Raw genomic sequence first — 57,671 nt, 5'->3', positions numbered from 1 at the left:
CATCATGGATTTATTCGCTCTCTTCATACGGTTTCATTCCCCCTAATAAAATGGTTAGACAAGCAATGCCACATCGCGGAATAACAATCCCACATTTTAAAGCGTTTACAATGTGGTTTCTTGAAGCCTATATCTATATAATACTCGCAAAATCCACATTGTCAACCATTTTTCAAGCGCTTACAAATGTTTCATGTGGTGTTTTGCAAAACAAACCTCATAAACCCACATTTTCGTATGTGAAATGCCACCAATAAAAAAATCTTCCGCATCAAATGATGGGAAGATTTCTCGTTTTTTCTCTATTTGCTAGTCTCGCCAAAAATCTTGCCGCCGATCATCGTCCATTCAACTTGGAAATGTTCGTCCAACAAGACCAAGTCAGCATCCGCATCAACTGCGATTCTCCCTTTCTGTGGAAGGCCAAGCAAATCTGCTGGTGTTTTCGTTGCCATTGTAACAGCATCATGCAAGGAGATGCCAAGCTCTACGGTATTTTTCAAAGCTTGATTCATCGTTACTGTGCTCGAAGCTAGAGTTCCGTCCTGTAGTTGGGCTACGCCGCTCACAACCTTCACTGGATGTCCTCCAAACTGATAATCTCCATCGCCGAGCCCCATTGCATGAAGAGCATCTGTGATGAGTACCATCCCATCCGCACCTTTGATCTTGTGCATCAGCCGAATTATCGCAGGATGCAGATGTACGTGATCCACAATCGCTTGCAAGCTAACATGCGGCTGTTCAAAGGCAGCAACTACAAGACCAGGGTCTCTATGGTGAATCGGACGCATGCCATTGAAGCAATGCGTGATATGGCTTGCACCAAGCCTAAAGGCCTCTGTCGCTTCTTCATAGGTAGCATCTGAATGTGCAATCGCCACGATAATTCCACACTCTCGTAAATAAGAGACAAGCTCCATTCCTCCGGGGAGCTCGGGGGCGACTGTCACCATTTTCAATAATGAGCCTGCTTGCTCCACAACACGCTCCATTTCCAATAAATCTGGATGACGAAGAAAGGCTTCATTCTGCATCCCTTTTCGTTTTGCATTTAAATACGGTCCTTCCGTGTGAATACCTACGATCGACGCACCGTGAACGTTCCCTGCTGCTTGCTTCACATTGTCGATCATGTTCAGCAAATCCTCCAAATTCGAGCTTACCGAGGTAGCTAAGAACGAGGTACAGCCCGTCGCAGCACACGTTTCCGATACGACTTCGATACTTCGAAGACTGCCGTCCATCATGTCATACCCTTTTGCTCCATGAATGTGTACGTCAATCATACCAGGGATAAGCAGCTTTCCTTCACCGTCGAGAATCTCGTGTCCCTCCTCATAAGCAGGTACCCCCTCTACAATAGCAGTAATTCTATCATTCTCTATGCGTACAGAACCAGATTCGATGATCCCTGTTTCAACAACGATACGAACATTAGTAATCCATTTTGATGGTTGCAAGGCAAGTTCCTCCGTCTACTAAAATGTAGGTTCAGTATACAAGAGTCTACTATCCTCCTGTCAAGGATTGCTCTATGCATATGCTCATATTGTCTTTACAACCATAGCCCGCTGCATGTGGTTTCGATATTCACGAGGAGAAGTGCCAACTTGCCGCTTGAATTGTTTATTGAATGTGCTTAATGACTGAAACCCGCTGGATTCCGATACTTCAATCATGGAAAGCTCTGACGTGCGCAGCAAATCAATCGCACTCTGAACACGAAGCAGGTTCACGAATTCATTCGGCGTTTGGCCCGTCAGCGTACCAAATTGCTCAAAAAAAGAGGTTTTACCCATACCAGAATTGCGGATTAACACATCCGTATCCAACGCTTCTTTATAGTTATCTAGCAAGAAACCAATTGATTCCGCGATGGAAGCGCGTGGATTGCTTATTTGCTCACCTTTGCGGAAGTCCACAGCATATTGTTCGATCTCTAACAAAATTTCAGTCAAATGCATAAATTGCCTGGTCATCCAAGAATCGCTTTGTTTTTCTTGTGCTTCCGTTGCCCGTTCGGCGGCTCGTCGAATATTCTGTGCATACGTGGTGTGCGCCGGGATCAAAGGAGGCATATTTTGTTGTGCATAAAAAGGGATTAATAAGCGGTTTCCATCAGGAAGTTGTCTTAGTACAGAAGGGACGAACAACACAAGAATTGATTCAAATTGTTTCCCAGGGAGTGCAAAGCTCCAATGCGGTTCGAATGGTCTGCACAAGAACACATCCCCAGGCTTGCCTCGATACGTACGATCACCGAACTTATACTCCATTTCCTCCTCCAGCATCACACCGACCTCCAAGCAGTCGTGGACATGCAGTTCATGAGGTTCAGAAGACCCCTTTACGCGGCAAAACGCAAATGATCGGCTAAGACTTAGCTTTTCGACGTACATCATAGACCTCCGTTTCCTAATCTGCGAATTAACGGACAAAATGACAAGTTTATCTTCATCTCGGATGAGAATCCTAACAGACTGATATGCTAGATTTAAATCAATCTTATTTACGAGGTGACTATGTATGAGAATTTATTTGATTGGTGCAGGCGTCATCAGCCGTACGCACGCAGAAGCAGCAGCTAAACTTCCAGAACCAGTAGAAATACGGGTTGCTGATCCGAACCCAAAAGCATTAAAAGCTTTTTTGGAGAAATTTCCTGACGTATTAACCTATCCTGATGCCAAAGTCATGTTGGAAGCGGAGCCCCCACGCAATGACGATGTTGTTATCGTAGGGACACCGCCTTTTGCACATGTTCATCTGGCAATTGCAGCCTTGAACTCGGGGCGCCACGTACTTTGCGAGAAGCCGCTTGCTATGAACATGGAGGAAGCTGAACTAATGCTTGCCACAGCGGAAAGTCAGTCGAGACTATTCGGCTGCTGCAGTGTTCGGTTCAAGGGTATGCATCACATGGAAGCTACCAAGCAAATCGTACGCTCAGGCCAACTTGGCGATATTTACCACATGACCTTTGTGAACAAGTGGGAACGCAGCCGTTCGGGCCTCGAGTACCAGCCAGAGAGTTCATGGTTTCTCGATGCAAGCAAGAGTGGTGGAGGCGTCTTGATGGATTGGGGGCCTTACGATATGTCCACGTTAGTGGATGTGTTAGATCCATCAGCAATCGATATTGTCTCGGCTTGGGTCGCAAAGCCAGAAACAGCAGTTGATCCCGTGGAAAGTCCGTTCGATGTTGAAACCCATGTTGGCGCGACCATGATCTTCCATCGCGATGGACTTCCATCCGTCCATATCCAGTATGAACGCGCATCATGCACACATGGAAAGGAATATGTGAAAGCCGAAATCGAAGGCACACGCGGATCCGTCAGCTGGACACCGTTCGATTCCCGCCAAGGCGTTTATCAGAGATTCGATCAGGAAGGCAAGCTGGTAGAAGAACAGGCGGAAACGCCTCCACGTCTGCCTACAACCATTTTCGATCATCCGCTGCTTCATTTTTACCAATCTGTCAAAGGACTACCTTCATTCTCCAATGTGAATCGCAGAGCCGTCAATCATTTTCGTATCATTAGAGCGATTTATGATTGTGCTGCCGCTGGCGAGAAACAAGACACGATCGTTATACACCGGGATCAGGAGGCTTATTGATCATGAATATACTTGGTTATTCCTCGAATATGTACGGCTGGACCGAACGCTGGAAATTGGACGGAAGACAGCAGCCGCATAGTTGGGACGTGCTGCTTCGCGAGTGTGCGGAGGCCGGACTTGATGCCGTCGAAATCGATGCGTCGCCCGAAAAACTGGCGTTGGCTCGTAAGTATGGCTTAGCTGTTTCGGCGTCATATCTCGGTTTGCAGATTCATGAGCCTTTCGAAACCTTGAATTATGAGAAAGAAATTCTCCCCTTTGCGGAGAGACTCGCTGCAGCGGGAGGTAAACATTTGCTGCTGAACGCCGATCCTTGGGGGAGTTGGACGAATCCGATTCCTAAGAAGAAAGAGCACTTTATTCGGCAAGGTGAAAATTTATCCAAAATTGCGCAATTGGTCGCACCGATGGGATTAGCAGTCAGTCTACACAATCATGCCGCCGATCGCTATCATGCTGAGGGAGATCTACACTCCGTTGTTCGTTACTCCGACCCAGCGGTAGGGCTCTGCGTGGATACAGCTTGGGCATCTGCAGCTGGCTGTGACCCTATTGCTTGGGTTCGCAACTATCCGGAGCGCATTCATTATTTTCATTTACGTAATCAAAATGGCCGTTGGCCGACGGAAGATCTTCTTGAGGGCAGCATCAACTTCCAAGATTTGATCGCCGCCGTGAAAGAAATCAATTACGAAGGTTGGCTTTCCCTCGAGCTGTGGCATCCTCAAGAAATCAAGCCAGTACGCTCCATGATCGAGGACGTTTCCCGCTCCACACAGTATTTGCGTGAGCTGCTTCAAAAAGCTTAAATTTGATTTAAACGTCGGTGTTAAAGTGAAAAAGCTTCCAACCCTAGGACATCGTGGGGTTAGAAGCTTTTTTCCCTATCTTCACTGATCATGTATAGACCATTTTTACGATGAAGAAACGACGTTGCCAGTTTCCAATGCTTGAACGGCCGACAAGGCAAAAGCTAGCGAAGAGATACTATCCTCATAGGACGAGCGAATAAGCGCCTGATTATTCTCTTTAATCGCCTGAATAAAGATCTCCAATTCCGAGCGATATAGCGTATCCTCACCCATAAAGTTTATCTCTACACCGCCGATGGACCCCTGCAGGGTGCCTTTTCCAATGTCAATCAGCAGATCCATTTCGTCTGAAATGAGCTGGATTTGAGCTTTAAAGCCGGTATATGCCCAAGAATGACTATGATTTTGAATAGCGCCGTGCTTGTATTGGAAGACCAGCGCAGCACTGTCCTCAACGGAAAAGCTTTCACTCTTTGGAACAGTCAGATTGGCCTGGAATCCAGTAACCGCTTGGATTTCGCCTAGCAAGTATCTGGACACATCGAAGATATGAATCGCTTGATCGAATATCGGTCCTCCAGAGCGACTTTTATCAAAAAACCAGAGAGGCGTGCCGTCTCTTACAGCCAGTCCATCGAGCATACAGCTGCGAACTAATGCCACACTGCGCCCCGCAATCAGTTCACGAGCCTTAGACACCGCTTGGGAATATCGGAACATAAATCCTACGCTGTTGAGAATTCCATGTTTCATGATTACATCCAGAATTTGTCTGGCCGACTCCAAGTCCTTTGCCGGAGGCTTTTCGATAAAGCAGTGAATGCCCCGCTGAGCTGCCTCGGTTACGAACTGTAAACGCACACTCGGATGGGTGCAGATTAATACCGCTTGGGGTTTTGTTTCTTCCAGCATACGAACGAAGTCCTCGAAACCCGGAACCGTGAACTTCGCGCTCACCTTAGCCAGCACTTCAGGACTCAAGTCACAAGCGCCAACAATCTCCGCATCAGGAATGTTTCTAAGGTTGCTTAAAAGTCCCTGTCCCTGCCAACCTGCTCCAACTATTGCTATACGTACCACGCGTATTCAACCTCCATTGATGTAGGATTCTCCTTTTATTAAAGTGCTTGTGGAAATTCTTTTTTTAACCAACGAAGCCCGTCGGCGCAATCCTCTGTTGGATCGTGATCACCGCATTCATGCTCAACCGAGATTGTTCCGTCATAACCGATTTCTTTAATCGCTTGTATACATCCGGCAATATCCGCTACGCCCGCACCCAGCCGTGTTGTATTATGCTTTCCAGCTTCCCCAACGTCCTTGAGATGAATATGCAGCAAATGATCTTTAAGCTGTCTGATCGCAGCTGGAGCTGAATAGCTTTGCGTTGCAAACCAGCCAGTATCCACACAGGCTCCAAGCCTATCTCCGTAATCACCAATGATGTCAAGAATCTCATTAGGATGCTTCTCTGGATGGTTCTCCACCGCAAACTTAATCCCGTACTCTCGGCAATATTCGTAAATAGCCGGTGCCGCTTCCTTGGACAATCCACTGACAATGGTATCAATGCCTAGCACTTTGCACGTTTCGAAGCAAAGTTTTGTCCAACGTGGCCAGCGTATTGGATCACCTACTGAACAGGAATAACCGATCACCGTCAAACCATGCCCCTCCCATATCGCTTTCATCTCATCAGCAAGAAAAGGAGTCATAAATTTGGGAAAAGCGTGCGCCATCCACAATTCCAGATAGGTAAAGCCAGCGCCAGCGATGTCCGAGCAGATCGCATCAAATTCAAGCAGACTCGCCTTTTCAATAACGCGACGCTCCGCAGCGCCCCAATCTTCCATACTTGTGTTGTAACCGGATGCCCGGCCGAAATAATTTGCTGAAATCATGGATACTCTCATTAGAATCCACCACCTGACAATTTTATGTACACCTAGCATTTCTAGCATTATATTGATATATCTACTATAATTATATCTCATTAAACCCCATATTTCTTACCCTTCCTTGATCTAACATTCCACTATATTGATCCGTGAAGGAGACAAAACTTGTGATTATTCTATCCGAGGAGCAGTGTGTCGACGCCTACACCGGGGTACACTTCAATTGGCATGATTCCATGATCAATATCTCTGGTGTACCGCACTCACATGAATTTTATGAAATCTTCATGCTGACAGAGGGGGCGATTACCCATATCGTGAATGGCAAGCTCATACCTCTGCAGGAAGGAGATCTTGTATTGATCCGTCCTCATGATGCCCATACCTATAAGGTGGACAATAGCCAGCACTGGCGTTTGGCTAATCTCACTTTCTCCTGCGACATGTTGAACAATTTACTGTATTACTTAGGAATCGATCGACATACGTGTTCCCTACTAACGGCCGAGTTGCCACCGCATATTCAACTTTCAAAGGAGGAACGTTTAGTTAAAATCCAGTCGTGGGATCAGCTCGCGGCTATTCCTAGCAATCAAAAACAGCGCTTTCGCCTATATGCCCGTACCCTCATCGCCGATATGATTATGCACCTGTTCTTGCCATCAATCCCGGCCGACTCCGCGGGGGAAGCCTGGATTGATCGACTCCTTTCGGAGATGAGCCTCCGGGAAAATTATATACCCGGAATTCCAAGGTTGAAAAAACTGGCACCGTGCTCCTATGAACACGTATGCCGAACATTTCGCAGAAGGTTTGGACGGTCACCCTCTGAGTGGATTAATGAGCAGCGGCTCTACTATGCAGCGAATCAGTTGGAATATACCCTTAAGCCGATCTTGGAAATTATTGCAGAGGCGGGCTTTGATAACCCGGGCTACTTCTACTCGCTGTTTAAGAAACAATATGCTGCTTCGCCTAAACAATATCGTGAACGCATGCAGCGGACAGTGATTCCTTAATCCATTAGTTACAACTCAAATTTGGGACCGAATGTACCTTGTGTTATCCGTCAACATACCAGATCACGATTTTATTCGAGAAGGACTCGATAGCTTTGATCAGACCGATCGTCCCTATCGAAATCAAATCTTCCAAATCGTCTCCTGTATTGTCGAATTTTTTGAGGATATGGACACGAAGCAACGTAAATTGTTAGCAAATTAAAGGCCCTACGATTGAATCATAGGGCCTTGCTGTTATCATAATTTAATCACCTGAACAGGCCCAAGGAGACCGCTCGGTTCTTGCTGCGCAAATGCCGATAAGAAATCAGGTTGTTCTTTCACTAACGTATTCGTAACTTCAATAATTAGCTTGTTTTTGCCCTTTTTAATTAAGCTATGGATCTCAACGTGATAAGGCGGACAAATGCGCACGCCTGCTTCCTCACCGTTGATCCACACTTCCGCCGTCTCATAGACCTCACCCAAGTCTAAAATTGCTTGGTCCGCAGACTCGTTCCACTCAAATTCCGTCTCATAACGGAAAGTACCTGTAAATCGAGGTAAATAGCTAGGCCCGCTCATATTCGTTAAAGCCCCCAGTTTCCCCCATTCCTTAAAACGAGGATAATGCTCAGACTCTGCAGTGGATACGCTCCATTCGCCCTTTAGCTCAACTCCAGAGCCACATGTATTCTGCGGGAAAGCCCCATAACCTTCAAGGGCAGTACCATGAAGTAGCACGATCGATTCATACGCATGAAGAACAACCTCCACCGCATTCACACCATTCTCCCGATTTACATGTAAACTAGTCAACTGATTACTAAATGCATCATAGGCATATAGATCACCTTGAACTGGCAAAGTTACTTTTCTAAAAATGGTTTGATGCGGATGTTCGTTAAAAAACATAAAAACATCCAACCCATCATGACTATAGTGATAGTTCCGAAGATATGGCTCGTGCTCGTCGACACAAATTTCATAATGTCCATCAGCAATAAGCACTTGAGCCAGATCCTCTAGAGCAACAACCTTTACGTTCTTGTGATTGGCAAGGGAAGCTAGATCGGATGAAACATCAATTCCCTCGCTAGATCGTTCCGGAAGTCCGTCTACAAAACGAACAGCTAACCCTTGCTCAGCAAACTCCGTTAGCCGCCTAATCATCGCTGCAGGAACCGCCTCTGCATAAGGGAAGATTAGGCATTGGAAATCCTCATTATTGACATGCAGCTTGTTGTTTATCACACCTGCATCACGAAGAAGAATATCAATGGGAAGCACATCGCAGTCGATCTGATGCTGCATCAATTGCTTCACGGGCTTTTGGAAATACATCGCTTTCCCAGACCATTCAGCTTCAGCATGATAAACGACAGCCGCAGAAGCTATATGCCTTCCTCCTGAAATCAGGTGACTGATCCGATTCATATATTGATTTAAATGCTTGTAATAGCGGTACTGCGGATTTTTCCCACCTGCATACATTTGCGGTGGACAATCCGGATCGGGTGCTTTCTGAGAAAAAGCATGCGGGACAAAATAATTGACACCGCGGACTAGCATATGATCTGTGAGCCATTTCATTAGCTTCAGACCTTCTGCCCAGCCGTATGCCCCATACACTTCACACATGGTTCGGCCTTGTTTTTTGGGATCGATGTGTGCTAGCGAGACACCAAGCTTAGCGAGGCCATAGTGGAAAAATTCGCTATCTGTATCCCCACCCGGCTTGCTATAAGACAGTTCATCGAAGCCGGGAACAATTTGCCACAGCACTACATCGAGGCCAGACATATCTTGTCCCCACATTGAGCGGAAGAAGTGACCTGGGCCGGGGCCAAGCCTTGCATGCACATTGTTGTCTTCAAGTACATGCCCAATGTATTCTACCCCTCGAGTTCTGCACCACTCGCCGATTTGGCTGCAAAAGTTGTCCGCGTAGAGCTTACTGACGATATTCATATAAGCGTAACGTACGATATTAGATTTTTCTCCACCATCATGCCAGAGTAAATATAGCTGCTCACGGTAGTTCTCACCCAACGCCTGCTCGAGCAAGGCCGGCATTTCACTGCTCCAAGGAAGCGGCACTCCTTGTTTTCCTGGTTTTGAATTGAAGTCAAAGGTTGTCTTATCGTTGTAAAATCCCGGTTCGTCTGAGAAGAATCCGGCAAATGTCTTTCCGAAATCTGCTTTGTATCGTTCATACACAGCCTCATACACCGTGTCGAGCAGAATACGAACGGAATCTCGGTCTAGCGGGTTCAAATAATCTTCTTGCTGCAAGCTGCCGCCATCCTTATTTTCGGACATGATAAAAACGCGCCAATACCCTTCAGGGATATCCCAATAGAGGATACCGTCTTGCACAAGATCCGTGATGTCCATACGTTCATCAAGTATTTCTCCATTCGAAGGATGTCGGCGGACCGCGACAACGGAGATTAATTTATTTTTGCCAGTTGCTCGATGAGTGTCAGAAATCGTCGGCCTAAGCCCACGCAGTAACAAAGTATCTAGCAGCAGAGAGGTTCCTTGTGCAGGACCGAGGGTATCAATGTAGCGTTCAGCTAAAAACTTACGATGGAGCTCCTCCGGAGCCTCCTTCACTTTCCCCGCCGCATGTCCAGTTGGAAAATGATCGTCATCAAGCAGCCATACCTTCATACCGCGATTTCGAGCTTCGTCCATAATAATGTCCATATCCGTCCACCATTTCGGTCCTAGAAAATCCGGATGAGGACGAGCTTCGATACAAACGGCTCCGATTCCAGCTTCATGAACAAGAGCCATCTCTTCACGTATCACCAGTTCTTCCTCACCATGCTGCCAGAGAAATGGAAGGATATAATTATGTTCTTGACCCTCAAGTACTTCCTTAAGACGATTATTCATGATTTTGAAGCCCCCTAATATCAGCCATGATTGTTCAATCCCGAGCTTGGATGGAAATATCCGCCCGACTCCAATGAGAAGCCGCGCGGATATTTAGCACTCACAACTTATTTTTTCACTTTTGCATACCAATCTCTTGCGCGCTTCGTAACCTCTTCGCCGCCCGATTTGTTCCACTTTTCTACAAATTCATCGAACTTGCTGATCGGGAACTGCCCTGTAATGATCTTGCTCGCGTACTCAATATAAAGTGTTCTATTATTGATATCTGGGAACCCTTCATAGACGCTAGCCGGCATTCCATCTCCAGAAATGACTTTCGCATACTTTTGGGCATCCTTCATGATTTGTACGGTTTGATCAATTTCCCACATTCTGTCTTCCGATGCAGTGCTTTTCATAAGATTACTTGTAAAATCAAGGGTCGAAATTTTGGAATAAGGATCAAGGATAAGATTCTCTTGAGTGCTTTTATCATCCGGAAGTTTAACGGCTTTACCATCCTTCATCGTATAGTGCATGCCTTCAACACCAAGGTACAAAGCGTTCCAATTCTTCTTGTCATACATGTTGTTCAGTAATTTTAAAGTTGCCATTAACTTTTTTTGATCCTTGTTGTTCTTCACAACCCATGCTGGAGGTGTAAACCGCTTCCACGTATAGAAACCCTTATAACCTTGAACTTCTGGTAACGGAAGAGAAGCAAAAGTCCCCTTCACTCCGCTGTTCTTTTGTAAATTATCCAAATAAAGATTAGTTTGTTCGGCCCAGTGGAAGTAATTTCCTACCTTGTTAGCAGCAACCTTGCCGTCCCACTTCGCTTTATCGTTCAGCAAGGATTCTTTATCGATTAATCCGTCCTTGTACAACTTGGCGATAAACTCCAACGCAGACTTCATATTCGGTGATACTGCGGAATACGTTAATTTGCCATCGTATAGATCCCAATCCGGATAGCCTTCAAACATAGCTACACCATACATCGCAAACAGTTGATCCATCCAGCGCGCTTCTTGACGGCCGCCAGCCGGAAGCTCGTCTTTCTGTCCATTGCCGTTAGGATCCTTATCCCGGAATGCTTCCAAAACCTTAACATAATCGTCTTGCGTCTTCGGCATCTGTAAGCCCAGTTTGTCTAACCAATCTTGGCGGATCATACCTGAATATCTTCCGTAATCGACCATGCCAGGAATATAATAAATTTTGCCTTGACCTGTGGGATCATTCGCTTTCACAATGTCCCACATATCCTTCGGAATAGCTGCCCATAAATTAGGCGCATATTTCGGCAGCAAATCGGTCAGATCGGCGATAGCTCCGTTTTTTGCTAAACTATTTTCGAGACCCTGCTGAGGTAAAAACAAATCGGGCAGTTCACCTGATGCGATTTTTAGATTTAATTGATTTAAATAAGCAGTTCCACCATTCCATTCCACATACGGGCTAATCACGCCTACGCCTAATTTTTCTTTATAAAATTCATACAATTTGCTGCCTTTTTCGGTTGGTTTATAGCCGATGTTTGTTCCCCAAACTTCAATATCTACAATATCTTCGGCTTTCGCAGTTGCCTCCTGGTTCGGCTTAGCCGACGAAGTAGCTGCACTTTCAGATGAATTCGTTTTGTCGCTACAGCCTGTCACGACTGTAAACGCAAGAGCACTGACGGTCGCGAGTACCCCAAGCTTTTTAATGACCATTCCAAGTTTCCCCCTAATTGTTGAAATCGTATATGTTCCAAGACTCTATGAGCCGTAAAACCAATGTAAGCTTACCCTTTCACAGAACCCAGCATAGCTCCTTTAACGAAGTACTTTTGCAAGAACGGATATACCGCGACAACAGGAATCATGGCAAAAATAACCGTTACCGCCCGAAGTGTGCGCTCATTATAAGCTAAACCAGCTGTAGAGACGGCTCCCGTAACCAAAACGTTATCGTCCGTGATGAATTGACGAATCTTGATTTGCAGCGGAAATAAATTCGTATCTTGCAAAAACATCAGTGGATGCTGGAACTGGTTCCACAAGACAACACCGTAGAATAAAGCCAACGTGGCTAACACGGCCTTAGAAAGCGGAAGTACAAATTGGAACAGCATGCGGAAATATCCGCATCCTTCTATGAACGCAGCTTCCTCCAACTCCTTGGAAAACTGCTTGAAGAATGTGCGCATAATGATTAAATTAAATGGATTTAAGATATGGGGTATGATTAACACCAATGGGTTATTGTAAAGCCCGATACCTTTAACTGTCAGAAAATAAGGAACAAGCGGCGCTTTGAAGATCATCGCAATCACGACACCGATCATAATGACGGGGCCCCAACGGAACTCCGATTTCGACAGTGGGTACGCAAGAAGGGCCGTGACAAGCAGCGCCAAAATCGTTCCAATTACTGTTGTGCCCAGCGTCAAGAAGAACGACTTCCATAGGTCGGGACGATACATCATAAAATCCCAGGAAGCGAGCGTAAATTCCTTCGGCCAAATGGTGACCAGATTCATATCCACCATCCGTTTAGAACTGAACGATGTCGAGAGCACAGAAAGCAGTGGTATCATTGCGATAACGGATACAAGCAGGAGGATAATAGTAACGACTGAACCGAATAGTTTTTCCCCTCTAGATTCCAGCATGCTTACCACAACCCCCCGTCTGACACTTTTTTTGATAACTTGTTGAACGTAAATACCAGAATGAATCCGATTAACGATTGAAATAGTCCGACGGCAGTCGCGAAGCTATATTGCCCTTGCTGTATGCCTGTCCGGAACACGTAAGTATCTAAGATATCCCCTACGCTATAAGTCATTGGCGTTTGTAAATTAAATACTTGGTCAAAACCTAAATCCAAAAAATTGCCAATTTCAAGTAATAGCAACACCAACACGGTCGGCAGCAGCAGCGGAAATGTAACGTGCCGGATTTGCTTGAAGCTAGATGCTCCGTCGATCATCGCTGATTCGTATAACTGTGGGTCTATCGAACTGATGGCTGCCATGTAGACAACCGTTCCCCATCCCGCGTCTTTCCAAATGGAAGTCAACACATATACAACACGAAAGTAGGAGCTTTCCTGCATAACCAATGTGGGTTCATGGTGAAACCATCCCATCACAATGTTAAACAATCCGCTTACTGAGAATAAATCAAACACAATACCAGAAACGATGACCCATGATAGAAAATGTGGCACATACAGAGCCGTTTGGACTCCCTTCTTCAGGGCCGATTTTCGAATTTCATTGATCATGAGCGCCAAAAGAATGGGGATTGGAAATACGATTACAATTCGTAGAAATCCAAGTACCAATGTATTACTGAACACCCTCATAAAATCCGGATAATGGAATAGCGTTTCAAAATTTTTAAAGCCTACCCAAGGGCTATCAAGAAACCCTTTGAACACGGAATAGTTCTGAAAAGCGATCACGGAACCCGCAAGCGGAATGTACTTAAAAATGATGAGAAAAACTATACCTGGTATGGCCATGACATATAGCGGCCAAAACACCTTCATTCGATGAGATGCAACTACTTTCAATTTATTTCCCCCCTGATGTTAGAAGTGTGATTAGCTTCAGCTCCACCTGACTCCTCTACTTCTATTTGATCCAACAATACGGTCATCTGTATCTGGACTCAACATCGAAGTTCTCCATTCCATCACTGAATCCAATGAATTACCGGAGTAATGGTGGATTTAGATATGATTTGTTGAATATGATGGTAAAAAAATAGAAGCGGAGAGCTTTTTCAGCTACTCCGCTTCAGTTATTAATCTTTTTATTCTTTAAATTTACCAGGGGTAATCCCTTTAATTTTTTTAAAGTTACGAATAAAACTGTTTTCGCTAGCGTATCCAACTTTCTCAGAAATCTCAATGACCTTCAAATTCGTATTCTTAAGTAGATCTTCCGCTTTCTCAATTCGTACTTGTGTAATATAATCGTAAATCGAAGTTCCGGTTTCTTGTTTAAAAAGGACATTTGCCTGAGACTGACTGACGCTTCCTGCCTCCGCTACGTGCGACACGCCAATATTTTCTGGATAATGCTCTTGGATGTACTCGACCATCTTCCTAAAATAATTCTCATGTTTTGTTGGTTTTCTCTTCTTCACTTCTTCTGCTAGATAGGTAGCTTCATCTAATGTCATTTGATGCAAATCTGAAAACGTTAACGTTTGAAGGGAATCCAACGAATCCATGATTTCCTGGAACTGTTCATCTTCTGGGTCTCTGAATTTCGTAATAATTTCCTTAATTACATTGGCATACCAGCGGTATACGTGCAGAGGTTTTGAATTTGACGTTTCCCAATCCATCCGTATTTTCTCTAAAATGCTGTTTGTATATTCTGTCTTTCCTTCTTTAATCCCCTGAGCAATTTCATGAATAGTTTCATTTTTAGAGCCAGGGCCTTGCGCTTCTGAATATGGTAATGTTTGCTCCGGCAAATGAAGTTTTTTATACCCCATATACAAGCGATCCAGCAGTAACACTTCAGCTTGTTTGTAGCGACTGCTGAGATCACCGCTAATCGGATATAGCGATTCGGCGACACTTACTGATAATGAAATTTTCAACAGTTTATCAGTCACTTCAATCCCATTCAAAAGTTTATCATAGAGCATTTGCTCATCCATATCAGTAGACAAGGGTTGTACAATGAGGGCACTGCGATCCTGGGTTAAATCTTCAAACTGCACCCTAAAACTCTCTCCCAGAATCTCCTCGAAAATATTACCTACTGCAAACTTCAGTAATAACTGATCATCTTGCTTGTACCCATTCAACCAATTGTAATAGGCATCCACCGAAACAATAACCGCATAAATAGGCAAGTCAGAACGCCATTCTGAGTAAAGCAACCGCCATTTCCGATCAAATTCCTTACGGCGCAGTCTTCCGTAAACCATATCTTGAATAAATTTGGCTTTTAGTTCTTTGTTGCTGCCATGCAAGAAAGTAAGTTGTGTGAGCAGTCTGCCGACATAGGACTCCAACTGAGTGAAGTCAACCTCTAACGCCTCATTTCGATGGCTCCGAACTGTTTTAATCAATCGTTCAATAGGTCTAAACGTAATGCGGTTAACTTGGAAGATAATCAGCATTCCGATCAACATGGTAACCACGGACACTACGAAAGTCATGGTCCGAATCCAATACAATTTGCCAAAAATCTGTTTTTGAGGAACCGCATAAACGTAATTCCATTGCGTTGAAGCTGAAGTCAGGCGAGTAATAAAATATTTATTGGCGTTCACCTGCTCTTTATTATTTTCGCCAATGGAGAATAAAGTTTCTCCTTTTGAGTCTTGAATGATTCGAACTGCCTCATTGTTAGCAGAACCTTCAGGAATGATTTGAGAAAATAGTTTGGAGGATTTCAAGTTTATGATCAGGTATCCGGATATTTTGTTATCTTCGTATATTCGTTTAATGAAACTTATCATTTCGCCTTGATCCTTCATCCTTTTAGCGAAAGTCACATTGTTTGCGTCCTGTTCAGCTAAAGATAATTGAGACAACCAGCCCTTGTCACCAAAGGTATCAATACTGGAATTAAACCCGAAGGGAGAACTGCCAACAATATGGCGATTTTTTTCATCATATAGATAGATACTATCAATGAGCGAATTATTTTGAGTTAGTGTATCCAACATTGTTACAACCCCAAGTATGGTATCCATACTTTTATGATTGTCATAACGCAAGAAATCGATCGTCAGCGGGTCGAGAACTGCATAAATAGACGTTGTCATAATATCGTTCATTTTCCTGTCAACATCGTCCCTGACAAAGGTCAACATCTGCTGGTGCGGAACTTTAATCTCCTCTAATAGTAAATGTCTGGCGAGGCTGTACATGACAGTACCAACCAAAGCAATAGCGAGGCAAATGACCAGTGTAAGTATGAGAATTAATCTAGTTTTGATATTCGAGAAAATCAGTTTCGCTTTGTACTTGTATACATTCATGCTTTCCCCTGCCGTTTTCCCTCATTATTTCTTCTTAGCATACCATTCACGCGCCCGTTTCGTGACTTCGTCTCCACCACTGCTTTTCCATCTTTGTATAAATTCATCAAATTTTTCAATCGGCCAATCACCGACAATAATTTTGGTCATGTATTCTTGATAGAGCTTATTCGATTTAATGTCCGGAAAGCCATCATAGATCGATATAGGAATGCCATCGCCGGCAATCCGTTTACCATCACTTCCAGCTACCATCATCGCATCTATCATCATCTGGGCAACCTTCGGTTCATACTGATCCTGAAGTGTCATTGCCATCTGCTCCGTTGTTATAACAGGAAATAAGTCGATCAGATACGTTTGATCCGAACTGATAGGCAGCCTCTTCTTTTTGCCATCCTTCATTTCAAAATGTTCGCCTTCAATTCCAAAAGAAGCAAAATTACGATTCTCGGGCTTCGCATAAAATTCAAGCAGCTTCATAGCTTCCACTGCGCTTTTGGACGATTTGGGAATCGCCCACTCCATATTATTAATAAGCGGTCTCGGAGTAAAACCATCGAACCCTTCTACCTTGGGGACCGGCATTCCGACAATATAAGCATTCGGATTTAATTTAGGTAAATTCTCGAAAAAGTTTTGCTTAATTCCATAGGGAACATGGTACCAGACGCCAACCTTATCTTGTTGAATCTTTGCTTTCCAGGTTAATTCTTTATTCAAAAATGTTTCATTATCCAGCAATTTGTCTTTGTAAAGTTCTCTGGCAAAAGTAAGAGCTGCTTTCATATTAGAAGTAACAGCTGAGTACGCAAGTTCATCGTTATACAGATCCCAAACCGGGTACCCTTCTACCATAGCAACGCCGTACATTAAAAATATGTCATCCATCCATCGCCCCGCTTCTCGACCGCTGGTAGGAATCTCATCCTTTATACCGTTACCGTTGGGATCTTGATCACGAAATGCCTTAAGGACAGCAACATATTCATCCTTTGTTGTCGGTATCTTCATGTATACCTTGTCTAGCCAATCTTTGCGAATCAATGAACTATATCTAGGATACAAATTAACTCTCGGGATAAAATAAATTTTTCCATCTGGAGAATTAGCTCGCACACTTTCCCACACATCTTGAGGAATAGCCTTCCAAAGGGTAGGCGCATACTGTGGCAGCAAATCATCCAGGGCAAGTAAAGCACCTTGCTTGAGCAGCGTATCTTCAACCCCGTGAGGTAAGAACAGATCCGGTAGTTCATTAGCAGCAATCTTAACATTTAAACCCTTTGTAAAGTCAGTGCCACCATTCCAAGGAAGCGTTGATGTATTAACTACAATACCTGTTTGCTCTGTAACATATTTCATCTGTTTATCGTTTTGCCCAGGCATTCTTCCATAATCACTGAACATGAGAATGTTCACTGCCTTAACTTCCTTTTTCTGTTCACTCTCAGAAGTTTTTCTAGCTTCAGTATCTTTATTACCTGAACTTGCACTTGTACATCCTGCCGCTATTAGGGCAAGCAATGCGCTTGCGGCTAACAATGCAATCATCCGCATCATTCTTGATTGTATTGCCATCTTTCTTGCCCCTTTCAATTTTCAATTATTTTAATATTATATCATTGTGAGGCTCAAGCCCAACATTGTACTTGCTTTTGGTGAAAATACGAAAAAAGCCGCAATCATCGGCTTTTTTCGTTACTCTTTATGGATATTACATGTTCTTTTTAATCTTTGTAAGCTCTCTATTTAGTGCATATAATAACTTGTCAGTGAAGTGGTCGGGCGCCATTTCCGCCAACATATCGATCTTAAATCCTTGCGTCATGCTATATGTTGGTTGCGCTCTAAAGCCTTCTCCCAAATATTTATTTAACACCGCTGCCGCAACTTCATTCTCGAAAAGCTCTTTAAACGTACAACGCGTCGAGTAAACATCGTCCGTAATCTGTAATTCTTCCATCGGGCCATCCATATCGGGCATTTGGAACCAGTTCTGTACCTCTTCCCCTTTTTCCTCAACTGGGGCTTTGTAACTTGGATTCGGTTCGTCCACTTTGTTAAACTTCACAATATCTACGTATCGCGTGTTCTCTTCAGTGGCCACCGCTCGTATTTCAGTAATACCCTCAGCAAGGGATACTTGTTCGAAAATGAAAACTTTATCATCACTGATTTTAGTTTGACATTCAGTTCCATTAACGTAGAGTGTTACTTCCTTGCAGTTGGAATATACCTTAACTTGGATGCTGTTCTCTGCTCGATCAACATGGCGCTTGCTAGTGATATGAACAAATTTCTCTTCGGACCAATGAGCCTTATACATGTAAAAGGCATCTTTCTTAATCTTTCTGTCATAGGAAACAAGACCCTTGTTGTTCCTTCCCTGCACGCCGCCTTCGTCTCGGATATTCGCTCCGAAATCAAACATGTTCCAGACATACGTCGCCCAAAGATAAGGTCTTTCCGCGAAGGTTTTCCAAACCTTTTCATGAAACAGGGCGTGATATTCTTCCGTATAATCTTTAACTTTCGGATCGGAACTATGGTATTGGACAATACCTTCTGCCCCATATTCAGAAATACACAACGGCACATCGGGGTTAATACGGTGGAACTTATCCAGCCAAGGTGCAAAATCCTCAGTCTTCCCGTGGTACCAACCATAATATTTGTTGTAACCAATCACATCCGTCATTCGGTTATATTCATCTTCCTCATTAACAAATAGAACATTGGCCATCGTCGTTAGCCTAGTAGGGTCTTCCTTTTTCGTCAATGCATTCAGCTCTCTAACGAGCCTTCTAACCTCTGGACGTTCACCGCCGATTTGAATTTCGTTCTGAATTCCCCAGAAGATGATGGAAGGATGATTAAAGTTCTGTCTGATCAACTCAACCATTTGCTGCTTCGCATTCACTCCTTCCAATTCATTCTGCGACATAATTGAAATGAATGGGATTTCTGCCCATACTACCATGCCTTCTTGATCACACAAATCATAGAAAAATTGACTGTGCTGGTAGTGGGCTAACCGGATGGATGAGGCACCGATTTCTCGAATGTATCCCATGTCTTCAACTTGCTGTTGTTCCGAAATAGCCCAGCCCATATCTTTCCTGTCTTGGTGTCTCGATACGCCGTTCAAAGGCAGATGCTCGCCATTTAAGAAGAAACCTTTTTCAGGATCCACATGGAAGTATCTGAAGCCAACAGGGATCGACAACGCATCAATCGTGTCATTAAAGCTAATCAAGGATAGGCTGGCACTGTACATATATGGATTTTTTCTACCGTGCCAAAGTGTTGGAGTGTCGATGACGCAAGGTAGTTCTACGGTTTGTGTTTCTCCTGCAGCGAGTACAACTTCCTTCGTGGCGTAGTTGACAACTTGCTTGTCGGCATCCAGAATATCTACCCATAAATTAACCTTTTTCTCTTCCTTACCGTCATTCACAAGGATAGATTTAATGTTCAGTTTGGCTCTTTCTTGAGTTACTTCTTCCTGAACAATATAAACACCTTGTGAACCATGATCCATCAAGTCAAAATGAACAGGCGCTGTAACCACCATATTCACATCGCGGTATATCCCTCCGTAGAACGTAAAGTCTGCTTTCTGCGGATAAACATCATCCACAACGGAATTATCCACTTTTACCGCAAGTACATTGGCAGTACCATATTTAACGACATCTGTTACGTCGAATCTGAAGATAGAATACCCACCTTTATGCTGGCCCAAATGTTGGCCGTTGACATAGACATCCGTGATGCTGTTCGAGCCCTGGAACTCAATAAACAGTTTATTTCCTTCATAAGAAAGCTCAACCGTAAAAGTCTTTCGATACCAACAGGCACCTTGATAATATTCATAACCATTTGCGCCATCTATCGAGTTCCATGTATGAGGAATAGTTACACTTTGCCAATTCTCATCATTGAACCCTACACTTTCAGCTTGCTCTATGTTCTGCCGAATAAATTTCCAAGTATTATTGAACCCAATCGTTTTTCTCATTGTGTTGCCACACTCCCTACCTGAATTGTGAACTGATATTCGCCGCTTCCCACCGTAACTACAATACGTCCATTTTCGTAGTGAGCATCTGGGTAATCACCCGATACACCATTGAGATCGTCTTCATTGCCTGCAAGCATGATCGTCGCTGTCGTATTCGCTGGCACCTCAAAACGATATGTTATGCCACGATCCGTTGTTTCCCAACTTGATGTAATCGTGCCATATGGGGACTCATAGGTAGCGGATGCATGGGTCAGCGTTCCGCCAACCAAAGGCTTCAATATAACATGTTTGTAACCAGGTATCTCCCAAACAGGACGAATGCCCGCTATACCCGCAAAGAGGAAGTTGCACACGGCTCCATACGAATAGTGATTCAGGGACCCAGACAATTCGCCATCAGGCTTAATCCCTTTCCAACTCTCCCAGATGGTCGTCGCACCGTTACTGACCGCATACAGCCATGAAGGGCACTTATCCTGCTCCAACAACCGGAAAGCAACATCTGCGTGACCGTAATCCGCTAGCACTTGAAGAATGAAAGGTGTCGAAAGGAATCCCGTGTTTAAGTGATAATCCTGCTCAATAACCAGTTGTGCCAGCTTGTCTGCGACCGCCTGTTTCTTATCATCAGATGCCAAGTCAAATGCAAGCGTACGGACATTCGGTGCCTGTCTACCTTCCAAGATGGAGCCATCATCCTTAATAAAATACTGGTTGTATACGCGTTTAATTTTCTCATACAGCGCTTGGTACTTGGCTTCTTCCTCAGTCTTCTCGAGCACAGCTGCCATTTCAACCAACAAACGAGTCGAATAGGCGAAGTACGCGGTAGATACATCCGGATGGTTTCCTTTGGTTTTAGTCAGTACGGCCATGAGATCTCTCATTTCCGTGTCCGTTTCAAGCCACTCTCCCCAATGGAACTTCGTATCCCAAATGTAATCAGCGTCACGTTCCCCATCCGTAAAATGGTGATAAGCAGGCGAATCTTGGAATAGTTCATTCGTATTCTTCGCACAGACAGCCATGTAATCGACCCATGCTTTGGCTGAATCGAACTGCTTCTCTAAGATCGTCTTGTCTCCGTAACATAGATACATCGTCCAAGGAATGATAACCGCTGCATCACCCCAGCCGGCAGAACCATCAAGAATACTGGCTGTACCCGGTTTGGGCCTGCGCATGGCTACCATCGGATTTTTGTTATCAGCCATGAATCGTTCCCATTCCTCCATGCTGTGATGCCCGATAACAGTTGGCACGGTGCTGCCGACAGAACCATCAGCAAATTGCTCGGCTGCTACGTCAGCCATCCACTTTTCAAAGAAAGGATACACATGCATGAAATCTGACGCCGTTCTAGAGAATACTTGCGCATCCCCTGTCCATCCCGCTCTTTCCCGAGTTGGACAATCGGTTGGTACCTCCATGAAGTTGCCCTTCTGGCTCCATTTGGAGTTAGATACTAACTGGGTGATTAACGGATTCGAACAAGTGAAATCTCCCGTTTCATCTAAGTCGGAATACACCGCCACAGCTGTAAAATTCTCAGGTGTGATTTCTCCCGGATAATTCTTAACGAGAACATAACGGAATCCGAAGATCGCAAAACGTGGACTATAGCTCTCAACACCATCGCCAGCTGTGATGTAACGAACCTCTTGGAAATCTTCCAATGTTCCATGCTCTGCTAGATTTTGTAAGGTGAAGTTCCCGTGCTGATCTAAGGCTTCTCCATGGATAAGTACAATCTCAGTCCCTGCATCGCCTTGAACGTTCATTTCTACCCAGCCAGCGATATTTTGACCAAAATCGAGAATCGTCTCTCCATTTGGCGTGCGCATCACTTGGGGAGTAAATCTTTCCTTCGCTCTTACCGGGACGCTTCGGGTAGCGATTAAATTATCGAATCCATCAGCTTTGAGCTGGACGTGCTCCCAAGTGGAGTCGTCGTACGACGGCTGATTCCATCCCTCGATGTTGATTCTAGCGTCATACACATCACCCGCTTTCATATCCGATTTCAGCAACGGTCCGCTAGAAGTTCTAAAAGAATCGTCACTGCCGAAGATTTCACGGCTGCCATCCTCGTAATCCAACACAAATTGCCCTAAGAAAGCTACTTTATAACCAAAATTGTTCTTGAGATTTGCTCCGCCTGTAGATCCCCTCCACCAACCATCTCCGAGGATGACGCCTAGTGCATTTGGGCCTTCTTGCAGGAAAGCAGTTATGTCGTAAACTTGATATTGCAAGCGTTTATGATATGAAGTGAACCCTGGCGTGAACAGATGATCCGTCCCCTCAATTCCGTTCAGATAAAAACGGTATAACCCCTTCGCAGTAAGGCAAGCTCTAGCTGATACGAGTCCCTTTTTTACAGTGAATTCTTTACGAATATAGGGAGACGGTTTATACGCGGATATGTCCACTTCTGACTCCGGTTCAATCCAATGAGCTACCCAATCTGAAGCATTCAACATCCCCGTTTCAAAAAAAGCAGGACTACTTAAGGATGACTCTCCTCCCTGATTACTCCAAACCTTAACTCGCCAATACACGCGCTCAAGTGATCTTAATTCCGGGCCTTCATACAAATTACCCTGCGATTGGCTCGTCTCCACCTTGCCACTGTCCCACATCAGATCCGTGAAGCTCTCGGTTGCCGAAGCTTGAATTTGATAGGCGGTTTGTAAAACATTCCTACCGTCACTACGGAGCTTCCAGCCGAGACGAGGCTTTTTGGCATCCAGTCCCAATGGATTTTCCAAATATTCCATTCGCAATGCTATGACTTCCAACATGTCGGAGACCTCCCTTAGCTATGAATTATGTTTATACTGAAACCAATCGAATGACGCTGGTGATTCGCAACGTTTGCCATTACCTGTCGCATACAAGCCGAAATACACACCTGTAAAACCACCGGCCACTTCGGTCGAAATCAATGAGCACTCCCCCGAGCCGAAAGGCTTACGTTCTCCATTTGGTGCTGCGAAGTAGAAGGAATACTGAGCAGGTTCCGCTTCCAAACCGAGAATGATTTCTGTGCCATCGTAAGCTTCTTCAAGCTCCACCTTCCATAATGATCCAATTCGCCTGCGCAGAATGACTTTGCGTTGACCATCCACGCCACGAGCCAGCGCGATTTCATAATGAAAGCGATCGTTCATAAACACGGTAAGTCCCGCTTCTTCGCCTTCATGAACAGGATCAAATGACATGAACGTAGACACGCTGCACTTGAAATGCTGCTGTCTCCGCCCGACGAATGCAGGAGAACTCGCATCATTCAGGGTCACTTCTGAACCATGAAGCGTCAACCAGCCCGACCGCGTTTCAAGAGACCAATCCTCGGCACGCGGATTTCTTAAGAAATTCCACTCCAGCCCCAGCTTATTGGCATTAAAATCATCAACGTCCGGTGTAGGCATATCATCTAGTACGATAGGCAGCGTTTCAGCGTCCATCTTCTCCGCAATCTTGCCGTTATCTCCGATCACAGGCCAGCCCTCCGCTGACCAAGTAACTGGAGCAAGGAACGTTTCTCGTCCCAGATGGTGATGCCTTCCGCTAAATGGAACGGATACAGGACGAATGCCCAGGAAAACCGCCCACCAGCTTCCATCTTCCAGTTGGACAAGATCCGCATGACCTGTCGCTTGAATGGGACTTCCCGTACTCCGGTGGCTTAGGATCGGATTGGCAGGATTGCTTTCAAACGGTCCGTATGGTGAAGCGCTCCTTGCGATCGTCACCATATGCCCGTATTCGGTTCCACCCTCTGCAATCATCAAGTAATACTGCCCATTCACCCGATACAGGTGGGGACCTTCCGCTGATTTACCGCCCGTGCCTTGCCAGACTAGTCGACGTTCAGATAACAGCTTACCTGACTCGATGTCGATTTCGGCTTGATAAATCCCCTTGGGTTCATCTCCGAAGAATCCACCAGTTCCAGTTATATAAGCCCGCCCATCATCATCAAAAAACAGAGACGGATCTACACTCGGCCACTCTGGCCAAATAGGATCAGACCACGGACCTTCCGGAGTTTCCGCCCATACGTAGAAGTTGCGAAACATTTTCACATTCGTAGTAATCATGTAGTAACGGCCGTTATGATAGCGAAGCGTTGGCGCATAAATGCCCATCGAGCTTCTGCAGCCTTCCAGATCCAACTGGCTCTGGCGGGTAAGGCAATGTCCAATCTGTTTCCAATGAACGAGATCACGGCTATGGAAGATCGGAACGCCTGGGAAATATTCAAAAGAACTTGTAACTAGATAAAAGTCGGAACCTACCCGACACACGCTCGGGTCTGGATGGAACCCTGGGATAACCGGATTAGCATATTGAATGGATTTCGATGAATCAGTCATTGATATCTCCCTTTCTTCTTGCAATTCTTATTCCAACATACTGCCTACTGCAGAGCTTTCTATTATCATAAGATTTTATAATATTGCTCACTAACACTCTCACGACGTATCCATAACGTTTTGCCGACCTCTTGTTCAGGGGTATAAAAAAGACCTGCTAGAGATACCATCTAGCAGGCCTTAGATTTCAAACTATTATTTTACTTCAATAAGTTTCTTCATACTTTTCGCAATTAGCCCTGCTGCTCGTTTTGGACTTAAACGATATAGTGTATCCATGATCTTAGAATCTTTACCTGCTAACACTCTGTATTGATCTGTTTCCATTCCTTGAACAATAATTCCGGCCGCTGCCCTAGGTGTTAACAACTTGGAAATATCTTGTTCGCTTGTATTCTTATTTGTAAAACCTTCTACCCCCGAATTTTTCATAATATCTGTACCAACACCACCTGGAAAAACGACAGTTACTTTCACATTCGTATCTTTAAGTTCAGCGTACAATCCTTCAGTCAGCAGTTTAACAGCTGCCTTGGATGCACCATAGATGGATTGGCCGGGAACCGGCAGAAATCCGCCCATACTAGAAATGTTTGTGATATGTCCTACAGGTCTTTTCAACAGATATGGCAGAAAAATCTTCGTCATATAAAGCGTGCCGTAAAAATTGATATCCATGACTTGTTTGATTTTATCAAAGTCAAGCTCATTGACATGTACAAACGGTTGAATAATCCCAGCATTATTAATGATTCCGTCTACTGCCCCATGACGAGCAATGACTTGCTCTGGAAGTGCCTCAACTGCCACTCTATCTGTTAGATTTACGACGTGCGTGGATAGTTTCCCACTTTTTTCACCAGCTCGATGAATCGTTTCTTCCAACGCATTTCTGTTAATATCAACAGCGGCAACACTCGCCCCTTTTGAAAGGAGATGTAGGACCAATTCGCGTCCTATACCGCCTCCTGCTCCTGTGACCACAATCACTTTGCCGAAAACTTTCATTTTTTATCCTCCCTTTATCCTCTTAAAACAAGAATTTCCATCGATCGCCAGCGCGGGCTAAGCGCTCCACCGATCAATGGAAATCCAGTTTGATGTTTTATTTTTTGTTAGCTGCTGCCCAAGCATCAAGCTGCTTCTGCTTTTCTACAATTACTTTATCAATACCCGCGGCTTTCAGTTTAGCTCTAAAGTCTGCTAACTTATCGACCGGGTCGAGTGTGCCTGTCTCCAAACCTTTGGCATACTGATCGGTTACATTTTTAAGCGCAATAACCTCATTCTTAACTGGCTCCGAATTAAATGTGAAGCCAAGCGCTTTCGATTTAATTGCTTTTTGGTTGGCTTCAGCCGTCAGTTTCCACATTTCAGGCAAGTCTGACTTCATCTGATATGCGATGGATGGGTTAGCGTATATCCAACTTTGAATCGAATATCCAACTGTCTTCGAATCGATGCCTGTCGGATAATCGATCGCATTCTCAGAAGCCTTCACATAGTGCTTCCCTTCAAGGCCGTAGATAAACAAATTGGCAAGGTCTTTATCCGTGTACATCAGATTCATGAGCATCATGGTGCGTTCAGGATTCGTAGAGTTCGTAGATATCGTCCACAATCCACCCTGTGCATTGGATGTAGTCGAATATATATTAGACATCAAGGGTGCAAAAACGAGATCTTTGCCATTCGCTCGGATTTCTGATTCCAAGTTCCCTGGTCTAAGTCCGATGAAATAAGAAAATGCCTTATCAGCTTTCAACAAATCGGAGGCGTTAGCTTGCGTTGTAGCAGCATCCTTGTTGATATATCCAGCCTTATTCCAACTATGAACCTTGTTCAAATAGTTTTCGTACTCCTTGCTTTCAAACAAATTCACAACTTTCGAACCGTTGTCATACCCAGGTAATACACCTAATCGATCCCCTAGCTTATCATACCAAACATAAACATCTGCAGGCGTGGATAACCCGGCTCCGAGTGGCGCGATACTAGGCTCATTATCCTTAATCGTTTTATATACTTGATCTAGGTCGTCCATCGTCTTAATAGCCGATACATTAATTTTGTACTTATCTACTAAATCTTTCCGCATCAGAACCCCAGGAACTCCCGTTGTGTAATCCTTATAGACAGGCACGCCATAGGTCTTTCCTTCAATCTTAACGCTATTCAGATAGACGGAATCGATCTGTTTTTTGATTCCTTCACCATACTTATCGAGCAAACTATCGATCGCAATAATTTTTCCAGTCGCCACATCAGCGCTGTATCCCGCACCAAACTCAAAGAATAGATCCAGTTTCTCACGGCCGGAAGTCATCAAATTCATTTGTTGTGACCAAGACCCGATACTAATCGGCATGATTTTGACAGTAGCGTTGATTTTAGCCTTTGTAATCTTGCTAATTTCATCTTGAACCGCTTGGATGTCCTTCGGTACTGCTCCAAATGCCGGCATAGCAATTGCGATCTCATACGCATCTTTTGTAGCATTACTCGCAGTTGCGCTGGAAGCTGGAGTTGCCGTTGCAGCGGAACCATTACTTTCTTCCGTTTTCGAAGATGAACACCCAGCAATCACACCTGATAACATCACAGTAACAAGAGACAATGTCGCCAACTTCAAATTCCTTTTCATCGTATTCCCCCCAGAAGTATCATTCCTTACTCCTTCATCATATCGTTCAATGAAGGGAGCGACTAACACTCCACCGACATCATAATAGCGTTTTCACGACTTATTTATCTTTGTAGTTTTGACTTCTATATTCCATTGGGCCTAGTCCGACGTGCTTCTTGAATAGTTTCGTAAAATAAGAGAAATTCGTATATCCCAAAGTCGAGGCAATTGAGCTAACTGAGCGCTCTGTTCGGGACAATAACTCTTTGGCGACTTTAACTTTTTCGAGCACAATATAATCGGAGAGCGCATAACCAGTCTCTTTTTTGAAAATTCTCGTTAAATAATCAGGATGGAGAAACACTTGATCCGCAATCATTTCGCGCGTCATATCCTGATCCAGGTTAAGCGAGATAAAGGCTTTCACAGTCTGAACGATTTTTTCCGTCTCTTTCACCGCTTCTGCGTGGATCATCGCTTTACTCACAGCATGACGAACCCAGGCTAACATATCTGTAATAGAGCGCACTGCCATTTCCGATACACGCCGAGACTCTTCATCGCCAAGTAGCTGATGGGCCTCTATCCCTCTCAAATTCAAATAGGAATAGATAACTTGTGTGAAATTTTGATTGAATTGATGCAGAATCTCAGCATCTACAGCTTGATTGTTGACCAGACTGCCAAGCATCGCTTCCACTTCCTGAACGACGGCCTCCTTCGTGCCTTGCTTCATAAGAGAGGCAACCACACCTAATCCGGGCAACTTAGCAACCGGCATGGAGATGCCATTATCCGTTTGAGGAAAAACTTGATTCACGAAAGCCACATTATTTCGATCATATCTTCGCAGATCAGCTACCATCTCAGCCATTTCATGCGCTGCCACTTCGCGCCCAAAATAACAAGAGAGATCACAGTAAAAATAGTCATTACAAGACTTTATATACTGTTCACATGCTTCGTAAAGTTGATCGTACGCCCAATTCGTCCCGCGATTGGCTGCCATAATAATTAACAACATACCTCGATCTAGATGAAAACAAATTCCATTAACGCCATCACCGATCATGAGCTCTTCGGCTGAATTTTTAAGCGCATACTCCAGGATCTTCTCATCCCTGCGATTTAAGCCTTTTTTCCACCGCTGTACCGAAATGAGAATAGGTAGAAAGACCGATTCTTCCGTAATGGGAATATGATGCAATTCTACTTGATCACGTATCGCGGCAGGCTGACTCGGTATCGAATGGTTGATTAAGTCCACCCAGAACCTTTCTATAATAAAAGCGTGATGTTTAAGCCATAATTGATGGGATTGACGATTTCGATTGATTTCGCTGTTCCGATTACTAATAGCTTGAGCTTTGACGATAGCCGCTTCCAAGTCAGCGGCACGAACAGGCTTTAATAAATAGTCAACACTTCCTAGTTGCAGCGCCTCTTTGGCGTATCGGAAATCAGCATGACTTGTAAAAAAGATCGTTGCAGTATTCGGATGTTGCTCTCTCACCCAAGTCAGCAAATCAAACCCGCTGCCTTGAGGCATTTCAATATCGCACAGTAAAATATCGATTCGTTCTCTCCCAAAGAGTTCCTTGGCTTGTCTGATATTAATGGCCGTGAACAATTGGCTGATGCCCAATTTAGTAAGATCAAGATCAGATTTCACCCCTTCAATAGCGAGAACTTCGTCGTCTACGATGAGCAAATGAACGTTCATCTGGTTTCCTCCATTCCTGGATTCGTAGGAATAATCAACTCTATTTTAGCTCCGTGCGACGCTTGGTCGTTATCATATAGGATGGATGCGGATTCCCCGTATAATAGGCGTATTCGCCTTTCTACATTCCAAATCCCCGTATGCTCTCCGCGATCATTTTCCACACTCAGACCTGCCTGCAGTTTGTCCAGTATATCCGCTCTAAATCCAGGTCCTGTATCACTGATGCTTATTTTCATTCTAGAGCTGTGTTCTTCAATTAAAAATTCAATCCGTATGTCAATCGTAAGCAGTTCATCTAGCGAAACGGCATGTTTAATCGCATTCTCAACAAACGATTGGATAACCAGCGGTGGGATGGGGACATCGGCTAAATAATCCGGAGCGTTAATCGCCCACTTCAGCTTCTCTGGAAAGCGCAAACTCTGGATTTTCAAATAATTCCGAGTATGATTCAGTTCATCTTTGAGCGCCACAAACGAGGTATTGCTGCGAAACATAAATCGGAAATACTCGATGAGAGACATCGTCATTTCCAAAATCAGTTCATAGTTCTTGATTTTACCCAAATTATAAATGATATTCAGCGTATTTAAGAAAAAGTGGGGATTCACTTGCAGCTGGAGCCGCTGTAATTCCTCCTTTTGCTTATTTAACTGTTCCTCATACACGTTAATGCGAAGCCGCTCAACCTCCGACATCATGGCATTAAATGCCCCACCCATCACTTGAAATTCCCCCGAGGTATTATGAAGCGCTACCCTGCTGCTCCAATCGCCTTCTCGAACCTTCTTCATAGTGAGCAGTAATCGATATAAAGGCACTAGAATAGATTGCCGCATTGCATACAACCCCATCGGAATAAAGAGAAAAGCGCCGATCGTAATAAACCACACGATGGACTGGAGATACGGCAAATTGGCTAATATATGTTGATCCGGAATCAGTGCAACTAAACTGAAATCACCACGATGGGATGGAGCTCCAACGACAAGAAATCTCTTTTGAATTCCCGAAATATAGTATTCGTTTACTTTTTGTTGCAATTCAATCTTATATTGACTTACAAGCTTGGAATTTGAGATCGGTTCCCCTTGCGTATTGGCTAATAACACCTCTCCCTCCTCTCCAATTTGAAGAGAACGAAGAGGCTTTACTAATTCCTCTGTACTAACCAAAGCTCCAAGATAGGTATCTCCTGAATGAACAATATCAACGAGGTAGTTTTGTTCGTTAATTTGAACATAGTTCCAAGCTTTAGCGGAACTCTCCGACGGAAATCGCTCAGAATGAATATAATCAATCATATATGTTTGGATAATTTCATTTTCCTTAATGGCAGAAGGGTTATTCTTTGAAATGTTAAAATAGTCTTGCCTATGATCCGTATATACGAAAAAAGTACTTATAGGATCGTATAAACTAATATCTTTACTTAATTTATTAAATAAATAAATTTTTGCACTGTAGTACTCGCCATCCCTTACTTCTTGGCTTAGAGATAGCAAATCGTAACCAGAACCTGCCACTGTTCTCATATACGAGTCGATATCGTCTAGCTGGGAGTCGTTTTGATTCGTATACAGCTTCAACATGTTGTTATAGGAATCCGCAACCTGGCCGCGAACGACATGAATGGCATAATAGTTGTTATAGAAGAGCATCCCCACTAGCGGTATCGTCATGATCAGTACGCTTACGATTAGCTTTGCTCGCAGTGAAGCACGTCTCCAGTACCCTGTTGGCGCAAACATGATCGTTCAACTCCTTTTGCTTTATCCATTAAAATGTAAACCTATCATACTTTTATCAGAACTGACAACGCCACAACCCGAATACATCAGTTGTGGCGTTGCGCATATGAGGAGATTCTGTCGGCAAGTTATCCTTTTACAGCTCCGATCATAATTCCTTTAATAAAATATTTTTGGAAGAAAGGGTACGCCACTAAAATGGGTAGCACGCCAATGACGGCAATCGCCATTTTCACAGCATCTGTCGGCATTTGTTGCATCGCATCATTCGTATTGTTGGTCATATTAGTCGTGAGGAATTGAATATCCTGCATAATCCGATTTAACAAGTTTTGAATACTGAACAGTTTAGGGTCCGTTATATAAATCATCCCCAACTGCCAATCATTCCAGTACATAATACATTCAAAAAGCCCAATCGTTGCAAGAATAGGTGTTGATAGCGGAAGCACAATGGACCATAAGGTCCTATATTCGCCAGCTCCGTCGATTTGTGCGGATTCAATCAATGCACTAGGAATCGTCGTCTGAAAGAACGTTCTCATCAACATCACGTAAAACCCGTTCATCAGGAGACCCGGCACGATTAAGGCCCAGATTGTATTTTTGATATGGAATAACTGGGTGTAAACCAAGTAGGAAGGAACCAAACCTCCATGGAATAGCATGGTGAAGAAAACAATAAACATAATTAAATTGCGATATGGCGTACCACTTCGGGAAAGCGGATAAGCCAGAAGCGCCGTTATAGCTACTCCTATTGCCGTTCCGACTACCGTTACGAAGATGGTCACTCCGTAAGCACGAGCGATCTCTCCCCCTCTATCATATAAATATTCGTAGGCAGCCGTACTAAACGTATGGGGGATGAATGAATAGCCATTTGCTATAATATCATTCTGGTCGGTTAGCGACGCGGAAATGAGCAGAATGAAAGGGAGAATAGAAACGACTGCAAATACAAACATCATAATGTGGCTGAACAACGTCAAGCCTCTGCTCTCTTTGTGCATGGGTGTTTACCTCCTCCTACTTAGAATAATGCGTTATCTTTGCTGTACCGTCGCACCGTATAGTTCGCTAGCATGACAAGTAAGAATCCAACGATCGATTGATAGACACCAGCAGCAGTGGACATCCCAATATCGCCATTGCCCGTTAAGCCCCTGAATACATACGTATCAATCGTAGCTGTTGTGTTAAATAATGATCCTGAATTCATTGGAACCTGATAAAATAATCCGAAATCCGAGTAGAATATTCTTCCGATACTAAGCAGCGTCAGCATGATGATGACCGGTGTTAGAATAGGCAACGTAATATGACGAATCTGCTGCAATCGACTTGCACCATCGAGCTTCGCTGCTTCATAATACTCCTCGTCAATGCCAAGTAATGCGGCAAAGAACACAATGCTCGAATAACCAACACTTTTCCAGAAGTGAACGATCGTTATAATCCAAGGCCAATACTTATCTTCGGTGTACCAAGAAATCCCGTCTTTTATTCCAAACCAAGGCAGGACTGTGTGATTCAAGAATCCCGTATCCGCACTTAAGAGGGCATATACCAAATAGCTGACGATAACCATCGAGATGAGATGAGGCAGTGTGATGATACTCTGATAAAACTTAAGTAAAATTTTGTTTTTAATCTCATTCAACAGAATCGCACAGGCGAGTGACAAAATGGTGCCTAACACAATAAACACGAGGTTGTATAGAATCGTATTTCGCGTAATGATAAAAGCGTCCGATGTCTTAAAGAGATATTCAAAGTTCTTGAACCCAACCCAGTCGCTGTCTAAAATACCTTTAGCAAAATTGATCTTTTTGAACGCAATGACGATCCCGAGCATGGGGAGATAGTTATTAAATAACAGGTATAGCAGACCAGGAGCCATCATCGTCAGAAGTGGCCAATATTTACGGAACTTGTTTTCTTTTTTCTTGATCTGAATACCCGCTTGCAGTACAGTTGCCGATCCGGCTTTTTCCATCTTACAATCCCTTCCCTTTCCGTTTATTACTCGAATGACTTACCTTGATCATAATGGATATGCCTTCCCCCCTCTAACAATCTAACGACTTCCTAGTGACGTTTTAACGACTTTATCTTCTGCGAGAAAAAGAAAGACTGACGCGGGGATATGCCCGGTCAGTCCTTATTTGAATTAACGCGTTAGATCGCGTTTTCTCTTGCAATGCTACCGAGATGATAACCGCTAGGTTTAACGGTTCGCTCTTGCGTGGTACGGTCCACTTCAATTAATCCAAAAGTCTTGGAGAATCCCAGCTGCCATTCAAAATTATCCATCAGGGACCAATGCATATAGCCCAATATCTGATATCCATCGGTGATACAATCATGGACCCCTTTCAAGGCACGATCGATAAAAGCAACACGACGGGTATCATCATCCGTTGCTACGCCATTTTCAGTAATCATAATCGGCATCTTCAGATGCTCACTAACATAACGGACAACCGCACTAAGCGCTTCTGGATAATATTCGTTCCCCATCTGTGTCGTCTCTGCCCCTTCTGGAATAGGGAGAAGGCCATCAGGCCCATACACAGCGCGTGTATAGTTTTGCAAACCGAAAAAGTCATCCTCTTGCAAGTAGGGAACAAATTGGAGAAACTCCTCTTGCCATGCTTCCTTCGCGTTCTCTTCTCCGCCAGGTGCGCTTTGAATGTCATAGAGTGACAAAGTAACTCCGACTTTGGTTTGCGGACTGATCTGCCGAATGGCTGTTCTCGCTTCCACATGCGCTTGGAAGATGACAGCAAGACCCTGCTCCGAGCGAGGAGCCAAAAAGGAATGAACCTCTGTTGGCGGAACTCCAAACGCTTTGCTTAGTTCCATAAAATATTTTTGCATTTGGGCCATTTTCTCCATATTCATGCCAACCTGCGCACCCGGAGAGCCTGATTTGAGCTCATATCGCTTCATAATTTTCTTAATTCCGATGGAAATATTCGCTTCATTAATCGTACATACATAAGGAATCAATTCGCCTAATTCACGCATGACATGTGTACAATAGCGAGCAAATCTTGCTGGCGTCTCTGCTGACTCCCAACCCCCAAGACGAATTAGCCATTGTGGCGAACTGAAGTGATGAAGAGTCACGATCGGAGTGATTTGATATTCTTTGCATGTTAAAAGAACGTCCCGATAATGGGAGATTTCTGCGGCATCATATTGCCCTTCCACCGGCTCGATTCGTGCCCATTCCAACGAGAACCGATACGAATTTAAACCCATTTTAGCCATCTCAGCAATATCTTCCTTGAAACGGTTATAATGATCTACCGCAATGCCCGACGGCTCTGCAAATACCGATCCCTCCAAATTTTCCATTAGCCAAAAATCAGAATTTGTATTATTTCCCTCTACCTGATGCGCTGCCGTCGATGCGCCCCATAAAAAACCTTTTGGAAATTGAAGTGCCATCCCTACTCCTCCTTAAACTTCTGTTGATTGCTGCAACCTTATTTTAGTAAAAACCTTCCACGGCAACTAACATTCTAACGACGCTTCTCTGACGTTTTGACGACTTTCTTACAATCTCTAGGAATTTTATAAATTTGTCGTTTAATTACCACTATGAAGTCGGTAAAACGTTAGTGAAGAACCCGAAATTGACTTAAGGTATAGGAACAAAACCCAAATATTATAAGGAGGATTCCATGCATGACAGACTTTTCGAGTGTAAAAAACAAAGTGGCCATTGTAACAGGCGCTTCTGATGGCCTTGGTAAAGCAATTGCGATGTGCTATGCAGAAAATGGGATGAAAGTCATCGTATCCGATATTCATGTCAAAAAGGGTACTAAGCTTGTTGAAGAAATCCAATCTTTGGGTGGCGTTGCTTCTTTCTATTCAGCTGACGTAAGCAAAGAAGAAGAGGTTAGGGGCATGATTGACTTTGCGGTCGAAACATATGGCCGTTTGGACGGCATTGTCAACAATGCCGGTATAAGTGCCGACAATAGACCAACTCATGAGTACTCAACATCTGAATTTGATAAATTAACGTCGATTGACCTGAAGGGCGTATTTATGGGCATGAAATATGGCATAGAAGCCATCCTGAAATCTAAATCATCGGCAGGATTCGTTATCAACGTTGCCTCCGTAGCTGGCTTGTTAGGCAATAGTTCCATGGCTATTTATACGTCCGCCAAGCATGGCGTTGTAGGTCTTACAAAGAGTGCGGCACTTGATTATGCACCTTATAACATTTCTATAAATGCGATATGTCCTGGAACCATTAAAACTTCAATCTGGAAGGATGCACCTGAGGAAGTTATTCAACAGTATGCAAAGTTGCTATCACCAAACGGAAAGCTAGGAAATCCAAAGGAAGTTGCACATTTAGCCTTATTTTTAGCCTCTGATTTGGCTCGTTATATTAGTGGTTCAGCAATCACAGTTGACGCTGGATCTAGCGCTGGTAAGCTTACGCCTACTCAGTGGGCTCATCCGGAAATATTGGAATAACTCATATTTGCTTTAAGAGATTCACCATATTTATTTCTGATCTTACGTTCATTGGATGCGATTCCTCAAAAATATACGAACAAAATAAACCCGCGCAATTTGCACGGGTTTTATTACTTCATTTCGAAACTCAATGAACCAACCTTCCATCTCTAAACCGCACAATCCGCTTCGCCTGCTCCGCAACCTGCCGATCATGCGTAATCACAATAATCGTCCGCCCTTGCTCGTTCAACCGCCTGAAAATATCCATGATCTCCACGCCCGTTTTCGAGTCCAAAGCCCCAGTAGGCTCATCCGCTAATATGATCGGTGGATCCCCGGCCAACGTCCGAGCAATCGCAACACGCTGCTGCTGCCCACCAGACAGCTCCGAAGGAAAATGCTTCCTCCGATCGAGCAAATCCACCGCTTCCAACGCTTTTAGAACCATCGGCTCCCGCTGCTTTATCGTCATTCCACGATAAATCAGCGGCAATTCCACATTCTCATAAGCACTTAATCTCGGCAACAGGTTGAAGCTCTGGAAAACAAACCCGATCTTCCGATTCCGAATCTCGGCCAACTGCGGGTCCTTCAGCGAGTGAATCTGCTTTCCATCAAGGGTATAGACCCCTTCGTCCGACACATCCAAACACCCGATGATGTTCATCAGGGTTGATTTGCCGGATCCCGACGGCCCCATAATCGCAACATATTCGCCCTGCGCGATATCTAACGAAATGTCGTCCAACGCCTTTATGGTTTCGCCACCCATGAAATAAAATTTACTCACATGCTCAATCTGAATTAAGGCTGTGATTGTCTTCGCCTCCATTATTTGATGCCAAATAAATGAAGAATACGATTCACCGACGTGTCGACCTCAACTTGTTTTCCTTACCGCTTCGCCTTATAAAACTCGTGATACAGCTTCATGAGCGCCCTTTTTTCGATCCTTGAAACATAACTCCTCGAAATACCCAGTTCCTTCGCAATCTCCCGTTGCGTCCGCTCTTCACCGCCCAGCTAAGGCTGTCATTGTCTTCGCTCCATTCATAAATATCCGCGCTGGTAACCAGCACCCTCATGCAATCTTGGACGCTGTCCTTTGCAGTTAGTATGATAATAGGGGTTGAAATTTTACGATTCTATAAATGCTTTACGGTGTCCAGACCGTTCATTCCCGGTAACATCACGTCAAGAGGTCGTAATTTCTTGCTCCGCTAACAAGTCCCATTCCAGTTGAGGTTCCTTTCGTGTCGAACGACACATTTTCGAAAATTTCCTTAATTGTTTCAAGCAGCGAAGGTCGTTCTTCAAAGATCAGTATTTTTAATTCAATCCACATCTGGAATAATTTTAAATAAAAAATTGCCTCCAACTTCTTCTTTAAAAAAAACCGCTTCCTCTACTTCAAAAAGCAGAGGAAACGGGGTTAGTGTTAGTCCAGATGAAGTACTTTTACAATTATAAAATACGTGCCGTAAACATCGATCTTGCTACTCTAGTACCGTTCGTCACGATTTCCATATCAATCTTGCAAAATCTGCGGCTCATTTCCACAATGGAGGGCACGATTTCAATAACATCATCGATTTGCAAAGGGATCAGAAAATAACTGGAAGAACTATCCAAAATAAGATCGCCTTTCTTATGCTCCTGAACCGTTCTGTAAGCTGCACGAATCATAATCGTTGTGAGCACACCTTCTGAGACCAAACCTTCAAAATTGGTCATTTGAGGTGTAACCGTGCCTTTAAAAAACAACTTGCCTTCCGCATCTCGAAGTTCATCGATCCCTGAGTAGATCTGCACTTCGAACGTTTCAGCGTTCTGAGGTTGTCTTTGCATATGCTGCATCGCTTTCATGACATCCTTGCGGCTTATGACGCTGATCATCTTGCGATCGTTATCTATAACCGGCAGAAGTTCAATACCTTCCCACACCATAGTATGTCCGGCTGAAGCTACCGATGTTTTCAAGTTAATCATTAGTGGATTTGGTGTCATTAAGCTGCCAATAAGTTGATTCGGTTTAGCACCCATGATGTCCTTGGTTGTAATCATACCGATCGGGACCTGATTCTCATCGATGACAGGGTATCGCGTATGCGTCGTTTCTTCAACCAGCTTTTGCATGTCTTTGACCGTATCAGTAGCTATTAGAGAGTAAATTGGGCTATCTTTACGCACGATGTCATCAACGATCATAATCTTTTTCTTAATGAGGCGGTCTTCCATCGCTCGGTTAATCATTGTAGCTACTGTGAATGTATCAAAAGAACTGCCGATAATCGGCAACTGCAGCTCATCTGCCAGCTCCTTCACTTCAGGCGTGGTATCAAATCCACCGGTAATCAACACACCAGCGCCCTGACTAAGTGCGCACATATGGGCTTGCACGCGATTGCCGACAATGAGCAAATTGCCTGCTTCAATATACTTCAACATGGCTTCAAGCTGCATCGCGCCGATAACGAATTTGTTCAGTGACTTATGTATACCCGAAGAGCCGCCCAGTACAACACCTTCCACCACATTCACAATTTCCGCGAACGTCAATTTATCAATGACGGGTTCTTCTTTCTTTTCCATTCGAATCGTGCCGATCCGCCGTTTTGTGCTCACCAAACCGATATTTTCCGCTTCCTTAATAGCACGGTAGGCTGTTCCCTCACTCACATCTAGATCTTGAGCGATTTGCCGTACGGACAGCTTCGTGCCCACAGCCAACGATTCAATATATTTCGTAATTTGTTCATGCTTCGTATGAAGCTCCGAATGGCCCGTGCTCATGGTTCACACCTCACTGAACTGTTCTATAACATTTAAAATAATTATAGTATATTCAAATAAAAAAAGACAGAAGCCTCCTATAGGCCCTGTCTCAAATTACTTCAATTACAAATACCTATACCCTTGTTCGGTTAAAAAAGATTCAAAGTCAGGTGAAACCGTCATTTTGGTAAAAAGCACATTCGCTAGATCAAATTTTCTTTGCTGTAGTTCTTCTTCTCCGAGCTTCGCTCTGATCTTATCCAACTCTTCACTTTGAATCTGTAGAAAAAGTTCTGGCGTTACTTTGCGCCCGTCATCCAAAATCCCTAGAGGATGGTGGATCCACTGCCATAGTTGTGCACGTGATATTTCCGCAGTTGCCACGTCTTCCATCAAGTTGTTGATCGGCACAGCGCCGAAACCACGCAACCACGCTTCCAAATATTGAATGCCGACGCTAACGTTTGTCCGGATACCATTTTCGGTAATCGTCCCTTGCGGCACTTCCAGTAATTGTTCTGCGGTAACCTCGATGTCAGATAATTGCTTGCTAATTTGATTGGCTGACGGCATATGTTCATCGAATATCGCTTTCGCCACAGGTACTAATCCGGGATGAGCCACCCATGTGCCATCATGACCATTCCTCACCTCGCGCAGCTTATCTACACTCACTTTCGCCATCGCTTCTTCATTCGCCCCTGGATCATTCCTCACCGGAATTTGTGCGGCCATGCCCCCGATGCAAGGAGCATTTCGCTTATGACAAGTCTGGATGGTGAGCAGTGAGTATGCTTTCATGAAAGGCGATTCCATCGTTACGAGCGCACGGTCGGGAACGATGACGTGAGGCTGCTTCTGCAGCTTTTTAATGTAACTGAATATATAATCCCATCGTCCGCAGTTCAGCCCCGCGCTGTGCTCTCGAAGTTCATATAAAATTTCGTCCATTTCGAAAGCCGCGACGATCGTCTCGATGAGCACCGTAGCTTTAATCGTGCCCTGCGGAATGCCTAGCTCCTGCTGAGCAAACTTGAACACTTCGTTCCAAAGACGTGCCTCCTGATGACTTTCCAACTTGGGTAAGTAAAAATAAGGCCCGCTTCCTCGCTGGATCAACGCCTTAGCATTATGGAAAAAGAATAGGCCAAAATCAAATAACGAACCTGAAACCGGGTGCCCATCTACCTTCATATGTTTCTCTTCCAAATGCCATCCGCGAGGACGAATTTTGAGCACTGCTGTCTGATCCTGAAGGTTGTAACTCTTCCCTTCTGGACTGGTGAAGGCGATTGTTCGACGAATGGCATCGTAGAGATTCACTTGGCCATCAATCGTGTTGTTCCATGTCGGGGAGTTGGCGTCCTCAAAGTCAGCCATGTAGATGAAAGCACCAGAGTTGAACGCATTAATGACCATTTTACGATCACCAGCTGGACCTGTTATTTCCACACGACGGTCTTGCAAATCCGCAGGGATCGGTGCTATTGTCCAGTCGCTGCTACGTATCCGCGTAGTCTCGGGCAGAAAGTCAGGCAGCTCTCCTTCATCAATAAGATTCTGCCTCAGGTTACGTTGCTGCAAAAGCTCAAGCCGTTTTGTTCCAAATGCTCGCTCAAGCAGCGCCACGAATGCCAAGGCTTCTGGTGTGAGCAGCTTTTGCCCTTCCGTAGAAGTCGGTTCAATTTCAATTCCCTTTCGCATCGTTTGATCGATCAATATCCTCATCTCCTTCTGGCATTGCTATTAACTAGCAAAATTGTTCCTCTTCCGTCGATCCGGAAAGCGCAGTAGTGGAAGAAGTACCACTCGTAATTACTTGGGAAATTTCGTCGAAATAGCCTGTTCCTACTTCACGCTGATGGCGTGTCGCTTCATAACCACGAGATTCACTTGCGAATTCCGTTTGCTGGAACTGAGAGTAAGCAGCCATACCGCGATCTCTGTAATCGTGAGCGAGCTCGAACATGCTGTGATTCAGCGCATGGAAGCCTGCTAAGGTCACGAATTGGAACTTGTAGCCCAGCTTACCAAGCTCTTTTTGAAATTTTGCAATCGTAGCATCATCTAATTTCTTCTTCCAGTTGAAAGAAGGAGAGCAGTTGTAAGCAAGCAATTTACCAGGAAATTTCTCATGGATGGCTTCTGCAAAACGTTTGGCTTCCTCAAGGTTCGGCTCTGATGTTTCGCACCAAATCATATCTGCATATGGCGCATAGGCCAAACCACGTGATATCGCTTGATCTAAACCATCATTCACATAGAAGAATCCTTCGGGCGAGCGTTCGCCTGTTAGAAACGGTCGATCGTTCTCGTCAATATCGCTCGTAAGGAGACTTGCTGCATTCGCATCAGTTCGGGCGATTAACACCGTATCCACGCCCATCACATCAGCAGCCAGCCTTGCAGCGATTAGGTTTTTTACGGCCTGCTGTGTTGGCAGCAGCACTTTTCCGCCCAAATGGCCGCATTTCTTTTCCGAGGAGAGCTGATCTTCAAAATGAACAGCAGCGGCTCCCGCTTCAATCATTCCCTTCATCAGCTCGAATACGTTTAGCGGCCCACCGAAACCGGCTTCAGCATCTGCTACGATGGGAAGAAAGAAGTCAATACTTCCTTTACCTTCCGCATGCTGGATCTGATCGGCGCGCTGCAGCGCCTGATTAATTCTTTTTACTACGCTAGGAACACTGTTAGCTGGGTAAAGACTTTGATCGGGATACATATGACCGGATAAGTTCGCATCGGCGGCAACTTGCCAACCGCTTAAATAAATCGCTTTAAGTCCTGCTTTTGCTTGCTGCACTGCTTGATTTCCTGTTAGAGCCCCAAGTGCAGGTACGAAGTCTTCTACGTTTACCCGCTCCCAGAATTTACGAGCCCCCTGCTCAGCCAATGTCTGTTTAATCATTACTGAGCCACGAAGACGAAGCACATCCTCCACTGAATAAGGTCTAGTTACCCCTGAAAATCGCTTGGAATTCCAGCTTGCTTGCAGTTGTTCGCGTTGATTTTGTTTACTCATGATAATGTGCACTCCTTTATGGTGGGTTTAGTTTTTTAAAAGGATACGTCTAGATATCCGCTACCGCCGCAAACAGGGCAAGTGTTTGGCCAAAGCACACGGTCCTGGCCACAATTGATGCTTATCCCCTCTTTGTGATAGTGCTCATCAGTGCTTCTCATTTCTTCTAAATCTCCATTACCTTGACATGTTGGACAATCCATTGTTGTCTCCTCCTCTAATGTATTAATACAGTTTGTTTTGTTAATATAATTTATAACACAATAAGCGATTATGTTCAATACTGTTTTATAAAATAAATAATTAAATTAAATATATTATAACAATAAAAAACCTGCCGACATTCGGCAGGGTTTCGTTTCATATTATTAGCTCGCAAACTCCCCAATTTATCCCACTTCATCTTGTGGATCAAACGCATAATACAATGCTAAAGACACGGGGGATAAGGGGTAGAAAGCAGATTCACCACATTCATCGTGTTCCTCACGTTCTTCTCTCTTCGCAATAGTTCTCTGAAAGTCATAAGCATGAAAGTTTGTGAATTTCCTTCGTTCGAACTCCTTCGACGATGCCAAACTACTCATAACCGTCTCTCCCTTCAACTTACGAACAATTGTATTGATATAATTAAATTTTATACTTATATTGTATAACAATTTAGAAGGATTATGCAATAACAATCATAAAATTAATTTAATGTTATATAACAAAAAAACATCAGGTTTACCCTGACAGTCCTTTGGTCTCGCCCTATAGCTATGAGAGAGTTTATTCGCTTCATATAAAGTGTTTTGTCGGTAGAAGCAACGACCTTCTGTGTAATCATCTTCTCTGCCATCAAATACGATATCCAGTTCATGGAAAGCAGCGTGATCAGAATGACCAGCACGAAAGGGAACAATATTTTTTTTGAATTCCCACATACTGAGGCGAAAATTTTGTAAGCGCTTTAAATTTAATCCTCATTCGATGTTCCCCGATTCCGTTACTGATACTGCGGACGGAATTTTTCTGTGTAATAATTCGGATTACTGTTGTTGTTAATAGACATACTAGGGTTCTTCACTCCTTTGTGTTGCTGTTTCGTTAACATGAACGCCAATCCGACTCCAACGAGTACCACTGCTGCCGTTCCCGCAGAAAATAATAGAAATTTCTTGCTCATATGTCCTCCTTTAACTTTCTTGTATTTGGTACGGTTATTGTAAGCGATCTCATTAATAGAAAGATTTCAAAATGCTCGTATACTGACTTTCGATTTCATTACAATTTTTTCAAATAAAACAACCTAAAAGGCTTAATTCCCTAGTAATTGAGATGAATGGTGGAACCCGTTAAGTTAAAGTCGCATTCGAAACCTTCCCCGTCTTTCGTCCCGTCATTGCAAAGATCATTAGAGTGATACGTTTTCTATACAGAGTCGATACCGCACCTGTTAGTAAAAGGAAAGGAGATGAGCATATAACTGCTTATCTCCTTTTTCAGTGCGCCCAGCTAGGCGCTTCTATAGGGCTCAACTCCCAAATAGCGAAGGCAGTAGTAGCCATTGAGAGACTGGTGCATATGTCTCTACAAATACAAGAATTTTATCTTATTTATGTATCCCAGGAAAAAGCACAAAAAAGCCCGCGAGTTTTTACGCTGACTTTATTCTCTAAATTATCCCTCATTTCTGTTGCGAATCAAGCACATTGATAGTGACAACGATACTTAAATGTATAAAGAATTACTTTGTTGCAACTTATATAGGTGACCTTCATATTGCTCGATTACTCTTACTGTATCGTCTTTTAACTTCTGATATAAAGCGATGTATCTGTCCAATTCGCGGCTAATTGCAATCACATTTTCATGTGTAAGACCGCTCTGTACTAATGCTTCTTGAACCATTTGAAGACGCAGTGTTTCGATTTTCTCTAAGAGGAATTGCTCCATTACGTATCTCCGTTCCAGTTCAATACGTCGACGATGATATAAAAGCAAGCCCAACAAAATGAGGGGCCAGCAGCTCCGAAACTTGAACATTATAACTGTATGACAAGCATTTTTCTAAGTAAACACTCTCATTTCTTTTATCACTGAAACTTCATATGCATGTTTTTCTCCAAGAATGATTTCTTCGACATTTACTGGTTGGCCTATCATTGCCGATTCCAAGGCAGCATATACAACACTCAATGCTTCGAGACCTCTCTCAGCGCTAGAGATGGGCTGCTTTCGATCCACAATTGCATCCCATAATTCCACATAAGAATGAGCAAAGGGATCATCTACAACATCAAAGGCATAATCCTTGATGAGTTCTGATAAGGGAACGACACGGCTATCTTCAAGTACCGCATACTGACCGGGTCGCTTGCAACCTTTGCTTCCATAGACCCAGACCCCTCCTGTTTTCTCACCATGAGCAGCTGTACTGCACATCCAATGACCCAGACCTCCATTCTTAAAGCGAAAAACAGTAACAGATGTATCTTCTCCAGTTGGATAAATAGTGCTCTCACCATTACTTAATTCCTTCTCGAAAATTTGTGTGTAGGCGAATACTTCATGGATTGGGCCATTAATTTCTGTAAAAAAATGAGTTCGATGGACGCCATGGTCATTAATCCATCCAGCGCCTGCACGGCCCTTCATATGACGCCAGGGGGTACCCGCAAAAAAAGTTCGTCCAAGTGTAACTGTTGCGTAGTCCATGATCATATATACGTCCCCAATCAAACCGTGTTTGACAGCCCGAGCCATAGCGACGTTACCTGCTCCCAATACACTTGGTTCTGATAGGGTTAACACTTTGTTATATTTTTTTGCATCAGCCAGCATTTTTCTACCGAACAATGGCGAAATTGCAAGCGGCTTTTGCATTTGGACGTTGACTCCTGAAGCGAAACAATCCTCTGTCACCTTATGATGCAGATCATGGTCAAGCAATACGGAGACTGCATCCAAATGTTCTTCTTTCTCAAGCATGTGGCGATAATCCGTATACACATTGGGTCGCTTCCCCAATTGATTCTCCACTGCAATTGCGAAAGCCTCCGCTCTATTAAGGTTCAGATCGCAAACAGCAGTCAATTCAAACGTCTTCCTGTTATCATCCTTTAATTTCTTTAGACCATCCAAGTGAGCCGTGGAAATGACCCCGCAACCAATAAAACCTATTTTCATAATAAACGCCCCGATTCTCTTGAAAATGTCATACACAACCTTATCTTATCTTAACAAAAGTCACTCGGTGATTATTTAGATTTCCTCTGATTCTCGCATGTGATATTTTCCGAAAAGTAAAGAAAGCGAAGTGTTTCAGACTCGGATCCACCTTGATGTAGTAGCCATTCCAGTTCAAAGAAGGAGAGGATGCCTGTGGGCTCCTCTCCGATTATTAACGCAATGTGACCAATTCAAAAAGGTCTATAACGCCGTCAATATTCAAAGCAGCGTTATGAATGCAATGAATGCCCAGCATTGTTGCCGCTTTGGCAACGGTTGCTGGCAAGCTAGGAACGGTTAAACAAACGACAAAGAGCATCATGACCAGACGCATCAAGTGTTTTTGCAGGATACTCTTATTTATCATCATTGCGATAACACTCCTTTCTTCTTATTTGAACATCATTGCAAACAGCCTCTTCACTATAAACCTCCTCTCGCAAAATTATCTATGTCTATTCTCTTGATGCAGCGATTAGTGTGTGAACCTCTTCCAGTGAAGGCATAGCGGGAATGGCGCCTTTTTTCGTTGTGGCTAGCGCTCCTGTGGCATTACCGAACGTCACGATTGCCTCCAGTTCGGCTTGCGACAAGCGATCCAAAGGTTGGGATTGCTCCAGCAACTGGAACATAACGCCACCTACAAAGGCATCGCCGGCTCCCGTGGTATCAATGGTTGGTACGTGGAAACCCGCTACCTGCCCCGTCTTTTCTCCACAGCGATAGAAGCATCCTCCCGCTCCCAAAGTAACGAGAATGAGCGTGTGCCCGTATTGCTTCCACATGAGCTCCGTCCCTTCGAGTAAATCGGTCGTACGGAACAGAGAGGCTAGCTCTTCCTCGGATACTTTCACCATATCGGCCAGTGGCATCGCCGCAAGAATCTGCTCCTTCGCCACGGCTTCACTAGGCCATAAACTGATCCGTATATTCGGATCATACGAAATAAGTGCACCTGACTCCTTGGCTGTACCGACAGCAAATAGCGTTGCAGCACGAGCCGGTTCATGCGTCAGTGAAATGGAACCAAAATGGAAAATTCGGCATTCACGCAAGAGTTCCGTTGGGATTTCCACTGTCTTCAACATCCGATCCGCTCCAGGTTTTCTATAGAATGTAAATGATCGTTCCCCCGAAGAATCCAATTCAACAAAAGCTAACGTTGTATTCTCCGTCTCGGAGAACACTAAACCAGTGACATCAATCCCGTTAGTAATCAGCACATCTTTGAGGTAATGTCCGAAGGAATCCTCGCCTACTTTTCCAATGAATGCCGTTTTCTTATCAAGTTTTGCCAGAGCGGCAAGTACATTCGCTGGTGCTCCACCCGGACTACGTTGAAATTGTCCCACCTCCCCAGTAGGGGTACTGACCATTGTACAATCGATTAACAGCTCTCCAAGGGCGATGACATCTACCATATTCTCTTGCTCCTATCTATCTTTATTTGTAACAACCATTCTTAGACGGCATCCCTGCTTCGAAGTGCCGCCCAAGAATGAATAACCTACCTAAGCAAATTCATTCGCTCCAGCGGGGATACCGAATACATCGACTGCAACGTATGCGCAGTCAAAGATACTAAAATAACATTCCCATCAAGTGCATACGGAATGACAGACATGGACGTTGTTTCCGAGAAAATTTGATTAGTCATGACAACACGCCCCTCATTCGCGAATACCTCAATTGACGACCAATCCAAGAAGATATGCAGTTTAACTCTGCCATCCATCGGTTGAAGTGGAGCTACAATCGGTTCACTTGCAAATTGGGGATGAAAGTCGCTTTTCCCAAAATGGGCACGATCCATTGACAGCTCTTGCTTGTGACAATGGTATCTCAGGAGGAGACATTCCTCTTGGGAGCTACCAAGCTTAATGCCAAATTCAGCCGCACTGCCCAGTTCAAACTCCACCTCGATCTCCAGTAAATCGCCTTGCATCAAGGCAGTCGGGATAGCTTCGGATGAAAGCTCCATAGCTGGCCATGTTTGCGCTTGTCTTCGCAACCTAGTCAGTTCTTCAATAGGCTGCTGCAGCACACGAATGCCTTCGCTTTCAGCACTTAAAGAGAGCATGCGGGGAAGCGTCATTGCCCCCCGCCACTCTAAGGTAGGCGTCACCAAAGCATACTTCCAGTTGGTCATCCACCCCATAAGGACATGTCTTCCATCTCCCTCTGGCATATCGGACCACGTGACGCCAGCGTAGTTGTCTCGACCATAATCCAGCCATAGAATCGTTTCAGGCGAATTGTCGTTTTTAAAGCTTAATCCATCAAATTCACCAATAAAATACTGGGTACGAGAGCCTTCCACGAAATCCTCATGGTCGCCGATTGAGACAATTAACAACCACTTCTTGCACTTATCATCCCCGTTGACCGGCAGCTCAATGAAGTCCGGACATTCCCATACGCCAGCATGTGAGCCTTCTTCCAAGCCGAAATTACTAGCATACACCCATTCCTTCAGATTAGCTGAGGTATAGAATCGAATATGATTGCCAACAGCCAATACCATGATCCATGTCTGATTGGGCTTATACCAGAAGATTTTGGGATCACGGAAATCGTCGACTGCCTCATCTGCAAGAACAGGATTCCCTTCATACTTCACCCATGTTCGGCCCTTATCCAAGCTATAAGCAAGACTTTGTCTCTGCCTAGCGCGCTCGCTTGAAGGATACACATCCGCATGCGTAAATATGGCAACAAGTCCATACCCGCCTTCGAAAAATCCAGAGGTATCTTGCCAATCCACAACTGCGCTGCCTGAGAAAATCATCCCATTCTCATCTGGTTCTAGAGCAATTGAAAGGTGATCCCATATGACGAGATCACGGCTCACCGCATGCCCCCAATGCATAGGCCCCCATACTGTACTATCCGGATGATGCTGATAAAAGAGGTGATATTCCCCTTCGTAATACACCATGCCGTTAGGATCATTTAACCACTGTGCGGGAGGCGTAAAATGGAATTGCGGGCGAAAAACTTCCTGATAGTTATTTTCACTCATCTGTTTGTCACCTTCCTATCGCTCCTTCTGTAATCTAAGTCAAAAGCAGGGTTCATTTCCCATACGCTCATCGATGTGATACGAATTTCACCATTCGCCCAAAGTTGAAGTCCATCTGCCGTCAACGATGTGGGATAAGCCCGCGTCGTAAGGCTTTTAAGACTGTTGGCATACACTTCAATGAGCGATCTGTCGATCAGGATGTGCAATCGTAGCCGCTCACCATCCAGTTCCAAGCTTCCTTCTTGAATACCATTTGGACGCTCCATCGGGTCCATATTAGACTTTTCCCTATTGACCCCGAGCATTCCCGAATGTTGATCATAATATAGGGCGGTCTCCTCTTCACCGTTCGGTGATCGCTTCACGGATAGGCCGTATCGCGTTGCTGTTATCGCTTCAAACTCCACCATAATCTCGAGCATGTCGCCATGAATGGTGGTTAGCATCTCATTCACTGCATCCAGACTTTGCTCTTCGATCTTCAGTAAACTTTTACTCCGCAGCCCACGAATCTCTTCGATCGGCTCAAAACCCAAGCGACCATCTTCACGTAGAAATAGAGACACTGGCATGCCTGCGCAATGTGACCAACCACAATCATAATCAATCTCCGGCGTGCGTTCGCCCTGAGCGATCGTAAACAACAGCGTACGCCCTGTCTGTGGATCCACCATGCCGCTTGGACCTGTAAAATGGAAGTCGCCAACATCCATCAATCTTGGTTCCTTATGATCAGGAATAAAGGTAAACTGGTCCCGATCCCATGTACCGATCCAGTAGTTAACCTCCACAGTGGACTGTTTCCCCCATGGGCTGATGAGGAAGATATGTTTGCCGCTTGGTTGACCGCCACAATTTAGCGGAAGCAAGACCGGCAGTTCCCAAACAACCCCTAAATAGGGATAATGCTCATAGTCGCTGATAAAAAGCGGCCCCTTGTACGACCAATTCATCATATCGGTCGAGGTGTAGAGAAGAGCTGTTCCTCCCTTTTCCTCCGAATCGGGAGAGACTTGCGTAACCGCACTCACCGTCGCCTTCGGACCTACTCCCGTCCCTGTTCCCGTCCCACTGCCGACTAACATATACCAAGTGTTCTCTTCCTTCCAAACGAAGGGATCCCGGAATTCACCGAATAGCCCCATTCCCTTCTCTTGGACAACAATAGGTTCGGGATGCTTCATCCATCGAGTTAAGTCAAGATCTCCATCTTGCGGAAAGGTCGATCTCGCCAATCCAACAGATTGATTAGGCGTACGCATATCATTCCCTGCTGTATAGAACAAAGCGGGATAGCCATGCTCATCCAAGCAAGCACTCCCTGACCAGATACCATCTGGATCTAACCCTGCTTCAGGGGATAATGCTGGCGGCAAATCACGCCAATGGATTAAATCCTCGCTGACCCAATGTCCCCAATGGATTTGGTGCCAGAATGGACCTCTCGGATTCGATTGGTAAAACAAGTGATATTGACCGTTGTAATAAATGGGTGCATGCGGTTCATTCATCCAATGTCCAGGCGGATTCATATGGAACTGCGGACGATGCCGATCGCCATTAAATAACTCGCGCGGGATCGTGAAATCCTTCACTTCAATAGGAGGTACCGTTGAACCATTTATTTTAAGAAAAGCCTCATATTGCTCTTTCACAGCAGATGGACTGATAACGTAATCCAGTACTTCCAGTTCATCCAACAAGCCATTAAACATATTCATATAGAATGACTCCGCAATGACATGGGCATGATTGTTTCGACCTACTAACAAATCTTCCTTAGTCGGTGTAATCTCTGCTGGCTTGGTATGGAGATGAACAGCTACCTCCTCACCATTTAAAAACAATCTGAGCGCACCGCTTGAAGCTTCATACGTCGCCGTTACATGGGACCATACCTGTAAGGCAATCGGGTGATCATAGCACCACACTTCCACCCATTCATTGTCCAAGCCAAGCTGAAAGGACCACGCCCCATGCCGGAATAAGCCAAGTATATATCCTTGCCCCGCATCACGATTATGCTGATTAATGATGGGAGCAAGCTTATTTTCATCCCCGTATTCATGGATGCTAGGTGCAATCCACGCACGAATCGTCAAGCCTTTTACCGGCTGCTTCACGAGCGAGTTCGGCCTTCTGATATACGTTGAATAACCGTCAAAGAGCAGTGCAGACCCTTTCACTCCCGTCCGCCAAACTGGATCTTGCGGAGGTTGAAAACGACCTTTCAATAATGCAAATTCAATTGGATCTGGCCTTCCTGTCACTTGATCTGTTGTCACATGGCCTGTACCTTCACCAAATGACCAATGGGCAATAGGTTCCATTCTGTTTCCTCCTGTAAAGTGCCTCCCGATTTGCTAGCTGAATAATCGGAGCGGTCTGCGACCGCCCCGGCTTCAACATTCCTCTATCTGTCCATCAATTACTTCGCTGATTTATTGTAACGATCGAGTGCATCTTGATATATTTTCATTAAATCATCAAGACCCATTTTCTTAAGGGTTGCTAGATAAGCATCCCACTCTTTATCCACGCCGCCGTCCATCAACCATTTGGAACGTTTTTCATTCGTTAATTTAGCGATATCCGGTTTAATCTTACTGATTTTACCCAGCTCTTCTGGTGTGAAGAAAATTGCCGGATAGTTCTGTTTTTCCATTTGTGGCACGAACGTATCCTTAATTCTATTCATTCTTTCAAGCGCTCTTGGCTCTGGAGCAACGAGGTTTTGGAAATCCTCTGCTAGGATAACTCCTGTCATATTTGGCGCAACCTTTTGACGGAACTCACCCGCAGAGACGCCATCAGCCAATGGCTTTTGGACAAGCTTGCCGTCTTTTTCATCAAACACAACACCAATAGGACCCCAGTGCAGCTGTGCAGCCATTTTCGGTTCATATTGAAGATCCAACCATCTAGCTGTAATCTCCGGGCTTTTGTTTTTGCTTGTGATAACAGGGCCGCCTCTGCTCCAAGGGGAACCGTTATTATATTTCACAACCATATCTTTGAACGGTGGCACGAGCACATAATCCTTGGCACGGTCAGGACCGACAATTTCCGTTTCTTCCCACCAGAGGTAGGAGCCGAGCGTGACATCCTTGGTTTTCCCTTTTGCAAAATAAGGAGCTGGATTGTTGTTATATGTAAAGGACTCTTTATCAATCAGACCTTCTTCGACCCATTGGTGGAAGTAAGCGACAGCTTCTTTATACTTCGGATCAACAGCTGCATACTGCACCTTGCCGTCCTTCACATTCAAATGCTCACTGAAGGAATTGTCACCAGGTTGGTAAGTCTTATCTGGCACACCGAAAGCACCGAATAAGTAACCGATATCTCCCGTCCAGAACGTATTCATAAATGACATCGGAACTTCATCCGCTTTGCCATTGCCATTAGGATCCTTCGTTTTGAAAGCGGCAAGAACATCATGCAGCTCGTTAATTGTTGTAGGAACTTTCAGGCTCAGCTTATCCAGCCAGGCTTTGTTTAGGAACATGAAGTCGGGATTGGATCCAATCCCTTCTTGCCCTTTTCCTAGCTCTTCCGCTACGGGAAGGGAATAAATTTTGCCATCCGGCGCCGTCATGAAGGCTTTCAATTCAGGTCTTTTTTCAAAAAGCTTCTTCACATTCGGCATATACTTATCAATCAGATCATTCAAAGGAATGATGGTGCCATCCTTGCTGTATTTCACGAGATCATTATCAGTAAAACGTGCGCCGTAAAAAGCATCCGGCAGATTGCCGCTGGCCAGTAGGATATTCTTCTTGTCGTTGTAATTCGCTTCCGGAACGTTATCCCACTCAATGTGTACGTTCGTTGTTTGCTCCAGCTTTTTGAAAATGTCCATTTCGGCATAATCGGGGGATAATGGCGCTTTTGGGGATACCATTTTGAGCGTAACCTTATCCTTTACGATCGGGTAACCGGTTTCATTTAAGTTCGAATTGGCTGGCTTCGCACTTTCTTTCGATGCAGGTGTTGCGGTTGCACCCTCTGATGATTTGGATGAGGTGCAACCTGCCAGCGTTAAACTCACACACACCGATGCCGTTAAAACTAAGGATAATTGTTTTTTCATTTCTATAGAACCTCCTTTTTATATTCCTTACGATGAACAAGAAGAAGCAACAAACCGAAAACGAACCTCGAAAAGAAGAACCACCACCCTTCAGTGTTTGTGTTATTATCAACAATTACCCTTTCACAGAGCCGATCAGCACACCCTTAACAAAATAACGCTGTAAGAACGGATACAGGATTAAGAGCGGTCCCGCAGCAATTATAATGACGCCATACTTAATTAACTCGGACACGCGCTGTTTCGCCAACAGAGAATCGATATCGGAAACCAAATCACCAACGGGCTGACTTTGAATTAATATATTTCGGAGCACGAGCTGCAAAGGATATAATTTCTCATCATCTAGATAAATCAAGGCATCGAAGAATCCATTCCATTGCCGCACGACAGCAAATAAAATCAGGACAGCGATAATGGGCTTCGATAACGGAATAACTACACTCCATAAGAATCTTGTATTTCTACAACCATCTATGAACGCTGCCTCGCGAAGTTCATCAGGAATGGTTGATTGGAAAAACGTACGAGCAATGATGATGCCGAAAGCGTCAACCGCAGATGGCAGGATAACCGACCAAATCGTATTGATCATGCCAAGTTTTTTTACTAAGAGATAAGATGGAATGAGTCCTCCGGAGAAGAATAACGTGAAAACGAAAAACAACATCAGCACATTTCGGCCGTAAAAATCCTTTCGAGATAGGGGATAAGCTGCGCCAATCGTCAGAGTAACGCCAATTATGGCACTAAACCCGGCATAAAAGATGGAATTGCGATAGCCATACCAAATCTGCGGATCAGATAGAATTCGTCTATATCCCTCGAATGTAATACCCTCCGGCCATAGCCAAACATCACCCGAATAAATTCGATCCGGTTCACTGATAGAAGCAATAACGACGAAGTATAGAGGATAAAGGATTAGAATAGCAAAAGTCGTTAACAGCGTGATATTCAAGATATCGAAGCTGCGGTCACTCATGGTCCTTCTGATTTTATAGGTCTGCATGGATGAAGCTCCTTTCTATTAGAACAACCCGCTGCCGTTGAGCTTTTTGACGATACGATTGACGGTGATCAGTAAAACAAAGTTGATGAAGGAATTAAACAAACCAATGGCAGCAGAAAAACTGTATTCTGCTCGTTGAATCCCGATTTTGTAAACATACGTCGCGATAATTTCTGATGAATCGGTGTTGAGATCATTTTGCATCAAAAATGCTTTCTCAAAGCCTACATTCATGAGGTTACCAACGGCGAGGATGAAAAGAATTAAGATCGTAGGCTGAATGCCTGGAATATCGATGTGCCACACCCTCTGCCATTTGTTCGCACCATCCACGACGCCCGCTTCATGCAAATGAGGATCAACACCTGCAAGCGCTGCCAAATAAATGACGGAGGCAAAGCCTGTTTCCTGCCAGACACCGGAGAATACATACAAGCTTTTGAACCATTCTGCTTTGGCAAGGAAATAGACGGGTTCTCCACCGAAAAGCTGGATCACTTTATTCACCAGCCCGCTGCCAGGCGCTAAAAACACGTACAGCATTCCTACCAAAACGACGGTTGAGATAAAATAAGGCGCATATATGACCGTCTGGATAAACCGTTTATATCGCTCTCTCGCCAGTTGATTTAACATGAGTGCCACGATAATCGGTATTGGAAAAGAAAGAAGAAGCGAGAAGAGGCTAAGTCCTAGCGTATTCTTGATGACAGTCCAAAAGTTAAACGAGTCAAAGAAGCGCTGAAAATGCTCCAAGCCCACCCAGGGGCTTCCCCAGAACCCTTTGGATGCAACGAAATCCTTGAAAGCGATTTGAACACCATACATCGGCCAATATTTAAACACTAGAAAATAAATAATTGTTGGCAGAATGAGGATATACAGCTCGTAATTGGCTAGGATGGATTTACTTGATATCGATCTGGTTTTCATTAATTTATGTACCTCCTACTTCCAATATAATCGTTTACGTAAACGTTTACCTAATATTCAAAAAAAGCACCTACTTACTATTATCCTGCTAGCAAGAATCTCTCATAACAAGGGAAGTAGGTAATCTATACTCCTGTTTAGCTTCTGTAGGTGTTTCAATCCGTTCTATCATAATCTCTGCTGCTTTCTCGCCTAACTCGTAGCAAGGTTGGCGAATGACAGTGAGTGGCGGTGTCGTAATGCGCGTCCAATCATAATCATCGAATCCTATGACGGCCAGCTCTTCAGGAACGCGAATCTTCTTCTCTTGGATGCATTTCATCGCTCCCATTGTAAGTACGTTATTAGCGATGAAGATGGCGGATATCTCATTATTCTCGAGAAGCTTTTTCGTGGCCTCGTATCCGTTTTCAAAATCAGAATGAGCGATACTAACGATCTCTGGATTGTAGGCAATGCCGTTATCCTGTAAAGCTTGTTTGTACCCTTCAAAACGTTCGTTGCTGGTCGTAATGCCAAGCTCACCTGTCAGCAGCCCAATGTTGCGATGTCCTTTATCAAATAAAGCCTGAATCGCCTGATACGTTCCGCCATACCCATCTGCGAGCACATAATCACCCTGATAGCCTCTTGGTTGACGATCTATGAATACGACTGGATATTGCTTGCCAACAATTTCATTAAGATAGCTTACTTCGTTCGTAATGGAAGCAATAATCAATCCATCAATTTGCTTTGTGTTAAAAAGCTTAATTTGCTCAATCTCATCGTGAATTTCTTCGGTTGTATTGTTGCTAAGCAGCAGATGGTAGCCATGCTTCTTGAGCGTATGCTGAATACCCTGAGCAACCGTCATAAAAAAGAAGTTTGACGTATCTGATGGCAATATAGGAACAATCAACCCGATCGTATTGGACTTAGAACTCCGCAAGCTTCTGGCCGCGGAATTAGGTCGATAATCCAGCTCCTGCATGACCTTAAAAACCTTATTCTTCGTTTCCTCAGAAACAAACCGTGTACCATTGATAACATGTGATACGGTTGCAATCGAAACACCTGCGATTTCGGCAACCTGCTTAATTCCAGTCATGGATGAATCAACCCCTCGAAGAAAAACGTTTACGCAATCGTTTTCTTTTTATTATATAGGCAGAAATCATCACCTGTCAATCCATAAATTGGAGTCTAAACTGAGATAAACATATGACCGATAACTCCTCTACTGAATATTGTCACAGATGGCGGCAAGTACAAAGCAATATTGGCAAATGACTTTGAGATAGGCCTTTGTTGATTTCTGGTATTAAAGTTGTCAACTGAAACTGTTGATTTTTCTAAATTTATTAAACCAGTTCGCAAATCATTTCTTATAGTTGTGTACTGGTCAGCATCACTAACGAACTCTTTTTTTTTCGCAACGAACTTTACTTTCCTTGATAACTCAATCATTCCACCACTAACTACTGTGGAAAGTTTCACAATCTACTTTACCAACCGCCCATCCCGAAACCTTATAATCCGCTTTGCCTGCTCCGCAACCTGCCGGTCATGCGTAATCACAATAATCGTCCTTCCCTGCTCATTCAAGCGCCTGAAAATATCCATGATCTCCACGCCACTTTTCGAGTCCAACGCTCCCGTTGGCTCATCAGCCAAAACGATCGGCGGATCGCCAGCTATTGTGCGCGCAATCGCAACTCGTTACTGCTGTCCACCAGAGAGCTCCGAAGGAAAATGCTTCCTGCGATCCAGCAAATCCACGGCTTCCAACGCTTGCAGAACCAGCGGCTCCCGCTGTTTCCTCGACAAGCCACGATAAATCAGCGGCAATTCCACATTCTCATAAGCACTTAATCTCGGCAGCAAGTTGAATCTCTGAAAAACAAAGCCAATCTTCCGATTCCGAATCTCGGCCAGCTGGGAATCCTTGAGTGAGTGAATCTGTTTCCCATCAAGCACATATAACCCTTCGTCCGATACGTCCAAGCTTCCGATGATATTCATCAGTGTGGACTTTCCTGAGCCAGATGGCCCCATAATAGCATCGTTTATTACATATCGCAAACTGCTCTCCTTACTGCACGAAAAATACACGACACCATGTGGTTCTGACTTTATTGAAGAACAGCTTGAACGTAAATATGAATATATATGTCAAATATTCAGCAAATACGCCGGCCTAACTATCCGGAATTACATCCAGCAGCTGCGAATACAACGCGCAAAGCATCTGTTGCTGGAGAGCCCATCGGATATCCGTCATATTTCGGAGCAGGTTGGATACGACGATCCTCTGTATTTCAGCAAAATATTTAAAAAGCTTGAGGGTATATCTCCTACCGAGTATCGGATGCGATAGGATGCAATTACATGAGAAACGGCCAGCTCAACCGAGGTACAATGAGCAGATCGGTACTGAAGTTCACTTTATTCTGGGCTACAATATGCACCAACGGCCAACCGATACGAGCTTCTCCATTCCTCATCTGTAAAAGGTTAAATCACAGTTAGGAAAGTTGCCAGGCAACATTAGCACAGATGCAGGTTATGGCTGCGAAGGCATTTTTCTCACCACCAAAATAAAACGTATGTTCGTATTTTTTATTATATACCAAACACGTATTCGCTATGAAAGTACTAAAAACAAAAAAACACCACAGGCCATTTACTGCCAATGAGGGTTCGCTATCTATAGTTCCTCAAAGTCCAGAATACATCATTCTTCATTTTTTAAAGATCAAAAGCCCTACGGTTTTATCGTAGGGCCGATCTTTGTTACTAATATTGTAATTTTCAATTAACTAACCTTCCATCTCTAAACCTGACAATCCGCTTGGCCTGCTCCGCAACCTGCCGATCATGCGTAATTACAATAATTGTCCTCCCCTGCTCATTTAACCTCCTGAAAATATCCATAATTTCCACGCCCGTCTTCGAATCCAGCGCCCCCGTTGGCTCATCCGCCAAAATGATCGGCGGATCGCCTGCCAAAGTCCGCGCAATCGCAACGCGCTGCTGCTGTCCGCCGGATAACTCCGAAGGAAAATGTTTCCTCCGATCGAGCAAATCCACCGCATCCAACGCTTTTAGAACCATCGGTTCACGCTGCTTTTTCGTCATTCCCCGATAAATCAACGGCAATTCCACATTCTCATAAGCACTTAATCTCGGCAACAGGTTGAAGCTCTGGAAAACAAACCCGATCTTCCGATTCCGAATCTCGGCCAGCTGTGAGTCCTTCAAAGAATGAATCTGCTTCCCATCGAGGACGTACAGGCCTTCATCAGAAACGTCCAAGCAGCCAATTATGTTCATCAACGTAGACTTCCCTGAACCCGACGGCCCCATAATAGCGACAAATTCGCCTTGCTTGATGTCTAGCGAGATGTCATCCAAAGCACGAATCGTCTCTCCGCCCATATAGTAAAACTTACTTACATGCTCAATTTGGATTAAGGCTGTCATTGTCTTCGCCTCCATTATTTGAAGCCAAATGAATGAAGTCTGCGATTCAATTCTTTTACCGCTTCGCCTTATAAAACTCATGATACAACTTCATGAGCGCCCTTTTTTCGATCCTTGAAACGTAACTCCTTGAAATACCCAACTCCTTCGCAATCTCCCGCTGCGTCCGCTCTTCACCGCCAAGCTCCAACCCAAACCTTCCGACTACGACTTCCTTCTCACGGTCGTCCAATATTTCCAGATTTCTGTAAATTTTAGACTTTTCGATTTTTAACTGCACCGCATCCACCACATCGTCTGCTTCACTACCGAGGATGTCAATTAAAGTAATCTCATTCCCCTCTTTGTCCGTTCCAATGGGATCATGCAAGGACACATCTTTGCGTGTTTTCTTCAAGGAGCGCAGATGCATTAAGATCTCATTCTCAATACAACGCGCAGCAAAAGTCGCCAGCTTTGTCCCTTTGTTTGGGGAGAAGGACTCGATAGCTTTGATCAGACCGATCGTCCCTATCGAAATCAAATCTTCCAAATCTTCCCCTGTGTTGTCGAATTTCTTTACTATATGCGCGACAAGTCTCAAATTGTGTTCTATCAGCTTGTTTCTGGAATGCTCGTTTCCTTCAGCCATTTGCCGCAAGTGCCGTTCTTCTTCTTCCTCTGTAAGTGGCTGTGGAAACGCGTTGTTCTTAACGTAGGACACTAGTAATGTGAGCTGCTTTATCAACATGGCAATAGTACCAAACAATCCTGGCATTCCAGCTACCCCCTTGAGCGTATTGCGGAGCATGTTGGCTACGGTAGCCTCCGCTGTTTAGATTAGTATTAGTCTATGTGGGTTAGAGCCTAGAAGTGCCTGTACGTAATAACTTACTTGATTAGAAAAAGGTTA

At 44.3% G+C, this 57,671-nt stretch carries 44 protein-coding genes and 3 pseudogenes (1 of these 47 running past the window's edge); 6 read left to right on the top strand and 41 right to left on the bottom strand.

Annotation, left to right across the window (positions count from 1 at the left end; all coding sequences use genetic code 11):
* The 3 genes from AC58QC_RS06055 to AC58QC_RS06045 all read right to left on the bottom strand — a co-directional run.
* On the bottom strand, positions 1-27 hold the 5' end (the start) of the coding sequence (locus AC58QC_RS06055; protein WP_497414295.1) for an ABC transporter substrate-binding protein. The gene continues 1,326 nt to the left of window position 1, outside the view; the window shows 27 of its 1,353 coding nt (coding positions 1-27); it begins with the start codon at positions 25-27; the stop codon falls past the left edge of the window.
* Positions 28-302: 275 nt separating this feature from the next.
* Positions 303-1,463: an N-acetylglucosamine-6-phosphate deacetylase gene (gene nagA, locus AC58QC_RS06050; RefSeq protein WP_497414294.1), complete on the bottom strand. Its 1,161-nt coding sequence runs from the start codon at positions 1,461-1,463 to the stop codon at positions 303-305.
* Between the two features lie 84 nt (positions 1,464-1,547).
* The gene (locus AC58QC_RS06045; RefSeq protein WP_497414293.1) at positions 1,548-2,402 is read right to left on the bottom strand and encodes a helix-turn-helix domain-containing protein; all 855 of its coding nucleotides are present in this window, start codon (positions 2,400-2,402) and stop codon (positions 1,548-1,550) included.
* 127 nt (positions 2,403-2,529) lie between these two features.
* On the opposite strand from AC58QC_RS06045, the gene AC58QC_RS06040 reads away from it, so the two are divergent.
* Both AC58QC_RS06040 and AC58QC_RS06035 read left to right on the top strand, forming a co-directional pair.
* Positions 2,530-3,624, top strand: coding sequence for a Gfo/Idh/MocA family protein (locus tag AC58QC_RS06040; RefSeq protein WP_497414292.1), 1,095 nt, complete (start codon positions 2,530-2,532; stop codon positions 3,622-3,624).
* A gap of 2 nt (positions 3,625-3,626) precedes the next feature.
* Entirely contained in the window at positions 3,627-4,436 is an 810-nt protein-coding gene (locus tag AC58QC_RS06035; protein ID WP_497414291.1) for a sugar phosphate isomerase/epimerase family protein, read from the top strand.
* A 105-nt stretch (positions 4,437-4,541) separates the two neighbouring features.
* Here AC58QC_RS06035 and AC58QC_RS06030 read toward each other — a convergent pair whose 3' ends face one another.
* Positions 4,542-5,519: a Gfo/Idh/MocA family protein gene (locus AC58QC_RS06030; protein ID WP_497414290.1), complete on the bottom strand. Its 978-nt coding sequence runs from the start codon at positions 5,517-5,519 to the stop codon at positions 4,542-4,544.
* Between the two features lie 38 nt (positions 5,520-5,557).
* Positions 5,558-6,352: a sugar phosphate isomerase/epimerase family protein gene (locus AC58QC_RS06025; protein WP_497414289.1), complete on the bottom strand. Its 795-nt coding sequence runs from the start codon at positions 6,350-6,352 to the stop codon at positions 5,558-5,560.
* Between the two features lie 152 nt (positions 6,353-6,504).
* Here AC58QC_RS06025 and AC58QC_RS06020 point away from each other — a divergent pair, with 152 nt between their 5' ends.
* Entirely contained in the window at positions 6,505-7,356 is an 852-nt protein-coding gene (locus AC58QC_RS06020; RefSeq protein WP_497414288.1) for a helix-turn-helix transcriptional regulator, read from the top strand.
* Between the two features lie 79 nt (positions 7,357-7,435).
* Here AC58QC_RS06020 and AC58QC_RS06015 read toward each other — a convergent pair.
* The 17 genes and pseudogenes from AC58QC_RS06015 to AC58QC_RS05935 form a co-directional block, all read right to left on the bottom strand.
* Positions 7,436-7,540 (bottom strand): annotated as a pseudogene (locus AC58QC_RS06015) (sigma factor); the annotation flags it as partial.
* Between the two features lie 56 nt (positions 7,541-7,596).
* Entirely contained in the window at positions 7,597-10,242 is a 2,646-nt protein-coding gene (locus tag AC58QC_RS06010) for a glycosylhydrolase-like jelly roll fold domain-containing protein (protein ID WP_497414287.1), read from the bottom strand.
* Positions 10,243-10,349: 107 nt separating this feature from the next.
* Positions 10,350-11,942, bottom strand: a complete 1,593-nt coding sequence (locus AC58QC_RS06005) for a type 2 periplasmic-binding domain-containing protein (RefSeq protein WP_497414286.1) — start codon at positions 11,940-11,942, stop codon at positions 10,350-10,352.
* A gap of 71 nt (positions 11,943-12,013) precedes the next feature.
* Positions 12,014-12,883 (bottom strand): carbohydrate ABC transporter permease, encoded by an 870-nt coding sequence (locus AC58QC_RS06000; protein WP_497414285.1) that lies wholly within the window; start codon positions 12,881-12,883, stop codon positions 12,014-12,016.
* A gap of 2 nt (positions 12,884-12,885) precedes the next feature.
* Positions 12,886-13,791, bottom strand: a complete 906-nt coding sequence (locus AC58QC_RS05995; protein ID WP_497414284.1) for an ABC transporter permease — start codon at positions 13,789-13,791, stop codon at positions 12,886-12,888.
* Between the two features lie 242 nt (positions 13,792-14,033).
* On the bottom strand, positions 14,034-16,229 hold the full coding sequence (locus AC58QC_RS05990; RefSeq protein ID WP_497414283.1) for an AraC family transcriptional regulator: 2,196 nt from the start codon (positions 16,227-16,229) through the stop codon (positions 14,034-14,036).
* A gap of 24 nt (positions 16,230-16,253) precedes the next feature.
* Positions 16,254-17,810 carry an extracellular solute-binding protein gene (locus tag AC58QC_RS05985; RefSeq protein WP_497414282.1) on the bottom strand — a complete coding sequence of 519 codons (1,557 nt, stop codon included), beginning with the start codon at positions 17,808-17,810 and terminating at the stop codon, positions 16,254-16,256.
* A gap of 136 nt (positions 17,811-17,946) precedes the next feature.
* Positions 17,947-20,253, bottom strand: coding sequence for a glycoside hydrolase family 2 protein (locus AC58QC_RS05980; RefSeq protein ID WP_497414281.1), 2,307 nt, complete (start codon positions 20,251-20,253; stop codon positions 17,947-17,949).
* Positions 20,250-23,063 carry a family 78 glycoside hydrolase catalytic domain gene (locus tag AC58QC_RS05975; RefSeq protein WP_497414280.1) on the bottom strand — a complete coding sequence of 938 codons (2,814 nt, stop codon included), beginning with the start codon at positions 23,061-23,063 and terminating at the stop codon, positions 20,250-20,252. The genes AC58QC_RS05980 and AC58QC_RS05975 overlap by 4 nt, the downstream gene beginning before the upstream one ends.
* Before the next feature lie 18 nt (positions 23,064-23,081).
* A complete protein-coding gene (locus AC58QC_RS05970) occupies positions 23,082-24,641 on the bottom strand; it encodes a glycoside hydrolase family 43 protein (RefSeq protein WP_497414279.1) in 1,560 nt (519 codons plus the stop codon).
* A 195-nt stretch (positions 24,642-24,836) separates the two neighbouring features.
* Positions 24,837-25,649 (bottom strand): SDR family NAD(P)-dependent oxidoreductase, encoded by an 813-nt coding sequence (locus AC58QC_RS05965; RefSeq protein ID WP_497414278.1) that lies wholly within the window; start codon positions 25,647-25,649, stop codon positions 24,837-24,839.
* Between the two features lie 97 nt (positions 25,650-25,746).
* Positions 25,747-27,285, bottom strand: a complete 1,539-nt coding sequence (locus AC58QC_RS05960; protein WP_497414277.1) for an ABC transporter substrate-binding protein — start codon at positions 27,283-27,285, stop codon at positions 25,747-25,749.
* A 100-nt stretch (positions 27,286-27,385) separates the two neighbouring features.
* Entirely contained in the window at positions 27,386-28,990 is a 1,605-nt protein-coding gene (locus tag AC58QC_RS05955) for a response regulator transcription factor (RefSeq protein ID WP_497414276.1), read from the bottom strand.
* Positions 28,987-30,744, bottom strand: a complete 1,758-nt coding sequence (locus AC58QC_RS05950) for a sensor histidine kinase (RefSeq protein ID WP_497414275.1) — start codon at positions 30,742-30,744, stop codon at positions 28,987-28,989. The genes AC58QC_RS05955 and AC58QC_RS05950 overlap by 4 nt, the downstream gene beginning before the upstream one ends.
* A gap of 128 nt (positions 30,745-30,872) precedes the next feature.
* On the bottom strand, positions 30,873-31,757 hold the full coding sequence (locus AC58QC_RS05945) for a carbohydrate ABC transporter permease (protein ID WP_497414274.1): 885 nt from the start codon (positions 31,755-31,757) through the stop codon (positions 30,873-30,875).
* 20 nt (positions 31,758-31,777) lie between these two features.
* Positions 31,778-32,743, bottom strand: a complete 966-nt coding sequence (locus AC58QC_RS05940; RefSeq protein ID WP_497414273.1) for an ABC transporter permease — start codon at positions 32,741-32,743, stop codon at positions 31,778-31,780.
* A gap of 182 nt (positions 32,744-32,925) precedes the next feature.
* A complete protein-coding gene (locus AC58QC_RS05935; protein WP_497414272.1) occupies positions 32,926-34,203 on the bottom strand; it encodes a glycoside hydrolase family 1 protein in 1,278 nt (425 codons plus the stop codon).
* A 240-nt stretch (positions 34,204-34,443) separates the two neighbouring features.
* Here AC58QC_RS05935 and AC58QC_RS05930 point away from each other — a divergent pair, with 240 nt between their 5' ends.
* A complete protein-coding gene (locus tag AC58QC_RS05930; RefSeq protein ID WP_497414271.1) occupies positions 34,444-35,253 on the top strand; it encodes an SDR family NAD(P)-dependent oxidoreductase in 810 nt (269 codons plus the stop codon).
* Between the two features lie 130 nt (positions 35,254-35,383).
* Here AC58QC_RS05930 and AC58QC_RS05925 read toward each other — a convergent pair whose 3' ends face one another.
* The 17 genes and pseudogenes from AC58QC_RS05925 to AC58QC_RS05845 all read right to left on the bottom strand — a co-directional run.
* The gene (locus AC58QC_RS05925; protein WP_497414270.1) at positions 35,384-36,070 is read right to left on the bottom strand and encodes an ABC transporter ATP-binding protein; all 687 of its coding nucleotides are present in this window, start codon (positions 36,068-36,070) and stop codon (positions 35,384-35,386) included.
* Positions 36,071-36,132: 62 nt separating this feature from the next.
* Positions 36,133-36,258, bottom strand: a pseudogene (locus AC58QC_RS05920) (sigma factor-like helix-turn-helix DNA-binding protein); the annotation flags it as partial.
* A gap of 444 nt (positions 36,259-36,702) precedes the next feature.
* Positions 36,703-38,031: a DRTGG domain-containing protein gene (locus AC58QC_RS05915; protein WP_497414269.1), complete on the bottom strand. Its 1,329-nt coding sequence runs from the start codon at positions 38,029-38,031 to the stop codon at positions 36,703-36,705.
* Between the two features lie 105 nt (positions 38,032-38,136).
* Complete coding sequence (gene aceB / locus AC58QC_RS05910) at positions 38,137-39,717, bottom strand: malate synthase A (protein WP_497414676.1); 1,581 nt, start codon at positions 39,715-39,717, stop codon at positions 38,137-38,139.
* A 46-nt stretch (positions 39,718-39,763) separates the two neighbouring features.
* Positions 39,764-41,038, bottom strand: coding sequence for an isocitrate lyase (gene aceA / locus AC58QC_RS05905; RefSeq protein ID WP_497414268.1), 1,275 nt, complete (start codon positions 41,036-41,038; stop codon positions 39,764-39,766).
* A gap of 988 nt (positions 41,039-42,026) precedes the next feature.
* Complete coding sequence (locus AC58QC_RS05900) at positions 42,027-42,206, bottom strand: hypothetical protein (protein ID WP_497414267.1); 180 nt, start codon at positions 42,204-42,206, stop codon at positions 42,027-42,029.
* Positions 42,207-42,751: 545 nt separating this feature from the next.
* Positions 42,752-42,976, bottom strand: coding sequence for a Spo0E family sporulation regulatory protein-aspartic acid phosphatase (locus tag AC58QC_RS05895; protein WP_497414266.1), 225 nt, complete (start codon positions 42,974-42,976; stop codon positions 42,752-42,754).
* 114 nt (positions 42,977-43,090) lie between these two features.
* Positions 43,091-44,209, bottom strand: coding sequence for a Gfo/Idh/MocA family protein (locus AC58QC_RS05890; RefSeq protein WP_497414265.1), 1,119 nt, complete (start codon positions 44,207-44,209; stop codon positions 43,091-43,093).
* A 214-nt stretch (positions 44,210-44,423) separates the two neighbouring features.
* Positions 44,424-44,621 carry a hypothetical protein gene (locus AC58QC_RS05885; protein WP_497414264.1) on the bottom strand — a complete coding sequence of 66 codons (198 nt, stop codon included), beginning with the start codon at positions 44,619-44,621 and terminating at the stop codon, positions 44,424-44,426.
* Between the two features lie 85 nt (positions 44,622-44,706).
* Positions 44,707-45,672: a carbohydrate kinase family protein gene (locus AC58QC_RS05880; RefSeq protein ID WP_497414263.1), complete on the bottom strand. Its 966-nt coding sequence runs from the start codon at positions 45,670-45,672 to the stop codon at positions 44,707-44,709.
* An 86-nt stretch (positions 45,673-45,758) separates the two neighbouring features.
* Complete coding sequence (locus AC58QC_RS05875) at positions 45,759-47,273, bottom strand: glycoside hydrolase family 32 protein (protein WP_497414262.1); 1,515 nt, start codon at positions 47,271-47,273, stop codon at positions 45,759-45,761.
* Positions 47,270-49,606 carry a GH32 C-terminal domain-containing protein gene (locus AC58QC_RS05870; RefSeq protein ID WP_497414261.1) on the bottom strand — a complete coding sequence of 779 codons (2,337 nt, stop codon included), beginning with the start codon at positions 49,604-49,606 and terminating at the stop codon, positions 47,270-47,272. The genes AC58QC_RS05875 and AC58QC_RS05870 overlap by 4 nt, the downstream gene beginning before the upstream one ends.
* A 98-nt stretch (positions 49,607-49,704) precedes the next feature.
* Positions 49,705-51,369, bottom strand: a complete 1,665-nt coding sequence (locus tag AC58QC_RS05865) for an ABC transporter substrate-binding protein (protein ID WP_497414260.1) — start codon at positions 51,367-51,369, stop codon at positions 49,705-49,707.
* A gap of 115 nt (positions 51,370-51,484) precedes the next feature.
* Positions 51,485-52,381, bottom strand: coding sequence for a carbohydrate ABC transporter permease (locus AC58QC_RS05860; RefSeq protein ID WP_497414259.1), 897 nt, complete (start codon positions 52,379-52,381; stop codon positions 51,485-51,487).
* 18 nt (positions 52,382-52,399) lie between these two features.
* Complete coding sequence (locus tag AC58QC_RS05855) at positions 52,400-53,314, bottom strand: ABC transporter permease (protein WP_497414258.1); 915 nt, start codon at positions 53,312-53,314, stop codon at positions 52,400-52,402.
* A gap of 88 nt (positions 53,315-53,402) precedes the next feature.
* Positions 53,403-54,404 (bottom strand): LacI family DNA-binding transcriptional regulator, encoded by a 1,002-nt coding sequence (locus AC58QC_RS05850; RefSeq protein ID WP_497414257.1) that lies wholly within the window; start codon positions 54,402-54,404, stop codon positions 53,403-53,405.
* Positions 54,405-54,796: 392 nt separating this feature from the next.
* Positions 54,797-55,357 (bottom strand): annotated as a pseudogene (locus tag AC58QC_RS05845) (ABC transporter ATP-binding protein); the annotation flags it as partial.
* Here AC58QC_RS05845 and AC58QC_RS05840 point away from each other — a divergent pair.
* Positions 55,308-55,673, top strand: a complete 366-nt coding sequence (locus AC58QC_RS05840) for a helix-turn-helix transcriptional regulator (protein WP_497414256.1) — start codon at positions 55,308-55,310, stop codon at positions 55,671-55,673. The pseudogene AC58QC_RS05845 and the gene AC58QC_RS05840 overlap by 50 nt on opposite strands.
* Position 55,674: 1 nt before the next feature.
* Positions 55,675-55,806: a hypothetical protein gene (locus AC58QC_RS05835; RefSeq protein WP_497414255.1), complete on the top strand. Its 132-nt coding sequence runs from the start codon at positions 55,675-55,677 to the stop codon at positions 55,804-55,806.
* Positions 55,807-56,107: 301 nt separating this feature from the next.
* On the opposite strand, the gene AC58QC_RS05830 is transcribed toward AC58QC_RS05835, so the two are convergent.
* On the bottom strand, positions 56,108-56,779 hold the full coding sequence (locus AC58QC_RS05830; protein WP_497414254.1) for an ABC transporter ATP-binding protein: 672 nt from the start codon (positions 56,777-56,779) through the stop codon (positions 56,108-56,110).
* A 55-nt stretch (positions 56,780-56,834) separates the two neighbouring features.
* A complete protein-coding gene (sigK, locus tag AC58QC_RS05825; RefSeq protein ID WP_236289993.1) occupies positions 56,835-57,536 on the bottom strand; it encodes an RNA polymerase sporulation sigma factor SigK in 702 nt (233 codons plus the stop codon).
* Positions 57,537-57,671: the final 135 nt, after the last annotated feature.

The sequence above is a fragment of the Paenibacillus sp. J22P51 genome (genome assembly GCF_059692215.1).
Note: the sequence above shows the minus strand (reverse complement) of the source record. Positions and strands in the feature narration are given on the sequence as shown.

Coding starts and splice junctions, on each gene's coding strand:
- AC58QC_RS05850 (WP_497414257.1), bottom strand. CDS start 54,404: ATGACTGGAATTAAGCAGGTTGCCGAAATCGCAGGTGTTTCGATTGCA.
- AC58QC_RS05965 (WP_497414278.1), bottom strand. CDS start 25,649: ATGAAAGTTTTCGGCAAAGTGATTGTGGTCACAGGAGCAGGAGGCGGT.
- AC58QC_RS05935 (WP_497414272.1), bottom strand. CDS start 34,203: ATGGCACTTCAATTTCCAAAAGGTTTTTTATGGGGCGCATCGACGGCA.
- AC58QC_RS05875 (WP_497414262.1), bottom strand. CDS start 47,273: ATGAGTGAAAATAACTATCAGGAAGTTTTTCGCCCGCAATTCCATTTT.
- AC58QC_RS05840 (WP_497414256.1), top strand. CDS start 55,308: ATGATATTCATCAGTGTGGACTTTCCTGAGCCAGATGGCCCCATAATA.
- AC58QC_RS06045 (WP_497414293.1), bottom strand. CDS start 2,402: ATGTACGTCGAAAAGCTAAGTCTTAGCCGATCATTTGCGTTTTGCCGC.
- AC58QC_RS05900 (WP_497414267.1), bottom strand. CDS start 42,206: ATGAGCAAGAAATTTCTATTATTTTCTGCGGGAACGGCAGCAGTGGTA.
- AC58QC_RS06035 (WP_497414291.1), top strand. CDS start 3,627: ATGAATATACTTGGTTATTCCTCGAATATGTACGGCTGGACCGAACGC.
- AC58QC_RS05915 (WP_497414269.1), bottom strand. CDS start 38,031: ATGAGCACGGGCCATTCGGAGCTTCATACGAAGCATGAACAAATTACG.
- AC58QC_RS05925 (WP_497414270.1), bottom strand. CDS start 36,070: ATGGAGGCGAAGACAATCACAGCCTTAATTCAGATTGAGCATGTGAGT.
- AC58QC_RS05865 (WP_497414260.1), bottom strand. CDS start 51,369: ATGAAAAAACAATTATCCTTAGTTTTAACGGCATCGGTGTGTGTGAGT.
- AC58QC_RS05890 (WP_497414265.1), bottom strand. CDS start 44,209: ATGAAAATAGGTTTTATTGGTTGCGGGGTCATTTCCACGGCTCACTTG.
- AC58QC_RS05885 (WP_497414264.1), bottom strand. CDS start 44,621: ATGATGATAAATAAGAGTATCCTGCAAAAACACTTGATGCGTCTGGTC.
- AC58QC_RS05950 (WP_497414275.1), bottom strand. CDS start 30,744: ATGTTTGCGCCAACAGGGTACTGGAGACGTGCTTCACTGCGAGCAAAG.
- AC58QC_RS05955 (WP_497414276.1), bottom strand. CDS start 28,990: ATGAACGTTCATTTGCTCATCGTAGACGACGAAGTTCTCGCTATTGAA.
- AC58QC_RS05855 (WP_497414258.1), bottom strand. CDS start 53,314: ATGAAAACCAGATCGATATCAAGTAAATCCATCCTAGCCAATTACGAG.
- AC58QC_RS05960 (WP_497414277.1), bottom strand. CDS start 27,285: ATGAAAAGGAATTTGAAGTTGGCGACATTGTCTCTTGTTACTGTGATG.
- AC58QC_RS05835 (WP_497414255.1), top strand. CDS start 55,675: ATGCAATTACATGAGAAACGGCCAGCTCAACCGAGGTACAATGAGCAG.
- AC58QC_RS06040 (WP_497414292.1), top strand. CDS start 2,530: ATGAGAATTTATTTGATTGGTGCAGGCGTCATCAGCCGTACGCACGCA.
- AC58QC_RS05870 (WP_497414261.1), bottom strand. CDS start 49,606: ATGGAACCTATTGCCCATTGGTCATTTGGTGAAGGTACAGGCCATGTG.
- AC58QC_RS05880 (WP_497414263.1), bottom strand. CDS start 45,672: ATGGTAGATGTCATCGCCCTTGGAGAGCTGTTAATCGATTGTACAATG.
- AC58QC_RS05930 (WP_497414271.1), top strand. CDS start 34,444: ATGACAGACTTTTCGAGTGTAAAAAACAAAGTGGCCATTGTAACAGGC.
- AC58QC_RS05830 (WP_497414254.1), bottom strand. CDS start 56,779: ATGACAGCCTTAATCCAAATTGAGCATGTAAGTAAGTTTTACTATATG.
- AC58QC_RS05940 (WP_497414273.1), bottom strand. CDS start 32,743: ATGGAAAAAGCCGGATCGGCAACTGTACTGCAAGCGGGTATTCAGATC.
- sigK (WP_236289993.1), bottom strand. CDS start 57,536: ATGCCAGGATTGTTTGGTACTATTGCCATGTTGATAAAGCAGCTCACA.
- AC58QC_RS06000 (WP_497414285.1), bottom strand. CDS start 12,883: ATGCTGGAATCTAGAGGGGAAAAACTATTCGGTTCAGTCGTTACTATT.
- AC58QC_RS06010 (WP_497414287.1), bottom strand. CDS start 10,242: ATGAATAATCGTCTTAAGGAAGTACTTGAGGGTCAAGAACATAATTAT.
- AC58QC_RS05990 (WP_497414283.1), bottom strand. CDS start 16,229: ATGAATGTATACAAGTACAAAGCGAAACTGATTTTCTCGAATATCAAA.
- AC58QC_RS05975 (WP_497414280.1), bottom strand. CDS start 23,063: ATGTTGGAAGTCATAGCATTGCGAATGGAATATTTGGAAAATCCATTG.
- AC58QC_RS05860 (WP_497414259.1), bottom strand. CDS start 52,381: ATGCAGACCTATAAAATCAGAAGGACCATGAGTGACCGCAGCTTCGAT.
- AC58QC_RS05980 (WP_497414281.1), bottom strand. CDS start 20,253: ATGAGAAAAACGATTGGGTTCAATAATACTTGGAAATTTATTCGGCAG.
- AC58QC_RS06005 (WP_497414286.1), bottom strand. CDS start 11,942: ATGGTCATTAAAAAGCTTGGGGTACTCGCGACCGTCAGTGCTCTTGCG.
- AC58QC_RS06025 (WP_497414289.1), bottom strand. CDS start 6,352: ATGAGAGTATCCATGATTTCAGCAAATTATTTCGGCCGGGCATCCGGT.
- aceA (WP_497414268.1), bottom strand. CDS start 41,038: ATGAGTAAACAAAATCAACGCGAACAACTGCAAGCAAGCTGGAATTCC.
- AC58QC_RS05970 (WP_497414279.1), bottom strand. CDS start 24,641: ATGACTGATTCATCGAAATCCATTCAATATGCTAATCCGGTTATCCCA.
- AC58QC_RS05945 (WP_497414274.1), bottom strand. CDS start 31,757: ATGCACAAAGAGAGCAGAGGCTTGACGTTGTTCAGCCACATTATGATG.
- AC58QC_RS05985 (WP_497414282.1), bottom strand. CDS start 17,810: ATGGCAATACAATCAAGAATGATGCGGATGATTGCATTGTTAGCCGCA.
- aceB (WP_497414676.1), bottom strand. CDS start 39,717: ATGCGAAAGGGAATTGAAATTGAACCGACTTCTACGGAAGGGCAAAAG.
- AC58QC_RS05895 (WP_497414266.1), bottom strand. CDS start 42,976: ATGGAGCAATTCCTCTTAGAGAAAATCGAAACACTGCGTCTTCAAATG.